Origin of the sequence: Ensifer sesbaniae (assembly GCF_013283665.1) — a bacterium.
In the GTDB taxonomy this organism is placed as follows: Bacteria; Pseudomonadota; Alphaproteobacteria; order Rhizobiales; family Rhizobiaceae; genus Ensifer; species Ensifer sesbaniae.
In genome coordinates this window covers 3,534,007-3,591,677 of sequence record NZ_JABEKU010000001.1, presented here as the reverse complement: position 1 = coordinate 3,591,677, position 57,671 = coordinate 3,534,007, and the positions used below count along the sequence as shown (strand labels likewise).

The 57,671-nt window shown below is 63.8% G+C and carries 38 protein-coding genes (2 of these 38 only partly in view); 25 read left to right on the top strand and 13 right to left on the bottom strand.

Going from position 1 to position 57,671, the window contains the following annotated elements; genetic code table 11:
- The 3 genes from BHMPCIPO_RS17410 to purH all read left to right on the top strand — a co-directional run.
- Nucleotides 1-686 carry the final stretch of an RsmB/NOP family class I SAM-dependent RNA methyltransferase gene (locus BHMPCIPO_RS17410; protein WP_173517928.1) on the top strand. 724 nt of this gene lie to the left of the window's left edge, so only the last 686 of its 1,410 coding nucleotides appear in the window; the start codon falls outside the window, past its left edge; the stop codon is at nt 684-686.
- Nucleotides 687-900: 214 nt separating this feature from the next.
- Nucleotides 901-2,583, top strand: coding sequence for a heparinase II/III family protein (locus BHMPCIPO_RS17405; RefSeq protein WP_246304445.1), 1,683 nt, complete (start codon nt 901-903; stop codon nt 2,581-2,583).
- 125 nt (nt 2,584-2,708) lie between these two features.
- Nucleotides 2,709-4,319, top strand: coding sequence for a bifunctional phosphoribosylaminoimidazolecarboxamide formyltransferase/IMP cyclohydrolase (gene purH, locus BHMPCIPO_RS17400; RefSeq protein WP_173517926.1), 1,611 nt, complete (start codon nt 2,709-2,711; stop codon nt 4,317-4,319).
- 56 nt (nt 4,320-4,375) lie between these two features.
- On the opposite strand, the gene BHMPCIPO_RS17395 is transcribed toward purH, so the two are convergent.
- Together BHMPCIPO_RS17395 and BHMPCIPO_RS17390 are read right to left on the bottom strand one after the other, a co-directional pair.
- The gene (locus BHMPCIPO_RS17395; protein WP_173517925.1) at nt 4,376-5,803 is read right to left on the bottom strand and encodes an MFS transporter; all 1,428 of its coding nucleotides are present in this window, start codon (nt 5,801-5,803) and stop codon (nt 4,376-4,378) included.
- Nucleotides 5,804-5,989: 186 nt separating this feature from the next.
- A complete protein-coding gene (locus tag BHMPCIPO_RS17390) occupies nt 5,990-10,783 on the bottom strand; it encodes an NAD-glutamate dehydrogenase (RefSeq protein WP_173517924.1) in 4,794 nt (1,597 codons plus the stop codon).
- A gap of 284 nt (nt 10,784-11,067) precedes the next feature.
- Here BHMPCIPO_RS17390 and pdxY point away from each other — a divergent pair, with 284 nt between their 5' ends.
- Entirely contained in the window at nt 11,068-11,949 is an 882-nt protein-coding gene (gene pdxY / locus BHMPCIPO_RS17385; RefSeq protein WP_173517923.1) for a pyridoxal kinase PdxY, read from the top strand.
- Nucleotides 11,950-12,078: 129 nt separating this feature from the next.
- Nucleotides 12,079-12,732, top strand: coding sequence for a carbonic anhydrase (locus BHMPCIPO_RS17380; protein WP_173518208.1), 654 nt, complete (start codon nt 12,079-12,081; stop codon nt 12,730-12,732).
- 68 nt (nt 12,733-12,800) lie between these two features.
- Here BHMPCIPO_RS17380 and BHMPCIPO_RS17375 read toward each other — a convergent pair whose 3' ends face one another.
- Nucleotides 12,801-13,622 carry a lytic murein transglycosylase gene (locus BHMPCIPO_RS17375; RefSeq protein WP_173517922.1) on the bottom strand — a complete coding sequence of 274 codons (822 nt, stop codon included), beginning with the start codon at nt 13,620-13,622 and terminating at the stop codon, nt 12,801-12,803.
- Nucleotides 13,623-13,819: 197 nt separating this feature from the next.
- A complete protein-coding gene (locus BHMPCIPO_RS17370; RefSeq protein WP_173517921.1) occupies nt 13,820-14,854 on the bottom strand; it encodes an aspartate-semialdehyde dehydrogenase in 1,035 nt (344 codons plus the stop codon).
- Nucleotides 14,855-15,349: 495 nt separating this feature from the next.
- Between BHMPCIPO_RS17370 and BHMPCIPO_RS17365 the strand changes: the two genes are divergently transcribed.
- A complete protein-coding gene (locus tag BHMPCIPO_RS17365) occupies nt 15,350-17,239 on the top strand; it encodes an MFS transporter (RefSeq protein ID WP_173517920.1) in 1,890 nt (629 codons plus the stop codon).
- A gap of 113 nt (nt 17,240-17,352) precedes the next feature.
- Here the strand turns inward: BHMPCIPO_RS17365 and BHMPCIPO_RS17360 are convergent, their stop codons facing one another.
- Nucleotides 17,353-18,042 (bottom strand): phosphatase PAP2 family protein, encoded by a 690-nt coding sequence (locus BHMPCIPO_RS17360; RefSeq protein WP_173517919.1) that lies wholly within the window; start codon nt 18,040-18,042, stop codon nt 17,353-17,355.
- Between the two features lie 202 nt (nt 18,043-18,244).
- Nucleotides 18,245-19,357, bottom strand: coding sequence for a 3-isopropylmalate dehydrogenase (gene leuB / locus BHMPCIPO_RS17355; protein ID WP_173517918.1), 1,113 nt, complete (start codon nt 19,355-19,357; stop codon nt 18,245-18,247).
- Nucleotides 19,358-19,910: 553 nt separating this feature from the next.
- Here leuB and BHMPCIPO_RS17350 point away from each other — a divergent pair.
- Together BHMPCIPO_RS17350 and BHMPCIPO_RS17345 are read left to right on the top strand one after the other, a co-directional pair.
- The gene (locus tag BHMPCIPO_RS17350; protein ID WP_173517917.1) at nt 19,911-20,552 is read left to right on the top strand and encodes a LysE family translocator; all 642 of its coding nucleotides are present in this window, start codon (nt 19,911-19,913) and stop codon (nt 20,550-20,552) included.
- A gap of 105 nt (nt 20,553-20,657) precedes the next feature.
- Entirely contained in the window at nt 20,658-22,721 is a 2,064-nt protein-coding gene (locus BHMPCIPO_RS17345) for a M3 family metallopeptidase (protein ID WP_173517916.1), read from the top strand.
- Between the two features lie 153 nt (nt 22,722-22,874).
- Here BHMPCIPO_RS17345 and BHMPCIPO_RS17340 read toward each other — a convergent pair whose 3' ends face one another.
- A complete protein-coding gene (locus tag BHMPCIPO_RS17340; RefSeq protein WP_173517915.1) occupies nt 22,875-24,047 on the bottom strand; it encodes a dihydrodipicolinate synthase family protein in 1,173 nt (390 codons plus the stop codon).
- A gap of 296 nt (nt 24,048-24,343) precedes the next feature.
- On the opposite strand from BHMPCIPO_RS17340, the gene BHMPCIPO_RS17335 reads away from it, so the two are divergent.
- Genes BHMPCIPO_RS17335 through BHMPCIPO_RS17315 form a run of 5 tightly spaced genes read left to right on the top strand, consistent with a single transcriptional unit; the run spans nt 24,344 to nt 30,289 of the window.
- Nucleotides 24,344-25,384, top strand: a complete 1,041-nt coding sequence (locus tag BHMPCIPO_RS17335) for a LacI family DNA-binding transcriptional regulator (protein ID WP_173517914.1) — start codon at nt 24,344-24,346, stop codon at nt 25,382-25,384.
- Entirely contained in the window at nt 25,381-26,382 is a 1,002-nt protein-coding gene (locus BHMPCIPO_RS17330) for a Gfo/Idh/MocA family protein (RefSeq protein WP_173517913.1), read from the top strand. Before BHMPCIPO_RS17335 ends, BHMPCIPO_RS17330 begins: the two co-directional genes overlap by 4 nt.
- A gap of 4 nt (nt 26,383-26,386) precedes the next feature.
- Nucleotides 26,387-28,006 (top strand): acyl CoA:acetate/3-ketoacid CoA transferase, encoded by a 1,620-nt coding sequence (locus BHMPCIPO_RS17325; RefSeq protein WP_173517912.1) that lies wholly within the window; start codon nt 26,387-26,389, stop codon nt 28,004-28,006.
- Nucleotides 27,921-28,781, top strand: a complete 861-nt coding sequence (locus BHMPCIPO_RS17320) for an enoyl-CoA hydratase/isomerase family protein (protein ID WP_173517911.1) — start codon at nt 27,921-27,923, stop codon at nt 28,779-28,781. The genes BHMPCIPO_RS17325 and BHMPCIPO_RS17320 overlap by 86 nt, the downstream gene beginning before the upstream one ends.
- Nucleotides 28,781-30,289, top strand: a complete 1,509-nt coding sequence (locus tag BHMPCIPO_RS17315; RefSeq protein WP_173517910.1) for an aldehyde dehydrogenase family protein — start codon at nt 28,781-28,783, stop codon at nt 30,287-30,289. The genes BHMPCIPO_RS17320 and BHMPCIPO_RS17315 overlap by 1 nt, the downstream gene beginning before the upstream one ends.
- A 99-nt stretch (nt 30,290-30,388) precedes the next feature.
- Here the strand turns inward: BHMPCIPO_RS17315 and BHMPCIPO_RS17310 are convergent, their stop codons facing one another.
- Nucleotides 30,389-31,453, bottom strand: a complete 1,065-nt coding sequence (locus BHMPCIPO_RS17310; RefSeq protein WP_173517909.1) for a LacI family transcriptional regulator — start codon at nt 31,451-31,453, stop codon at nt 30,389-30,391.
- A 303-nt stretch (nt 31,454-31,756) separates the two neighbouring features.
- Between BHMPCIPO_RS17310 and BHMPCIPO_RS17305 the strand changes: the two genes are divergently transcribed.
- From BHMPCIPO_RS17305 to BHMPCIPO_RS17265, 9 genes are all read left to right on the top strand, one after another.
- Nucleotides 31,757-33,001, top strand: a complete 1,245-nt coding sequence (locus tag BHMPCIPO_RS17305) for an ABC transporter substrate-binding protein (protein ID WP_173517908.1) — start codon at nt 31,757-31,759, stop codon at nt 32,999-33,001.
- A gap of 275 nt (nt 33,002-33,276) precedes the next feature.
- Nucleotides 33,277-34,155, top strand: coding sequence for a carbohydrate ABC transporter permease (locus BHMPCIPO_RS17300; protein ID WP_173517907.1), 879 nt, complete (start codon nt 33,277-33,279; stop codon nt 34,153-34,155).
- Nucleotides 34,155-35,036: a carbohydrate ABC transporter permease gene (locus BHMPCIPO_RS17295; protein WP_173517906.1), complete on the top strand. Its 882-nt coding sequence runs from the start codon at nt 34,155-34,157 to the stop codon at nt 35,034-35,036. Before BHMPCIPO_RS17300 ends, BHMPCIPO_RS17295 begins: the two co-directional genes overlap by 1 nt.
- 4 nt (nt 35,037-35,040) lie before the next feature.
- Entirely contained in the window at nt 35,041-36,156 is a 1,116-nt protein-coding gene (locus BHMPCIPO_RS17290) for an ABC transporter ATP-binding protein (protein ID WP_173517905.1), read from the top strand.
- Nucleotides 36,157-36,162: 6 nt separating this feature from the next.
- Nucleotides 36,163-37,662: an FAD-dependent oxidoreductase gene (locus tag BHMPCIPO_RS17285; RefSeq protein ID WP_173517904.1), complete on the top strand. Its 1,500-nt coding sequence runs from the start codon at nt 36,163-36,165 to the stop codon at nt 37,660-37,662.
- Nucleotides 37,659-38,438, top strand: a complete 780-nt coding sequence (locus tag BHMPCIPO_RS17280) for a 3-ketoacyl-ACP reductase (protein ID WP_173517903.1) — start codon at nt 37,659-37,661, stop codon at nt 38,436-38,438. The genes BHMPCIPO_RS17285 and BHMPCIPO_RS17280 overlap by 4 nt, the downstream gene beginning before the upstream one ends.
- A 101-nt stretch (nt 38,439-38,539) precedes the next feature.
- On the top strand, nt 38,540-40,195 hold the full coding sequence (locus BHMPCIPO_RS17275; protein WP_173517902.1) for a GMC family oxidoreductase: 1,656 nt from the start codon (nt 38,540-38,542) through the stop codon (nt 40,193-40,195).
- A 7-nt stretch (nt 40,196-40,202) separates the two neighbouring features.
- Nucleotides 40,203-40,520, top strand: a complete 318-nt coding sequence (locus tag BHMPCIPO_RS17270) for a Dabb family protein (RefSeq protein ID WP_173517901.1) — start codon at nt 40,203-40,205, stop codon at nt 40,518-40,520.
- A gap of 9 nt (nt 40,521-40,529) precedes the next feature.
- Nucleotides 40,530-41,795, top strand: coding sequence for a glycerate kinase type-2 family protein (locus tag BHMPCIPO_RS17265; protein WP_173517900.1), 1,266 nt, complete (start codon nt 40,530-40,532; stop codon nt 41,793-41,795).
- Between the two features lie 64 nt (nt 41,796-41,859).
- On the opposite strand, the gene aptA is transcribed toward BHMPCIPO_RS17265, so the two are convergent.
- On the bottom strand, nt 41,860-43,197 hold the full coding sequence (aptA, locus tag BHMPCIPO_RS17260) for an omega-aminotransferase AptA (RefSeq protein WP_173517899.1): 1,338 nt from the start codon (nt 43,195-43,197) through the stop codon (nt 41,860-41,862).
- Between the two features lie 148 nt (nt 43,198-43,345).
- On the opposite strand from aptA, the gene BHMPCIPO_RS17255 reads away from it, so the two are divergent.
- Complete coding sequence (locus tag BHMPCIPO_RS17255; protein ID WP_065776817.1) at nt 43,346-43,894, top strand: cupin domain-containing protein; 549 nt, start codon at nt 43,346-43,348, stop codon at nt 43,892-43,894.
- Between the two features lie 265 nt (nt 43,895-44,159).
- On the opposite strand, the gene BHMPCIPO_RS17250 is transcribed toward BHMPCIPO_RS17255, so the two are convergent.
- The 4 genes from BHMPCIPO_RS17250 to hglS form a co-directional block, all read right to left on the bottom strand.
- Nucleotides 44,160-45,392: a pyridoxal phosphate-dependent aminotransferase gene (locus BHMPCIPO_RS17250; RefSeq protein ID WP_173517898.1), complete on the bottom strand. Its 1,233-nt coding sequence runs from the start codon at nt 45,390-45,392 to the stop codon at nt 44,160-44,162.
- Nucleotides 45,393-45,418: 26 nt separating this feature from the next.
- Nucleotides 45,419-46,951, bottom strand: a complete 1,533-nt coding sequence (gene amaB, locus BHMPCIPO_RS17245; protein WP_173517897.1) for an L-piperidine-6-carboxylate dehydrogenase — start codon at nt 46,949-46,951, stop codon at nt 45,419-45,421.
- Between the two features lie 90 nt (nt 46,952-47,041).
- Nucleotides 47,042-48,463, bottom strand: coding sequence for an FAD-binding oxidoreductase (locus BHMPCIPO_RS17240; protein ID WP_173517896.1), 1,422 nt, complete (start codon nt 48,461-48,463; stop codon nt 47,042-47,044).
- Nucleotides 48,464-48,473: 10 nt separating this feature from the next.
- Nucleotides 48,474-49,874: a 2-oxoadipate dioxygenase/decarboxylase HglS gene (gene hglS / locus BHMPCIPO_RS17235; RefSeq protein WP_173517895.1), complete on the bottom strand. Its 1,401-nt coding sequence runs from the start codon at nt 49,872-49,874 to the stop codon at nt 48,474-48,476.
- Between the two features lie 113 nt (nt 49,875-49,987).
- On the opposite strand from hglS, the gene BHMPCIPO_RS17230 reads away from it, so the two are divergent.
- Together BHMPCIPO_RS17230 and ndvB are read left to right on the top strand one after the other, a co-directional pair.
- On the top strand, nt 49,988-50,881 hold the full coding sequence (locus tag BHMPCIPO_RS17230; RefSeq protein WP_173517894.1) for a LysR family transcriptional regulator: 894 nt from the start codon (nt 49,988-49,990) through the stop codon (nt 50,879-50,881).
- A 352-nt stretch (nt 50,882-51,233) separates the two neighbouring features.
- Nucleotides 51,234-57,671 carry the 5' portion of a cyclic beta-(1,2)-glucan synthase gene (gene ndvB, locus BHMPCIPO_RS17225; protein WP_173517893.1) on the top strand. 2,190 nt of this gene lie beyond the right edge of the window, so 6,438 of the gene's 8,628 nt are visible here — the first part of the coding sequence; its start codon is at nt 51,234-51,236; its stop codon lies beyond the right edge, outside the window.

Sequence of the window (57,671 nt, the reverse complement as noted above, 5' to 3'; positions counted from 1 at the left end):
GCGCCATCCCTTCCTTAGCCGGATTCGAAGAGGGCGCCTGGTGGGTTCAGGATGCCGCCGCATCGATCCCCGCGCGGCTGTTCGGTGACCTTAGCGGCAAGCGGGTCGTCGATCTCTGTGCCGCACCGGGCGGCAAGACCGCTCAACTCATCCTCGCCGGCGCCGAAGTGACGGCGCTTGATCAGTCCGGCAGCCGCTTGCGCCGGCTGAAGAGCAACCTGAAGCGGCTCGGCCTGGAGGCGGAGACGAAGGAAGTCAACATGGCCGACTTCCAGCCGGAAACGCTGTTCGATGCGGCCTTGCTCGACGCGCCCTGCTCGTCCACCGGCACGACCCGTCGTCACCCCGACGTGCTGTGGACCAAGGGCCCGGAAGATATCGCGAAGCTCGCCGCCTTGCAGGAGCGGTTGCTCCGCCACGCGCTCACCGTGGTCAAGCCCGGCGGCATCGTCGTCTTCTCCAATTGCTCCCTCGATCCGCTCGAAGGCGAAGAGGTCGTCCAGCGGGTGGTCGGTTCGGGCGCCGTCTATGAGCGGGTTGCGATCTCCCGCGCGGATTGGCCGGGGCTGGAGGACGCAATCACGCCGCTTGGTGAGATGCGCACTACGCCGGCCATGCTGCCGCTCGATGCGCCCTTTGCCGGCGGCCTCGATGGCTTCTACGCGGCAGTGATTCGCCGCAAATAGCACCGCTGGCCCGCGGTCAGGCCGGTCAGGATGGGCTCAAGGCCCTGTCTTGCCGTGTCATTTGACGCTTTCGCGCCAGGGGCCTATCAAAGATGGCAAGATTGATAAAAGTTTAACGGTCTCTCTGGCACCATGCGGCGGCTGGCGCGAGACCATCGCCCGTTCAGATGTTTGAGCGGTCGTGCCAGTAATGAGGAAACCGGCGGCGTTGAGGTTGTTTTCCGGCAGGCGGAGGCTTTCTTACCTGTATGTGCGTGAAGGCTGGCGCCGCGTGTCGCGCCGGCTGTCGATCGGCCGTGTCTCCACCCTGCGTTTCACCGGCACGACGCCGAACCGCCTGATCGTCGCGCCGACCGATCTCAGAGCCGTCGATCCCTTTGTCGCCGAGGAAATCCTCGCTGGGCGTTTCCCGCTTGCCGGCCGCGTCCTCGATACGGAAGGCGAGTCGCCGTTCGAGATCGATCTTCCGTCGCGCGAGTTTGCGGCGCGTCTCCACTCCTTCGGCTGGCTGAGACATCTGCGTGCGATCCGCGAGGACGCCGGCTACGTGCGCTTGCGCCAGATCGTCGACGATTGGATCGCCACCCATGGCCGCGATCTCGGCGGCATCGCCTGGGATCCTGATATCATCGCCCAGCGCATCATTGCCTGGCTTTCTCACTCGCCTGTGGTTCTGCGCAACGCCGAACACGGTTTCTATCGCCGTTTCCTGAAGAGCCTCGCGCTTCAGGTGCGTTATCTTCGCCATATCGCCGATACGGTGCGCGACGGCGAGGCGCGGCTTCGGGTGCGGCTTGCGCTTGCCATGGCGTCGGTCGCCATGCCGGCTTCGCCGAGCGCCATTCGCAAGGCCTCGCGCCATCTCGACCTCGAACTCGACCGCCAGATCCTGCCGGATGGCAGCCATTGCTCGCGCAGCCCGCGGGCCGGGCTCGAACTGTTGCTCGATCTGCTGCCGCTCCGGCAGACCTACGTCAATCTCGGCCATGACGTGCCGTCGCGGCTGATCCCCTGCATCGATCGGATGTATCCGGCTCTGCGCTTCTTCCGGCATCAGGGAGGGGAGCTCGCGCTGTTCAACGGTGCAACCTCGGTCCTGGCACATGAACTGGCCTCCGTGCTGCGTTACGACGAGACGGCAGGCGACCCGTTCCGGTCTCTGCCCCATGCGCATTACGAGCGTCTGGCGATCGAGAACACCGTCGTCATCATGGATACCGGCCGGCCGCTGTCCGTCGATCTTTCGCGCAGCGCCCATGCCGGCTGCCTGTCCTTCGAAATGTCCTCGGGCAAGACGCGCTTCGTCGTCAATTCGGGCGCACCGAAATTTGCCGGCGATCGTTTCAGGCAGATGTCGCGCACGACCGCGGCGCATTCGACGGTGACCGTCAACGACACGTCCTCGTCACGCTTCTCGCAGTCGCGCTTTCTCGGACCGATCATGACGACAGGCGTTTCCAAGGTTGCGGTGGCGCGCAAGGACGAGCCGGGTCGGCTGGAGTCGGTGACGGCAAGTCATGACGGTTATCTTGCCGCCTTCGGCCTGGTGCACGAGCGTGACATCGGCGTCCTGAACGGTGGCCGCATGATCCGCGGTCGCGACCGGCTGTCGCGCGCCGACGGCAGTGATCCGGACGAAGGCGATACGGCCACCGCGGTCGCCCGCTTCCATATTCATCCGGCGGTCGGCATCCGCCAGAACAATGCACGCGAGGTCTTTCTGACCGCGCCGGATGGCGAGATCTGGCTCTTTGCCTGCCAGGACGGAGAGCTCGCCGTCGAAGAGGATATCTTCTTTGCCGATCCTTCCGGCATCCGCGCGTCGTCGCAACTGACCGTAACCTTCGCCGTCGGCCGCCAGCCGGAGATCCAGTGGACCTTCTCGCGCGCGAATTGAGGTGCTTATTTTAGCGCTGCCGCCTCGTGGAGGTTTCTTCGACCGGCAAGCTATGCTAACGGGCAGCCATCCCAACCGCCGGAGCATCCTCCCGGGCGTCCGGCGCCGCCAAAGGAGCATGGTTGATGGCTGTCGCCTCCAAGAAAATCCCCGCCCCGAACGAGGTTACGGTCCGCACCGCCCTCCTCTCCGTCTCCGACAAGACCGGCGTCGTCGATCTGGCGCGTTCCCTTCACGAGAAGGGGATCCGGCTCGTATCGACCGGCGGCACGCACAAAACACTCTCGGAAGCCGGCCTGCCGGTGAGTGACGTTTCCGAACTGACCGGTTTTCCCGAAGTCATGGATGGCCGGGTGAAGACCCTGCATCCGGGCGTGCATGGCGGCCTGCTGGCAATCCGGGACGATGCCGAACACGTCGCCGCCATGTCCACGCACGGCATCACCGCGATCGACCTCGCGATCATCAACCTCTATCCCTTCGAAGAAGTCCGGGCCAAGGGCGGCGACTATCCGACCACCGTCGAGAACATCGACATCGGCGGCCCGGCAATGATCCGCGCCTCGGCCAAGAACCATGCCTATGTGACGATCGTCACGGATCCGGCTGACTATCCGCTGCTGCTCGAAGAGCTTGACGCGGGCAAGACGACCTATGCGTTCCGCCAGAAGATGGCGGCCAAGGCCTATGCCCGCACTGCGGCTTACGATGCGGCTATCTCCAACTGGTTTGCCGAGGCGCTGGATACGGCGATGCCGCGCCACCGCGTCATCGGCGGCGTGCTGAAGGAAGAAATGCGTTACGGGGAGAACCCGCATCAGAAGGCGGGCTTCTACCTCACCGGCGAGAACCGCCCGGGCGTCGCCACCGCGACGCTGCTGCAGGGCAAGCAGCTTTCCTACAACAACATCAACGATACGGATGCCGCCTTCGAACTCGTCGGCGAATTCCTGCCGGAGAAGGCGCCGGCCTGCGCCATCATCAAGCATGCCAATCCGTGCGGCGTCGCCACCGCGCCGACGCTTGCCGAAGCCTATCGCCGGGCGCTTGCCTGCGATTCCACCTCGGCTTTCGGCGGTATCATCGCGCTCAACCAGGAACTCGATGCGGAGACGGCGGAAGAAATCGTCAAGCTGTTCACCGAAGTGATCATCGCTCCGTCCGTGAGTGACGCGGCCAAGGCCGTGATCGCCCGCAAGCCGAACCTGCGCCTGCTTTCGACCGGCGGCCTGCCGGACCCGCGCATTCCGGGCCTTGCGGCCAAAACCGTCTCGGGCGGCCTTTTGGTGCAGACGCGTGACAACGGCATGGTCGAAGATCTCGAGCTCAAGGTCGTGACCAAGCGTGCACCGACCGCTCAGGAACTCGAGGACATGAAGTTCGCCTTCAAGGTGGCGAAGCACGTCAAGTCGAACGCGATCGTCTATGCGAAGGATGGCCAGACCGCCGGCATCGGCGCCGGCCAGATGAGCCGCGTCGATTCCGCTCGCATCGCGGCAATCAAGGCCGAGGAAGCGGCCAAGGCCCTGGGCCTGGCCACGCCGCTCACCAAGGGCTCCGCTGTCGCCTCCGAAGCCTTCCTGCCCTTTGCCGACGGTCTGCTTTCGGCGATCGCCGCGGGTGCAACCGCCGTCATCCAGCCGGGTGGTTCGATGCGTGACGAAGAGGTGATTGCCGCTGCCGACGAACATGGCGTCGCCATGGTCTTCACCGGCATGCGCCACTTCCGTCACTGAGACGACACCGGGATAGCGTTCGACGCATGTCCCGGAGTTTGCCTGTAGATCAACAGTCAGAGGCCGTCGCGTCCCCAGGACTCGGCGGCCTTCTTGTGTCTGGTGTCGGCCGGATACGGCGTGCGCAGCAGGATCAGGAAACCGACCGCAAGGAAGACGATGAGCGCCATCATGCCGGTGCGGGCCGAGCCGGTGGCAAGCGTGATCGTGGCAACCGCCGCCGGGGCGAGGAATGAGGTGGCGCGGCCGGAGAGCGCATAGAGGCCGAAGTAGCGGCCTGCCTCGTCCGGGCTGACGCTGCGGGCGAGATAGGAGCGTGAGGAGGCCTGTACCGGACCGAAGGCGATGCCGACCAGCAGTCCGTAGAGGATGTAGGCTTTCTCGGCGGCGGTGCCGAAGAGCGCACCGGAGTCGTCTGTCGATAGCGGTATCAAGCCAAAGGCGGTGAAGCCGGGCCCGGTCGAGACGATGCCTATCGTCGCAACGATAAGGCAGATGAGGCTGGCGGTGACGATGGCCTTGGAACCGAGCCGGGCATCGAGCCTGCTTGCATAGAGACAGCCGCCGATGGCGACGACGTTGAGAATGATGCCGTAGATGCCGAGTTCCAGCGTCCGCCAGCCGAACATGGCCGCGGCGAAGGTGCCGCCGAGTGCCAGAAGGCCGTTGACGCCGTCCTGGAAGATCATGCGCGCGATCAGGAAGCGCAGAATGCCGGCTCTATCCCTGAGTTCGCCGAGCGTGCCTTTGAGCTCTCTGAGGCCGGTCACGGTCGCCTTGCCGAGCGACATGGTCGCCTTGGTCGCATCAGGCGTGAACAGGAACATCGGCAGGATGAAGACGAAATACCAAAGTGCTGAAATCGGTCCGGTGATGCGCGCGTCCTCCCCCGTTGCCGGATCCAGCCCGAACAAGGGATCGATGCCGGCTGCCGTCTTGCCGGTTTCGGGGTTGCCGGCAAGCAATGCGACGACGGCGATCAGCACGATCATGCCGCCGAGATAGCCGAGACCCCAGGCGATGTTGGAGATGCGGCCGACATCCTTCTCGTCGACCAGCCGGGTCATCATCGAATCGTTGAAGACGATCGAGAATTCGGCCGCGACGGTCGCGAGCACCATGAAGATCGCCGGGTAGAGGATCGGAGAGCCCGGGGCCGCAAACCAGAGCATAGCCAGCGATGTCATCTTGATGACGGCGAAGAAGGCGATCCAGGGCTTTCGCGGGCCGGTCGCGTCCGCGATGGCACCCAGCACTGGCGAAAGGACCGCGATGATGATGCCGGAAACGGTCAGCGTGTAGCCCCACATCGCCTGGCCGACGGCGTGATCCTCGGTCAATCGGGAGACGAAGTAGGGGCCGAAGATGAAGGTGGTGACGACGGTGAAGAAGGGTTGCGCCGCCCAGTCGAACAGCATCCAGCCGGCGATGCCTGCGCGCGATGTCCGCGGCTGTTCTTCCGTCCTCTCGGCCAAAATCTGCAAGGTCCCCCTCCCGAAACGACTGCGCCGCGCGTCCCTGGAACGCGCGGCGCAGCCTATCTTCAATCGGACCGATTCCAAAAGGTCCAGAGCGGGATCCGGGCGAAAAAACTGCCCACGCCCCCATTCGTCCTGTTCAGGCGGACCGGTCCGATCCGATCCGTGCCGATCAAGACGGGACGAACCGTCTCACTGCGCCCTTCCGCGCGCCAGGTCGTTGAGGAGGCCTGCAGCAACCGTGATCTTGGCGAGCGTCGTTTCGCCCTTCTCGGTCAGGAGCTGCAGCTGGCCGGTCGCCTGGGCGACACGGACACGCGCGCTCTCCTCCCAGGCGGCAACCGGATTGCGTTCCTTCTTCTGCTCGCGCAGCGCTGCTGCTGTGATCTCCCGCCGTGCCGCGGCGATATCGGAGACGGCCCGCGACAGAGCCATGGCCTCGAACTGCTCCGTTGCCGGAACGCGATCGGAGGCCGCCAGCAGCCGGTTGATCCGAAGCGTATCGGTGACGGCGAAGTAGCTCTGCGCCGTGCGGCTCAGCGTCTCGCCGGTTTCAGCGGCAATCTGCATGATCTCCGGCACGAGCGTCATCAGCGTCAGTTCCGAGATTTCCTCGGCGAGCTTGGCCGGTACGCCGCCCTCGACGAAGGCCGCCGTCTTCAGCCGTGCTTCTTCGGCACTCTCGCCGGAAACCGCGGTGCGCATCGTGGCGCGCAGCTTCTGCAGGCCGTCACGCAGGCGCGATACGGCCTCGGAGACGGAGCCGGTCGCCGCATGGGTACGCAACGCCCGCTCGGTGACGAGCGTGAAGATGCGGCCGACTTCCTGGTAGAGGATGTTCTGCAGGCCGCCGCCGATCTTGTTGTCGAGCGCGTCGATCTCGTCATAGATGCGCGGCAGGTCGAAGCCGTCGAGTGCCAGCACTGCGGCCTTGACGACATCGGCCGAGAGGAAGCCGGTGGCGTCCGTCAGGGTCGAGACGAAGGCGGGACCGCCACGGTTGATCACCTCATTGGCGAGGATCGTCGCGATGATTTCGCGGCGCAGGCGATGCCCGCGGATGTCGCCCGCATAGGCCTTGCGCATCTTCGCCGGGAAGTAGCGCTCCAGCGTCGCCGTGAAGTACGGATCGTCAGGCAGTTCGCTCGCAATCAGCTCATCGAAGAGAACGAGCTTGGAGTAGGACAGCAGCACGCCGATTTCCGCGCGGGTCAGCGGCTTGCCCGCCTGGTAGCGCTCGGTCATCGCCTGGTCGGTCGGCAGCGTCTCGACCTTGCGGTTGAGATGGCCGTCGGCCTCGAGGCGCGTCATGAGCCGGCCAAGCGCCGTGCGGTTGCCGAGGCCCTGCATCGCGGTCAGCGAGATCGCCAGCGATTGCTCGTAGTTGTTGCGCAGCACCAGATGGCCCACTTCCTCGGTCATCGAGGCAAGCAGCGTGTTGCGCTTCGCACGGGTCAGGCGACCGTCGCGCATGGCGGAAGCAAGCGCGATCTTGATGTTGACCTCGACGTCCGAGGAGTTGACGCCCGCCGAGTTGTCGATGGCATCCGAATTGCAGCGGCCGCCATTGAGGCCGAAGCCGATGCGGCCCTTCTGGGTAACGCCGAGGTTGGCACCCTCGCCGATGACGCGGGCGCGGACCTCTTCGGCCGTCACGCGGATGGCATCGTTGGCACGGTCGCCGACTTCCGCATCCGTTTCGTTGCTGCCGCGCACATAGGTGCCGATGCCGCCGAACCAGAGCAGGTCGACCTGGCTCTTCAGGATCGCGTTCATGATCTCGAAGGGGGTCGCCTTCTGCTTGTCGAGGCCGATGGCCGCCATCGCCTGCGGCGTCAGCGTCACCGATTTCTCGGCACGCGAGATGATCATCGCGCCCTCGGAAAGGGTCTTGCGGTCATAGTCCTGCCAGCTCGAACGCGGCAGGGCGAACATGCGTTTGCGCTCGGCAAAGGAGGCTTCGATATCCGGCGACGGATCGATGAAGATGTCGCGGTGGTCGAAGGCCGCGATCAGGCGGATCTTCTCCGAGAGCAGCATGCCGTTGCCGAAGACGTCGCCCGACATGTCGCCGACACCGGCGACGGTGAAGGGCGTCGTCTGGATGTCGATGTCCATCTCGCGGAAGTGCCGCTTGACGGTCTCCCAGGCGCCGCGGGCGGTGATGCCCATCTTCTTGTGGTCGTAGCCGGCGGAACCGCCGGAGGCGAAGGCGTCGTCGAGCCAGAAGCCCGCTTCCTGCGCAAGGCCGTTGGCGGTGTCGGAGAAGGTTGCCGTGCCCTTGTCGGCGGCAACGACGAAATACGGGTCGTCGCCGTCGCGGCGCAGCGTATCGGCCGGCGGCACGATATCCTGGCCGACGATGTTGTCGGTCACCGAGAGCAGAGTGCGGATATAGGTCTTGTAGGCCTCGGTACCGGCCTTGAAGACCTCGTCACGGGTGCCGCCGACCGGGAGCTGCTTCGGGTAGAAGCCGCCCTTGGCGCCAACCGGCACGATGACGGCGTTCTTGACCTGCTGCGCCTTGACGAGGCCAAGCACTTCCGTGCGGTAGTCCTGAGCGCGGTCCGACCAGCGCAGGCCGCCACGAGCGACCTTGCCGAAGCGTAAGTGCACGCCCTCGACCTCGGTGCCGTAGACGAAGATTTCGCGGAACGGACGCGGTTCCGGCAGGCCGTCGAGCTGCTTCGGATCGAGCTTGAAGGCGAGAACCGCGCGCGGCTTGCCCTCTGCGTCATGCTGGAAGTAGTTGGTCCTGAGCGTCGCTTCGATCGCGTTGACGTAGCGGCGCAGGATGCGGTCTTCGTCGAGGCTCGGAACGGCTGACAGCGCGTCTTCGATCGCGGAAACCAGGGCGCTGCACTTCTTGGCACGCGGCTTTTCCTCGAGCTTCGGATCCATGCGGGTCACGAACAGCTTGAAGATCTCGGCGGCGATCGCCGGATACTTGTTCAGCGTGTCGGCGATATAGCCCTGCGAATAGGTGATGCCGGCCTGGCGCAGATAGCGGGCATAGGCGCGCAGCACCGTGACTTCGCGGGCATTGAGGCCCGCAAGCAGGATCAGCCGGTTGAAGTTGTCGTCCTCGATCGTGCCGTTCCAGGCGGCGAGGAACGCCTCCTCCAGAGCCGGGCCCGTCTTGTCGAGGTTCAGCGTGTGCCCGTCGCGGTGGATCAGCTCCATGTCGTGCAGCACGACCTTGCGCTCGTCTTCGCCATGGACCTTGACGCCGATATCGTAGGTCTGCTCGCTGATCACCCGGAAGCCGAGGTTTTCGAGCAGCGGCACGCGGCGCGACAACGATACGGGCTCGCCGGCATGGAAGATCTTCAGCTCTGCCGTATCGGCGCGCGTGACGGCGCGCGGGTAGTGATAGAAGGAGATCCGGATCGGGTCTTCCATCTTGCAGGCGGCGATATCCGCGAGGTCGGCATAGGCTTCCGCCGGGGTGAAGAATGACTGATAGGCTTCGTCGACATTGAGTTCGATGCCGTCCTTGCGGGCGAGCAGATCGAACCGGTCGATCCAGCGCGTCACGATTTCGCGGACAGCTTCCTCGAGCTTGGCCTGCGGAATGCGTGGGGTCTTGCCGGCGGAACGGCCGATGATGAAGTGGACGCGGGCCAGGCCGCCTTCCGGGAAGGCCGGGTAGTAAGCCGAGACGCGGCCGTCATAGACCGTCTTCAGGTAGTCGCCGATCTTCTCGCGAACGTCCGAATCATACTGTTCGCGCGGCACGAAGACGATGACCGAGACGAAACGGTCGAAATGGTCGATGCGCGGCAGCACGCGGATGCGCGGCCGGTCGCCGAGCTCGTTGATCTGCTCGCAGAAGGCGGCAAGCAGGCCGACATCGATCTGGAACAGGTCGTCACGCGGATAGGACTCCAGCGTGTTTGCCAGCATCTTGCCGGAATGGCTCTGCGGGTCGTAGCCGAAGTGATCGACGATCTTCTCGATCTTGTGGCGCAGCAGCGGGATCTCGGATGCCTGGCGGGTGTAGGCCGTGGAGGTGAACAGGCCGACGATGCGCAATTCCCCGGTGACATTGCCGTCGGCATCGAAACGCTTGACGCCGACATAGTCCATATAGGCGCGGCGATGCACGACCGACTTGACGTTGGCCTTGGTGACAATCAGGAAATCCGGGCCATCAAGGAAGGCGAGGATTTCCGGCGTGGTCAGCACCGCGTCCTTGCCCTGGCGCAGGACGCGTACGTCCGGGTTGGAAAGAATGCCGAGGCCCCTGCCCTTGCCGCGTTCGACGGCTGCCTTCTCGCCCTTGCCCGAATAGGTGTACTCGCGCATGCCGAGGAAGGTGAAGTTGTTGTCGCGCAGCCAGCGAAGGAAGGCGAGCGCCTCGTCACGGTCGCTCTTCTTGCGCGACGCGTTGTAGGCCTCGAGTTCCTGCATGGCCTGGTCGAGCAGCGCCGTCATCGCCGGCCAGTCGTGCACGGTCTGATGCACCTGCTCCAGCACGTCGCGAATGCGGTTGCTGAGGTGTTCGGCCTCGACGGGTGCCAGCTTGGTCAGATGGATCTGGATGTGGCTGACGCGGTGTGCCGGATCGCTTGCCTCGTCCGGATCGAAGAGCTTCGCCGGCTTGCCCGGTTCCTGAACCAGGATGGGATGGATCGCGAGGTGAATGTCGCGGTGGGTGCTGGTGATCTCCCCCATGATCGAATCATAGAGGAACGGCATGTTGCGTTCGGTGATCGCGATGATCGAAACCTCGGTGCCGCCAGGTGCGACGCCGGCGACGCTCTCCACCGAAACCTGTGGCTTGCCGCCATCCCAGCGGGCGAGCTCACGGTGCGCATGGGCTGCAGTCAGCGCCAGCATGTCCGCCGAATAGAGATCGAGGTCGTCGTTGCTGGCCCCACCGAAGAGGATTTCCGGCGCCAGCCCGTCGACGCCCAGTTTGATGGCGGCCGCCTTTGCTGCGTCGATGTGTCTGTCCCGCTTCGGATTGTATTTCACGCCCATGAAGTCTCTCCCACTCATGATAGGCCAAACCCTATCAGAACCATGGCTAATGGCGACCGCTTTTTACGCCGATTTCGGCAAAATCGAGCCCAAAATCGGAGAATTTCACGTGAAAACAGCTTAAATCCATTTAAATCGAAGGCAATTTCGCGAAAATTGCTCGAAAATCGATGAAAAAGCACGAAAACGCCAGCGGCTTCTGCGGGACCTATTTGCCATCGGCTGTTGACAGGGCGGTGACAGTCGGGTGATCAGAGTTCTAGACTGAAGGATTGGACTCGTCGATGCCCGAAATGCCCTCCCTGCCCGGCGCCGTCATCGTCATCTCGAGCCATGTCGTACGTGGCAAGGTCGGCAACCGGGCCGCAGTCTTCGCGCTGGAGACGCTGGGGCATCCGGTCTGGGCTCTGCCGACGGTCATTCTTCCCTGGCATCCCGGGCACGGGCGCTCGACGCGCGTCACCATTGCGGATGCGGATTTCCAGTCGGTGATCGACAATCTCATTGCCGCGCCCTGGGTGGGCGAGGTGCGCGCCGTGCTTTCGGGCTATCTCGGCTCGGCCGGCCAGGCCGAGGGTGTCGCGCGACTGGTGGCAGCTCTCAGAGAGCGCAATCCCAAACTCATCTATGCCTGCGATCCCGTCATCGGCGATGCCGGCGGGCTCTATGTTCCGGAGGCGACCGCGACGGCCATTCGCGACCGGCTGCTGCCGCTTGCCAATCTGGCGACACCGAACCGCTTCGAGCTTGCCTGGCTCTCCGGCGCCACGCTGGAAACGAATACGGCGATCCTCGATGCCGCTCTCGGCCTCGGCCCGGCCCGCGTGCTGGTGACCTCGGCAGTGCCGATGATGAGCGGCGGTACGGGCAACCTGTTCCTTTCGGGCAATCATGCGCTGCTTGCCGAGCATCGGCTCGTCGAGAACCCGCCGAATGGCACAGGCGACTTGCTGACTGCCGTGTTCCTGGCGCGACTTCTCGAAGGACTTTCAGAAGAGCGCGCACTGCAGATGGCGACTGCGAGCGTGTTCGAGATCATCGCGCGCAGCGTCAAGCGCGGTGCCGATGAACTGACGATCGAGCAGGACGCCTCGAGCCTTTCGACGCCGATGGCGATGGTGCAGATGCGCCGGCTGGTACATCCGAATCAGATACGGCGAAAATAGAAGAAGCTGTTCATCGACGATGCCTGGAAGACATCGTGGATTGAACTTTAGATCATGATGATTTTCATGACTTGGAGCGTGATGCGGGCGAAGGCCCGCGTCTGGCTCGAAGCAGCAGCGGAGAAACCGATGGACAAGCAGCAGCAGCGTTTTCCGGATCACCTTCTGAACGGCTACCGCAACTTCATGAATGGCCGCTTCAACGAGCAGCAGAAACGCTACAAGGTGCTCGCGGAAACCGGCCAGAAGCCGAAGACGATGGTCGTTGCCTGTTGCGATTCGCGTGCGGCGCCGGAAACGATCTTCGACAGCGGCCCGGGTGAACTCTTCGTCGTGCGCAACGTCGCCAATCTCATGCCGCCCTATGAGCCCGACGGTCACTATCACTCGACGTCGGCCGCCCTGGAGTTCGCTGTGCAGTCGCTGCGCGTCAGCGATATCGTCGTGATGGGGCATGGCCGCTGCGGCGGCATCAAGGCGGCCCTCGATCCGGATGCCGAGCCCTTGTCGCCCGGTGATTTCATCGGTCGCTGGATGCACCTCCTGAAGCCGGCAGCCGAGCAGATCCAGAGCAACGACATCATGACCCAGGCGGAGCGCCAGCGTGCGCTCGAGCGGGTCTCGATCCGCAACTCGCTTGCCAACCTGCGCACTTTCCCCTGCGTTCAGATCCTCGAGGCCAAGGGCAAGCTTCACCTGCATGGCGCCTGGTTCGACATCTCGACCGGCGAGCTCTGGGTGATGGACCCGGCGACCGGCGACTTCTCCCGCCCGGGCATGTAGCCAGCAAAAAGCCCGGTCCATCGAACCGGGCTTGAGACTATCTCAGAAAAGGTCGGACATCCCAAAGATCAGAGGCCGTCGATCTCCGCGCCGATGATGGCGATTGCCTGCTGGTAGACGCTTGCCGCGTTCCAGCCTTGGATCGCACCGAAGTTCGCCTGGCCGGGCTGATAGCCTGCACCCGGCTGCCAGCCGTGGCCGCGCAGGAAGTTGGCGGTCGAAGCCAGCGCGTCGGCCTTGGAGCGCACCATGTCGATGTGGCCATTGCCATCGCCATCGACGCCATACTTCAAGACGTTGGCCGGCAGGAACTGGGTCTGGCCGATCTCGCCGTGGGCAGCACCGCGCGCATCCGGGCTCAGGTCGCCGCGCTGCACGAGCCGCAGCGCCGCATAGAGCTGATCGGTGAAGTAGTCCGAGCGGCGGCAGTCATAGGCAAGCGTCGACACGGCCGAAAGCGTATGCTCCTTGCCCATGAAGCCACCGAAGCCGGTCTCCATGCCCCAGATGGCGATCAGCGGGCCGGCCGGGACGCCGAAACGCTGCTCGATGCTGGTGAACAGCGCGGCGTTCTGCTGTTTCATCTTCTTGCCGCGGGAAATGATCGCCTGGCCACCGCGCTTCTGCATGAATTGGTCAAGTGACAGCTTGAAGCTCTTCTGGCCACGGTCGGCGCGGATCGTGGCCTTGTTGTAGGAGACGCTCGAGAGGGCGCGATCGAGGACCGCAGGGCTGATCCCGTTGCCGGAGGCTTCCTGCTTGAAGTTCTGCACCCAGGCAGCAAAGCCGCTTCCGTCATTGCCGCATTGGGCGGCAGATGCCACCGCCGGAAAAATTGCAGTCGAAATCAGGGCAGCAAGCCCCACTGCTACGCACTTTGCCCTGTGCATGAAATACCCCGTCATAGCCCGAATCTCGTTGCTTTCAAAAAATGCCAGCCTTCGCCGGCGGTGTCACCTGCCGGGAGCGGCGGGTAACTTTATCGTCGTTTCACGTGAATCCGGGGCGACACGGCCCATGGCCCGTGAAACGGGAAACCCGCCAAGCCCGGATGGGCTCGGCGGGAAGAACTGCTCTACTGCCTGTTTCAGGCTGCCTGCTTGCGCGGCTTGATGAGGCCACGGTTGACCAGGAGCTCGGCGATCTGGATCGCGTTCAGTGCGGCGCCCTTGCGCAGGTTGTCGGAGACGACCCACAGGTTGAGGCCGTTTTCGACCGTCGCGTCTTCGCGGATGCGCGAGATGTAGGTCGCATCTTCGCCGGCGCATTCGTAAGGGGTGACGTAGCCGCCGTTTTCATGCTTGTCGACGACCAGGCAACCCGGTGCCTCACGCAGGATATCGCGCGCTTCATCGGCGGTGATCTCGTTTTCGAATTCGATGTTGACCGATTCCGAATGGCCGATGAACACGGGAACGCGCACGGCGGTGCAGGTCACCTTGATCTTCGGATCGAGCATCTTCTTGGTTTCAGCCAAGACCTTCCACTCTTCCTTCGTGTAGCCGTCTTCCATGAACACGTCGATGTGCGGGATGACGTTGAAGGCGATGCGCTTGGTGAACTTCTTCGATTCGATCGGGTCGGCAACGAAGACCGCGCGGGTCTGGTTGAAGAGCTCATCCATGCCCTCCTTGCCGGCACCGGAAACCGACTGGTAGGTCGAGACGACGACGCGCTTGATCTTGGCGTGGTCGTGCAACGGCTTCAGCGCGACGACGAGCTGTGCGGTCGAGCAATTCGGGTTGGCGATGATGTTCTTCTTGGTGAAGAGCGAGACCGCGTCCGGGTTTACTTCCGGAACGATCAGCGGCACTTCGGCGTCGTAGCGCCAGGCCGAAGAATTGTCGATGACGACGCAGCCCTGCTGGCCGATCTTCGGCGAATACTTGAGCGAAACCGCGCCGCCGGCCGACATCAGGCAGATATCGGTATCGGAGAAATCGTAATTTTCGAGGTTCTTGACCTTGAGGGTCTTGTCGCCAAAGGAAACTTCCGTGCCCTGGGAGCGGGCGGAAGCGAGGGCGACCACTTCATCCGCGGGAAAGCCGCGTTCGGAAAGGATGTTCAGCATCTCCCGGCCGACATTGCCGGTGGCGCCTGCAACTGCAATCTTGAAACCCATGATCTAAGCTCTCTTTCTGTCTCTCCTCATCGGGTGGAGGGGGAACTGCGCGCGCTGCCGCGAAGGTTCCGGTCCCCGGCCTTACCGGGGAGAGAGCGGAGGGCCAGAGACGTCAGACGGTTTTCGTCGTCGTTTTGGCCGTTGTTTTGCAAGCGAACGAAAAATCGACATCCTGCCCCGCGGCAAGAGCCGGCAGGATCAAAGCAGCAATGGCTGGACCGATCGGTCGCATGGTGGTGATTTCCTCGTTCGACGCTGCTCTTACGCGGTTTTGGGGAAGAGTCAAGACATGGCGGCGCTACGGCGTCTTTGCCGGACCCTCCGCGGTCGATCGCCGCATTAGACGAAAGTCATAAGCCGAAAGCATCTCTGCCTGCGGCGGCGCTTTTCTGACATCCTCGGGATCAGGCGCACCACGTCTGGACATTCAAGGGAGGAATGCCGGACCAGCCAATGGGCGCTCCAACAACTGTTTTGGAGTGGAGGATAAACGAAATGGCAAATGTCGCGACAGCGGACGATGTAAGAACCCGTCCGATGACCGGCGAGGAGAAGAAGGTCATCTTCGCCTCGTCTCTCGGTACCGTATTCGAATGGTACGATTTCTATCTCTATGGTTCGCTTGCCGTCTACATCGGCGCGACGTTCTTCAGTGCCTACCCGGAAACGACACGCAACATCTTCGCATTGCTGGCCTTCGCCGCCGGCTTCCTGGTGCGTCCGTTCGGCGCACTGGTCTTCGGTCGGCTCGGCGATCTCGTCGGCCGCAAATACACCTTCCTCGTCACCATCCTGATCATGGGCCTGTCGACTTTCCTCGTCGGCGTCCTGCCCGGCGCTGCCTCGATCGGCATCACCGCGCCGATCCTGCTCATCGCCCTGCGCATGCTGCAGGGCCTGGCGCTCGGCGGTGAATATGGCGGTGCCGCCACCTATGTGGCCGAACATGCGCCGCACGGGCGCCGCGGCTATTTCACCTCCTGGATCCAGACCACGGCGACGCTCGGCCTGTTCCTGTCGCTGGTGGTGATCCTGCTCGTGCAGTTTGCCGTCGGCAAGGAAGCCTTTGCCGCCTGGGGCTGGCGCATTCCGTTCCTGGTCTCGGTCGCTCTGCTCGGCGTCTCGGTCTGGATTCGTCTGAAGATGAACGAATCGCCCGCCTTCAAGAAGATGAAGGAAGAGGGCAAGGGCTCGAAGGCGCCGCTGTCGGAAGCCTTCGGTCAGTGGAAGAACGCCAAGATTGCACTTCTGGCGCTGTTCGGCGCTGTCGTCGGTCAGGCAGTCGTCTGGTACTCGGGCCAGTTCTACGCGTTGTTCTTCCTGACGGGCGTGCTCAAGGTGGACGGCCAGTCCGCCAACCTGATGGTCGCTGCCTCGCTGCTGATCGGTACCGGCTTCTTCGTGTTCTTCGGCTGGCTCTCCGACAAGATCGGTCGCAAGCCGATCATCATGGCCGGTCTGCTGCTTGCCATGCTTACCTACTTCCCGCTGTTCAAGGCGCTGACCTGGGCCGGTAACCCGGCGCTCGCTCAGGCCCAGGCGACGGTCCGCGCCACCGTGACCGCAGCACCGGGCGACTGCAAGTTCCAGTTCAACCCGACCGGTACGGCGAAATTCACCACCTCATGCGATATCGCAACCGCGTTCCTGACCAAGAACTCCGTGCCTTACGACGTCGTTACGACCGCAGCCGCCGGCACGGCCGCAACGGTCAAGGTCGGGGAAACCACGATCAATAGCTACGATGCGATTGCCGCCGGCGATAAGGCCAAGGCTTCGAACGCCGCCTTTGAAAAGCAGGTCAACATGGCGCTGCACGGGGCCGGCTATCCGCTGGTTCGCGGCGCGGCCAAGGTTGCGGAAACCAAGCTCGACGCTTTCGTCGCGGCCAACCCGGAACTGTCGCTCGATGCGGCCGCTATCCGCGGCGGCGAAAAGACCATGGTTCCGGCGGAGAAGCTGATCGCTGACAAGCTGTTGACCAAGGATGAAGTCGGCACTGCCACCGAAATGGCCGTCTACACGATCGCCGGCGGCGGCACCTTCGCGATGGTGGCGGATCCCGCCAACGTCAACTGGACAACGATCATCGCCGTTCTGACCGTGCTCGTCATCTACGTGACGATGGTCTACGGCCCGATCGCCGCGCTGCTGGTCGAACTCTTCCCGACCCGCATCCGCTACACCGGCATGTCGCTGCCTTACCACATCGGCAATGGCTGGTTTGGCGGTCTGCTGCCGGCAACGGCCTTCGCGATGAGCGCGGCCCAGGGCGACATCTACTACGGCCTCTGGTACCCGATCGTATTCGCAGGCATCACGCTGGTGATCGGTCTGCTGTTCCTGCCGGAAACGAAGGATCGCGACATCCACGTGATGGATTAGAGGCTGAAATCACGCAATTCCGGGCGGAAAACCCGTTTCGCCCGGAATTGCCCAGATCTTCCCCGAGCTATCATGGCTCTCCTGACTCCGGCGCGGCCTTCCGCGCCGGCTTTTTATTTGGCCTGGTCGCTGCGTCCGAGCAACGGCCAGCCGCCTGGACCGAGATGGAACAGCCGATCATATTTGGCGAAGAGAAAGGCCATCATCACCGATGTCCAAAGGCCGAGCAGCAGCCCGGCAGCGACGTCGCTTGGATAGTGCGCGCCGACGATGACGCGGGAGACGCCGATCATTAGCGCCAGGATCAGAAACAGCGGCCTCAGCTTCGGCAGCAGCATGGCGAAGACGCCGAAGAAGGCGCCGGCGGCGGTCGAATGGCCGGAGGGAAAACTCTCGTAGAGATTGGTGTTGGCAAACGGCGTCAGGCTATAGGCGCCGAGTTCGGTAAAGAGCTCCGGCCGGGCCCGGCCGACGAGAATCTTCAGTGTGTGCACCAGCGCGCTGGCTGTGCCGATCGTCAGGAGGAAATAGGCGGCAAGGTCGCGGGCGGTGCTTGCCTTGCGCTGGAGCGGCTCCTGTTTTGCCGCGCGCCGCACGACGAAGGCGGCGGCCAGGGCAGTGGCGGAAAGATAGATCATCCAGCCGAAGCGACCGAAGTCGGTGATCGTTTCGTTGAAGGCCACGATGCTGGCCGGCAAGCCTTGCGCCTTTTGGGACAGAAACGGGTCCAGCGGAACGAGGGCGAACACGAGGACGATCGTCGTCAGCAAGATCCATCCGGTGGCCACTAATGGTCGTTTCATGACTCTCCGTCCAGCCGCCATCTCTCGTCAATCCTGCGGTCATTGCGTTTGACTGGCTCTCGGCCCATCTCTCTCGATGTGTCGGATCTTTTGGCAATTTCAAGGCGCTAAACGCAAGACACCTCCGGATGCGCATCCGGAGGTGTCTGTTTGTCGGGTGGCGCGTCGGGCCGACGCCACGCGCTGCGGCATCGTCCGCTGATCAGGCCGACAGCGCCTTGAACTCGGCGAGGATGGCGTCGCCCATCTCTGTCGTGCCGACCTTCTTCGCACCTTCGGCCATGATGTCGCCGGTGCGGATGCCCTGGTCGAGCACGTTGGCGATCGCCTTCTCCAGATTGTCGGCGTCCTTCACCAGGTTGAAGGAGTAGCGCAGGCACATGGCGAAGGAGGCGATCATCGCGATCGGGTTGGCAATGCCCTTGCCGGCGATGTCCGGGGCCGAACCATGCACCGGCTCGTAGAGCGCCTTGCGCTTGCCGCTGACCGCATCCGGGGCGCCGAGCGAGGCCGACGGCAGCATGCCGAGCGAGCCGGTCAGCATCGCCGCCACGTCCGACAGCATGTCGCCGAACAGATTGTCGGTGACGATGACGTCGAACTGCTTCGGCTGGCGCACCAGCTGCATGCCGCCGGCATCCGCCAGCATGTGCTCGAGCTGGACGTCGGCGTATTTCGCCTTGTGCGTCTCGGTCACCACCTGGTTCCACAGCACACCCGACTTCATGACGTTGCGCTTCTCCATCGAGCAGACGCGGTTCTGCCGCGTGCGGGCAAGCTCGAAGGCGACGCCGGCGATGCGCTCGATCTCGTAGGTGTCGTAGACCTGGGTGTCGATGCCGCGCTTCTGGCCGTTGCCGAGATCGATGATCTCCTTCGGCTCGCCGAAATAGACGCCGCCGGTCAGCTCGCGCACGATCAGGATGTCGAGGCCTTCGACGAGCTCGGGCTTCAGCGACGAGGCGCTGGCGAGCGCCGGATAGCAGATCGCCGGCCGCAGGTTGGCGAAGAGCTCGAGGTCCTTGCGCAGGCGCAGCAGACCGGCTTCCGGGCGGACCTCATAGGGCACCGCATCCCACTTCGGGCCGCCGACGGCGCCGAACAGCACCGCATCGGCGGCCAGCGCCTTTGCCATGTCCGCCTCCGAGATCGCCTGGCCGTGGGCGTCATAGGCCGAACCGCCGACCAGGCCCTCGTCCGTCACGAAGCCGGCGCCAAGCTCGGCATTCATGTAGGCGATGATTTTGCGGACTTCCGCCATGGCTTCCGGGCCGATGCCGTCGCCGGGCAGAAGGAAGAGGTTGCGCACAGTCATGGATAGTCCTTCTCGCGGGGAAAACTGACTGCATGTTTGCTCAGATCCTGGCCGATCCAAGGGGAAAACATGCAGCCCTTCAAATAGTGCTACGCGGCCTTCGTGCGTCTGAACAGATGCACGGCGCTGCAGGCCGCGTTCTAGCGCAACTTCGTGTCGAGGGAAATCATTGCGACGAAAGATTTGTGCGTCCGTCGTGGCCGCGCATTCCCGGAGAAACAGGCGGTTGTGCAGGCAGATGGAATGCTGCCGGTGCGAGCGTGTCCGAGGGCAGGCTCAGCCCCGGGAGAGGAGCGCAATCATGCGAAAACTCATCAGCGCCGTAATGGCGATGCCGCAGGCGACAACGATGCCCTGACCTTTGTCAGCCTGATCAGCGGACGGTGACCGCCTTGGCGGTCGGCACATGGAATGGCGCGCGGGGAAATGAGGAACGGGGCGGGCCACGGTCCCGGCTCTACCGGTGCAACGACTGGCATCGAATGCCTTGCTTTCCTCTTGACGGAATCGGTGCTGCGGGATCGAATGCCGGCGATAAAATCAGGAATATGCCATGTCCGAGACGCTGCTGATCGGAGCCTTTCTCGCCGCCCTCTCCTATACGCTCATTCCAGGCCCCGCCTTTCTGGCATTGCTCGGTATCGGTGCCGGTCAGGGGCGCAAGGCAGGCGCCCTATTCATGGGCGGGCATCTGGCTGGCGATATCCTCTGGTCGACGCTGGCGCTGGTCGCAATCGTCGGCGCCCGTTCCGTCGGCACGACGATCTTCGATATTCTCGGCCTTTTCTGCGGTGCCTATCTCGGCTGGATCGGCTGGACGGCGCTACGGGCGCGGCCGGCCGGCGAAAATCGGGCGCTTTTGACGGTCGAGCGTCCGTTGCGACGCGGTTTGATCTTCGGGCTCACCAATCCCAAGGGATATCCGGTCGCGCTCGCAACCTTCACGGCCCTGCTTGCCGGTTCCGCCAATGCGCTTGAATTCGATGCGCTGCCGGCGCTGCTCGGCGTTTCGCTGGTCGGCTTTCTCGTTGCCGACCTGATCCTGGTCGCCATCATCGGTGCCTCGGTGGTACGACGCTTCTATCGTCGCCACGAACTGGCGATCGTCAGGCTCTCCGGACTCCTGTTCATGGGCTTTGCCGTCCAGGCGGTCTGGCATGCCGCTCCCGGCCTTCTCGGCCTGCGCAAACCTTGACGGTGTCCCCGCCGGCAACCACCTTCATTTTCGCCGCTTCCTGATGTCATAGGTCGCCGGCCCCCTCCCCGGTCTCGAGCCGGACCGCATGCGAAAGGATTTCTGATGACCACCAGCACCCCGCTCAACCCCGCACTTACGCAGTGGACGGGACACGAGGGCCTGCCGCGTTTCGATCTGGTGAGGGACGAGGATTTCGCCCCGGCTTTCGACGCGGCCTTTCGGGAACACGAGGCGGAGATTGACGCGATCGCCGGAAATCCTGCCGCCCCCACCTTCGAGAACACGATCGTCGCGCTCGAGATCGCCGGCGACGGGCTTTCGCGGGTGTCCTCGATCTTCTGGAACAAGGCCGGCGCCGACACCAACGAAACGATCCAGGCCCTGGAACGGGACATCGCGCCGAAGATGTCGCGGCATTATTCGAAGATCGGCATGAACGCGGCGCTGTTCAAGCGCATCGATACGCTGTGGCAGGGACGTCAGGCTCTCGGTTTCGATCTCGAAGCGACGCGTGTGCTGGAGCGGCACTGGAAGGGTTTCGTCAAGTCCGGCGCCAAGCTCGAAAAGCCGGAGCAGGAACGCTTGGCGGGAATCAACGAGAAGCTCGCCGGCATCGGCGCCAAATTCGGCCAGAACGTGCTTGCCGACGAAAAGAGCTGGGTATTGTTCCTGGAGAGCGAGGAGCAGCTTGCCGGTCTGCAGGACTTCCTGCGTGACGCGATGGCGGCGGTCGCCGAAGATCGCGGTCAGAAGGGAAAATACGCGGTCACCCTGTCGCGCTCGATCATCGAACCGTTCCTGACCTTCTCGGACAATCGCGAGCTCCGTGAGCAGGCCTTCCGCGCCTGGATTGCGCGCGGCGAGAACGGCGGTGACACCGACAATCGCGGGCTGATCGCCGAGATGCTGGCGCTGCGCGCGGAAAAGGCGAAGCTGCTCGGCTACGAAAACTTCGCGTCGCTGAAGCTCGACGACACCATGGCGAAGACGCCGGCTGCGGTGAACGGTCTCCTGATGCAGGTCTGGGAAAAGGCCGTTGCCCGCGCCCGCGAGGAAGAGGCCGAACTTGCGCGGCTCATTGCCGACGAGGGCCGCAATCACGACGTCATGCCCTGGGACTGGCGCCACTACGCCGAGAAGCTCCGGGCCGAGAAGTTCAATTTCTCCGAAGGCGAACTCAAGCCTTACCTGCAGCTCGAAAAGATCATCGAGGCCTGCTTCGACGTTGCCAAGCGCCTGTTCGGCATCACCGCGACGGAAAAGAAGGGCGTTGCCGCCTACCATCCCGATGTGCGTGTCTTCGAGATCCGCGATCCGGCGGGCAAGCTGGTGGCGCTCTTCCTCGGCGACTATTTCGCCCGGCCCTCCAAGCGCTCCGGCGCATGGATGAGTTCGTTCCAGTCGCAGCACAAGCTCAAGCTGAAGAACGGTGCCGAGGGCGAGCTGCCGATCATCTACAATGTCTGCAATTTCGCCAAGCCCGCCGAGGGCAAGCCGGCGCTGTTGTCGCTCGACGATGCCCGCACGCTCTTCCACGAGTTCGGGCACGCCCTGCACGGCATGCTGTCGAATGTCACCTATCCTTCGGTTTCCGGGACGGGCGTCTCACGCGATTTCGTCGAGCTGCCGTCGCAGCTCTACGAACACTGGCTGACGGTGCCGGAGATCCTCAAGCGCTACGCGGTGCATTACCAGACCGGCGAGCCGATGCCGCAGGCGCTGCTCGACAAGGTGCTGGCAGCCCGGACCTTCAACTCCGGCTTTGCCACCGTCGAGTTCACCTCCTCCGCCCTGGTCGACATGGCCTATCACACGGCTGAGGCGATCGCGGAGCCGATGGCGCTCGAAGCGAATAAACTCAATGAGATCGGCATGCCCCGATCGATCGTCATGCGTCACCGCAGCCCGCATTTCCTGCATGTCTTCTCCGGCGACGGCTATTCGGCCGGCTACTATTCCTACATGTGGTCGGAAGTGCTCGATGCCGATGCCTTCGCGGCCTTCGAGGAGACCGGCAACGCCTTCGATCCGGTGATGGCCGCCCGCCTCAAGGACAACATCTATTCGGTCGGCGGCTCGGTCGACCCGGAGGATGCCTACAAGGCGTTCCGCGGCAAGCTGCCAAGCCCGGACGCGATGCTTGCGAAGAAGGGCCTGGCAGCCTGAACCGCTCCAATCACCGGTCACGCCACCCGGCGTGACCGGTCGGCGGCCGCTTCTGGCTGAGCCTGGCAGCCACGTTCCGACCGGAGGCCGGACCCTGCCCGGCTCAAAGTCAAGGACAGATGGCGCTCTCACAGGGGCGCCGTCTGATTTTCCTTACGCGCCCCGGTCCACGCCCAAGGTCAATAGCAGGCTTTTCATCCTCTCTGCCGCCAGTTCCGGCCGGTCGAGCACATTGGCGCGGTCGGCGAGGCGGAAGATGTCGGCATAGTGCAGCACCCCGCGGGCGGATTGCATGCCCGCCGGCATGGTGAAGTGGCGCTGGTGACCGTTCAGCCAGGCGAGAAAGACGACGCCGGCCTTGTAGTATTGCGTCGGTGCTTCGAAGATCTTGCGCGACAGCGGCACGGTGGGCTCGATCACGCCGCGGAAGGTGGCGAGGTCGCCCTTCGCGAGAGCGGTGAGCGCCTTGGAGGCGGAGGGCGCCACCGCGTCGAAGATGCCGAGCAAGGCATGACTATATTTCGCGCCGTCGCCTTCGATCAGTTCCGCATAGTTGAAGTCGTCGCCGGTGAAGCAGAGCACGCCTTCGGGCAGGCGATTGCGCAACGCCACTTCCTTGTCGTTGTCGAGCAGCGAGATCTTGATGCCTTCCACCTTGTCGCGGTTGGCCTCGATGATCGAGAGCACGGTATCGAGCGCCTGGTCGAAATCCTCAGAGCCCCAATATCCCCTAAGCTGCGGGTCGAACATGTCGCCGAGCCAGTGCAGCACGACCTTGTGCCGGGTCTGGCGAAGGATGTGCCCGTAGACGTGGCGATAATCGCCGGCCGAGCGCGCGACCCGGGCGAGCGCCCGGCTTGCCATCATGATCGCCCTTCCCCCCTCGCCTTCGACGAAGCCGACCTGCTCCTCATAAGCGGCGATCACGTCGTCCAGCGATCGCGTGTCGGCGGGCGCCAGATGGTCGGTGCCGGCGCCGCAGGCAAGGTCGGCCCCAGGTACCTGCCGCGCATCGGCAAGCGAGCGGCGGATCAATTCCTGCGCGCCTGGCCAGGCAAGGCCCATGCCGCGCTGGGCAGTGTCCATCGCCTCGGCGATCTTGAAGCCGAGGCTCCAGAGGTGGCGGCGGAACGCCATCGTTGCGTCCCAGTCGATCGCCGGACTGCCCCAGGGATCGAGATCGCGAAGCGGATCCGAGACCACATGGGCGGCCGCATAGGCAATGCGGTTGAAGGTCGGCGGCGTCCCGGGCCGCGCGATCGGCGTTCCCGCCAGGTGGTACTGTTCAAGCGAGCCGTCTTGGCGCGGCAGCGTCAGGCTTGTCATCGGGGTTGGTCTCCTCCGCGGAAATTTGTCTTGGAATACTTTGGATCGTTCCAAATGGCAAGCGGCAATGTTTTTGGGTGTGCGACCACGCAAGATCGTCGGTGACGAAGCGGCGAATATATCTTTATTTTTCATAATGTTATTTTGACTTAAATCTCTCTTTGCATCGATCAACGAGGCTGAGCAATCATGCGATGAGCGAGCAAGGTGGAAAAAAGTGATCCGCCATCTCTTGACGAAATTGGAACGTTCCAATTATGAAAGGGAAAGCGGATAAGAAAATTCGGGAGGATGCTGTGGTCAAGGAGAGGGTAACGGTCATCGATATTGCGCGCGCCGCCGGCGTGTCGAAGTCGACCGTGTCGCTCGTTCTTCAGGGCAGCTCGCTCGTCAACGAGGCGACGCGCGCCAAGGTCAATGCCACGATCCGCGACCTCGGCTATGTCTATAATCGCAGCGCCGCCAATCTTCGCCAGGCGAAGTCGAAGATCATCGGCATCGTCGTCAACGACCTCACCAACAGCTTCTTTGCGGAGCTCGCTGTCGGCGTCGACGCCGTCGTGCAGTCGGCGGGTTTCGTGCAGTTCCTTGCCAATACCGGCGAGAAGATCGAGCGCCAGCGCGAAGTGGTGGCATCGATGCGCGAGCACGGTGTTTCCGGCCTGATCGTGTCGCCGGCGCGCGGCACGGAAGCGGCGGATCTCGCGCCACTCGTCGCCAGCGGCATTCCCGTCGTTCTGGTCGTGCGTGACATTGCCGGCGCCCATGTTTCGTCGCTGACCTCCGACAACCACGCCGGCGCCATGGCTGCCGTGCGGCATTTGATCGAGCGCGGTCACCAGCGCATCGCCTTCCTCGGCGGTTTTCCGGATACTGCCGTCTTCGAGGCGCGCATGCGCGGCTATCGCGATGCCCTCATCGAGGCCGGCATTCCGGTCTCCGATGCACTGATCATCGGTTCGGCGCCATCGCGTGCCGGTGGCGTGACGGCGGTGGAGCAGGCGATGATGCTCGCTGACAGGCCGACGGCAGCGCTCTGCTTCAACGATGCGGTTGCCTTCGGTGTCTGCGACGGCCTCAGGGCGCGGCGGCTGGAGCCGGGCGCGGATTTTGCCGTCATCGGTTTCGACGACGTGATCGAGGCAAAGACCGCCGTGCCGGCGCTGACGACGGTTTCCGTCGATCCGCAGGGCATGGGCCAGCGGGCCGCCGAATTGCTGCTGAAGCAGATCAAGGCCGGAAAGGCGGAGCCGGAAGCGATCGTCGGTTCGGTGCGTCTCGTCGTCCGCCAGAGCTGCGGTGCTGCAGTCGAAAGAAAAAGGGAGGCATTGGCATGACGAGGTGGGGTCTGATCGGCGCGAGCACGATTGCGCGCGAATGGGTGATCGGCGCGATCCGCGCCGCCGGTGGTGAAGTCGTTTCCGTCATGAGCACCAGCGCCGAGCGTGGTGCCGCCTATGCCGAAGAGAACGGCATCGCCAAGTCGGTGACCTCGGTCGCGGAGCTGGTCGGTGATCCCGATGTCGATGCCGTCTATGTCTCGACCACCAACGAACTCCACCGCGAGCAGACGCTGGCAGCGATCGCCGCCGGCAAACACGTGCTCTGCGAAAAGCCGCTGGCGATGAACCTCAATGATGGCTGCGAAATGGTGCTGAAGGCGTGTGAGGCCGGCGTCGTGCTCGCCACCAATCACCACCTGCGCAATGCCGCCACCCATCGCGCCATGCGCGAGGCGATCGCCGAAGGAAAAATCGGTCGGCCGATCGCCGCCCGGGTCTTTCACGCGGTCTATCTGCCGCCGCATCTCCAGGGCTGGCGGCTCGACAGGCCGGAAGCCGGAGGCGGCGTCATTCTCGACATCACCGTGCACGATGTCGATACGCTGCGCTTCATCCTCGACGACGACCCGATCGAAGCGGTCGCCATCAGCCACAGCGCCGGCATGGGCAAGGAGGGGCTGGAGGACGGCGTCATGGGCGTGCTTCGCTTCCGGTCGGGCGTCATCGCCCAGTTCCACGATGCCTTCACCGTGCGCTTCGCCGAAACCGGTCTCGAAGTGCACGGCACCGAGGGGTCGCTGATCGGCCGCAAGGTCATGACCCAGCGACCGGTCGGAACCGTGACACTGCGCAATGCCGATGGTGAGACGGAACTCACGCTCGACCATTGCAATCTCTACGAAACCGCAATTTCCGCTTTCCATGCCGCCGTCCGAGGCGAAGGCCGCCCTTCGGCGACCGGCGAGGATGGCGTCTGGTCGCTGGCGACGGGCCTTGCCGTCGTCAAGGCGGCGGCCACCGGCCAGGCGGTGGCGATCGAAACGGGACTTTGAACTTATGTCGATGAACAAGCATATCTCGCCGGCCGAAGCGGCCGCCCTGATCCCGGACGGTGCGGTGGTTTCCGTCTCCTCGTCCAGCGGCCTCGGCTGCCCCGACCTGATGCTGAAGGCGATCGGAGAACGCTTCGAGACGACCGGTCATCCGCGCGATCTCACGACGTTGCACCCGATTGCCGCCGGCGACATGAGCGGTATCAAGGGTGTCGACTACATCGCGAAGAAGGGGCTTCTGAAGAAGATCATCGGCGGCTCCTATCCGTCCGGTCCGTCGAGTGCGGAGCCGCCGATGATCTGGCAGATGATCGGGGCCAACGAGGTGGCTGCCTACAATATTCCCTCCGGCATCCTCTTCGACATGCACCGTGAAGCTGCGGCCAAGCGGCCGGGCGTGATGACCAAGGTCGGGCTCGACACCTTCGTCGATCCGTCGCGTGAAGGCTGCGCCATGAATGCTTCGGCCGCCGCCGAGCCGATGGTCAAGAAGGTCTCGTTCGAGGGTGAGGACTGGCTTTATTTCAAGGCGATCGCGCCTGAGGTGGCGATCATCCGCGCCACGACCGCCGACGAGCGCGGCAACCTCACCTACGAGCACGAGGGCGCCTATCTCGGCGGTCTCGACCAGGCGCTCGCCGCCCGCAACAATGGCGGCATTGTCATTGCCCAGGTCAAGCGCATCACCAAGGAAGGATCGCTGAAGCCCCACGACGTGCGCGTGCCGGGCGTCCTGGTGGATTATGTCATCGTCGATCCCGACCAGAAGCAGACGACCCAGACGCTTTACGACCCGGCAATCTCCGGCGAGATCTTCCGGCCGCTCGACAGTTTCCGCGTCCCGGAGTTCAACATCCAGAAGGTGATTGCCCGTCGGGTGGCGCAGGAACTCGAGGCCGGCAGCGCCGTCAATCTCGGCTTCGGCATTTCGGCCAACGTGCCGCGCATCCTGCTCGAAGAGGGGTTGCATGGTGCCGTTACGTGGGTGATCGAGCAGGGCGCCGTCGGCGGCGTGCCGCTGCTCGATTTCGCTTTTGGCTGCGCCTCGAATGCCGATGCATTCATGCCTTCGCCCTACCAGTTCACCTATTTCCAGGGCGCTGGCTTCGATGCCTCGCTGCTCTCCTTCCTCGAGATCGACCGCAACGGCTCGGTCAATGTCTCGAAGCTCTCCTTCCGCCCGCATGTGACGGCGGGCGCCGGCGGCTTCGTCGACATCACCGCGCGGGCGAAAAAGATCGTCTTCTCCGGCATGTTCAATGCGGGCGCCAAGCTTGCGGTCGCCGATGGCAGGCTGGTGATCGAGAAGGAAGGCAGGCTGAAGAAGCTGGTCAACGAGGTCGAGCACGTCACCTTCTCCGGCCGTCGTGGCGTAGAGCAGGGCCAGGACATCACCTATGTGACGGAACGCTGCGTGATGAAGCTGACGCCTCAGGGCGTCATGCTGACGGAGATCGCGCCGGGCGTCGATCTGCAGGCGCATATTCTCGACCAGTCCGAGTTCCCGCTGCTCGTTTCCGACAATCTGAAGACGATGGATGCCTCCCTGTTCCGGGAAGCTCCGATCGGACTCGAGTTGCCGAAGAAGCCGGCACGCCGGCTTGAGGGAGGCGCGCGTGGCTGAGGGCGGCCGTATCCGCATCGAGGTGGATGGAGCGATCGCGACCATGACGGTCGCCCGTCCGGAAAAGCTCAACGCCTTCGACATCGATATGCTGAAGGCGCTGGCATCCGCCTGCGATATGGTCGAGGCCGATCGTAACATCCGCGCCGTCATTCTCACCGGCGAAGGCAAGGCATTCTCCGCCGGCGGCGACATCAAGGCCTGGGGCGGCATGGACGCGCCCGCCTTCGGTCATGACTGGGTGCGTTTCGGTCACCGCGTCTTCGAGCGGCTGGCGACGCTGCGCATGCCGGTCATCGCCGCGCTCAACGGTCATGCGCTCGGCGGCGGGCTGGAGCTTGCGGCCGCCGCTGACATCCGCCTTGCCGAGGCGCAGATCAAGATCGGCCTGCCGGAGACGAGCCTCGGCATGGTGCCGGGCTGGTCCGGTACGCAGCGCCTGGTTTCCCGCTTCGGTGCCCAGATCGTCAGGCGCATGGTGCTCGGCGGCGAGATGTTCACGGCCGAGGCGGCTCTTTCCGAAGGCCTGGTCGATGCCGTGGTCGAAACCGGCACGGTCCTTGCTGCCGCCCGCGACTATGCGGTGCGGGTCGCCAAGCGCGGGCCTGCGGCGCTGGAGATTTCGAAACTAATGATCGCTTCGGCAAATGGCGAAGACAATGGCGCCGCGGTCGAGGCGCTCGGCTCCATCCTCGTCGCCAAGACCGGCGACCTCAAGGAAGGTGTCGCCGCCTTCTCCGAAAAGCGTGAAGCCCAATTCAAGGGAGAATGGTAATGACCGTGCTCGTGAAACCCAAGCCGATCGAAGGCCACAAGGTGCGCGCCTTCCAGATGCTGATCGACGGCGAATGGGTGGACAGCGCCGAAGGACGCACGATCGAACGCGTGGCGCCCGGTCACGGCGTCGTCGTCAGCCGCTATCAGGCCGGCACCAAGGCAGACGCCGAGAAGGCGATTGCCGCCGCGCGCCGCGCCTTCGATGAAGGCGCCTGGCCGCGCATGACCGCGTCGCAGCGCTCGCTGGTGCTTTTGCGTGCCGCCGACATCATCGCCGAACGGGCCGATGAACTCGCCTATCTCGATGCGATCGAATCCGGCAAGCCGATCAGCCAGGCAAAGGGCGAACTCGGCGGTGCCGCCGATATCTGGCGCTATGCCGCAGCACTTGCCCGCGACCTGCATGGCGAAAGCTACAACACGCTCGGCGACGGCACGCTTGGCGTCGTGCTGCGCGAAGCGGTCGGCGTCGTCTCGATCATCACGCCCTGGAATTTCCCCTTCCTGATCGTCAGCCAGAAGCTGCCCTTTGCGCTTGCTGCCGGCTGCACTACGGTGGTCAAGCCGTCGGAGTTGACGTCCGCCTCGACGCTGCTGCTCGGCGAAATCCTCGAAGCGGCCGGTGTTCCCGCCGGTGTCGTCAACATCATCACCGGCACGGGGCCTGAGGTCGGTGCGCCGATGACCAGCCACCCGGATGTCGACATGGTGTCCTTCACCGGTTCGACCGGCGTCGGCCGGCTGACCATGGCGAGTGCGGCGCAGACGCTGAAGAAGGTCTCGCTGGAACTCGGCGGCAAGAACCCGCAGATCGTCTTTCCGGACGCCAATCTCGATGAGTTCATCGATGCGGCTGTCTTCGGCGCCTATTTCAATGCCGGCGAATGCTGCAATGCCGGCTCGCGGCTGATCCTGCATCGCGATATCGCCGACGAGGTGACGCGGCGCATCGCCGCGCTTTCGGCCAAGGTGAAGGTCGGCGATCCGCTCGACCCGGAAACCCAGATCGGTGCGATCATCACGCCGCAGCATCTGGAAAAGATCGTCGGCTATGTTTCTGCCGCTTCCAGGGACGGCGCTGCGGTCGCCCATGGCGGCACGGCGCTCGATCTCGGCATGGGCCAGTTCATGGCGCCGACGATCCTTTCGGCCGTGCGCCCTGACATGGCAGTGGCGCGCGAAGAGGTGTTCGGCCCGGTTCTTTCGGTGCTAACCTTCGAGACGACGGAAGAAGCGATCCGGATCGCCAATGCGATCGACTATGGCCTTTCGGCCGGCGTCTGGAGCCGCGACTTCGACACCTGCCTGACGATCGGTCGCCGCGTGCGGGCCGGCACGATCTGGATGAACACCTTCATGGACGGTGCGTCGGAACTGCCCTTCGGTGGCTACCGCCAGTCCGGTCTCGGCCGCGAGCTCGGCCGCCATGCGGTCGAGGACTACACCGAGACCAAGACGCTCAACATGCATATGGGGCCGCGCACCGGCTGGTGGATGCCGCGCTGAGGCTGGAACAGGGGAGACGAGGACATGCGGACCAGGGAGGGAATACGGCAGCAGGAGGCAGCGTCACGCGACGCCGCCTTAAGCGCCCGTTCCGTCCGCTCAGTCGGCCGCGCCGAAGCTCGACGGGATCTGCGGACAGAGCAGCAGTTGCAGCTTGCTGACGTCGCTCTCGCCGCCGATCTTCTGCAGCAGCACCCTGCCCATGTCCTCGCCGGTCGCCGTCAGGTCCTCGTAGATCGTCTCGACTTGCGGCTGGATGGCGCTGAGAAGATGCGAGGTCTGCTTTGCGACGATGTCGTATTCGCGGCCGAGTGTCAGGCCGCAATCGCTCATGCCGGTGATGGTCGCCAATGCACAGACCTCGCCGCCGCACATGAAGCTGTCGGGCGGATCGGGCTCGGCGTAGCGCTGGCGGATTCGGTCGCGGATCGCGCCTGCGGGACTGTCGAGGTCGATGCCGGAGAGGATCTCGTAGGCGCAGCCGGCCTCACGCACGGCGGTCATGAAGCCGTGCTGCAGATGGCCGGAAAAGGTGAAGTCAGCCGGGCCGCTGATCAGCGCGGGCTTGCGTCTGCCCTTGGCGATCAGGCGTTTCGTCGCCTGATAGGCAAAGGTGAAGTTGTCGTAGTCGACATAGGGGTGTGGGGTCGAAAGTTCCGTGCGTCCATGGGTGACGAAGGGAAAGCCGAGATCGGACAGGAGCCGGACGCGCGGATCGAGCGGTTCCGTGCGCGAGAAGATCAGGCCGTCGGCCATGCCGTTGCGGGTAATGTAGTGCACCGCCTGGACATTGGTCGAGTTGAGGAAGTTCGGCATGACGATCAGGTGATAGGCGGTGCCCTGCAACGCCTTGGCGATGCCGCTCATGATCGAGGTGCCGTAGCCGAGGATTTCCTCGTGCGGGTCGAGCAGCACGCCGATGACATTGGTGCGACCGGTTTTCAGGCGCTGGGCGGCCCGGTCAGGCGAATAGCCGATCTGATCGGCGACCTCGCGCACCCGCTTGCGGGTTTCGATGGAGATCTGCGGCGCATCGGAGAGCGCGCGCGAAACGGTGGTGACCGCAAGGCCGGTGATTTCCGCGATGGTCCGAAGGGTCGGCTTGCTGCGCTTGGCAGCAGCGCCACTGTCTTCGTGATGGGCGGGCTTGGAGGGATCGGCCAATGCTAGTCATCCTGAAAGCGGGTGAGAGCGGGTTTTGTAACGTGGAGCGAACGCTTAGGCAATCGAATCATGAAAACGTTTTAAATCTCGCATTGCGGCATGATTTGCTGCGCTGCAATAGCCGGTGTGTGCTGTATAATTCAGTAAATTCAAACAGTTCCGAAGGTGCTAAAATACAAAAAGGCGGAGTGCTTGACTTGCTGAATTTGTAACGTTTTAAATGGCCAGCCGCTGGCTAGAGCGGCGCGAATTCCGGGGTGGGAGGAGGTTCCATCTCGAAAACTTGCAAACGGGAGGATAACGATGCGCAAGTTGATGACGACGACGGCCGCTGTGGCGCTGATGATGGCGGCCACCGCCGCGCGCGCAGCCGAGAACGTGGAAGTTCTGCACTGGTGGACATCCGGTGGCGAAGCCGCCGCACTCGACGTTCTGAAGAAGGATCTGGAAAGCAAGGGCATCACCTGGACCGACATGCCGGTTGCCGGCGGTGGCGGTACGGAAGCCATGACCGTTCTGCGCGCTCGCGTCACCGCAGGCAACGCTCCGACTGCCGTGCAGATGCTCGGCTTCGACATTCTCGACTGGGCCAAGGAAGGCGCGCTCGGTAACCTCGACGAGACCGCTGCCAAGGAAGGCTGGGACAAGGTGATCCCGACCGCCCTGCAGCAGTTCTCGAAATATGACGGCCACTGGATCGCCGCACCGGTCAATGTGCATTCGACCAACTGGGTCTGGATCAACAAGGCGGCACTCGACAAGGCCGGCGGCAAGGAGCCGACCAACTGGGACGAGCTGATTGCGCTTCTCGACAACTTCAAGGCCCAGGGTATCACCCCGATCGCCCATGGCGGCCAGCCCTGGCAGGATGCGACCATCTTCGACGCCGTCGTGCTCTCGCTCGGCACCGACTTCTACAAGCAGGCCTTCATCGACCTCGACCCGGCAGCGCTCGGCGGCGACAAGATGAAGGAAGCCTTCGACCGCATGACGAAGCTGCGCTCCTATGTCGACGACAACTTCTCCGGCCGCGACTGGAACCTCGCTTCCGCCATGGTCATCGAGAACAAGGCCGGCCTGCAGTTCATGGGCGACTGGGCGAAGGGTGAATTCCTGAAGGCCAAGAAGGTGCCTGGCACCGATTTCGTCTGCATGCGCTTCCCGGGAACGCAAGGGTCCGTCACCTTCAACTCCGACCAGTTCGCGATGTTCAAGGTTTCCGACGACAAGGTTCCGGCGCAGCTCGCCATGGCTTCGGCCATCGAAAGCCCGACCTTCCAGTCGGCCTTCAACGTCGTCAAGGGCTCGGTTCCGGCCCGCACCGACGTTCCGGACACGGAATTCGACGCCTGCGGCAAGAAGGGCATCAAGGACCTCGCCGAAGCCAATGCCAGCGGCAAGCTCTTCGGTTCCATGGCGCACGGCCATGCCAACCCGGCTGCCGTCAAGAACGCGATCTACGACGTCGTGACGCGTGAGTTCAACGGCGAACTGACGTCCGAAGCGGCCGTCAAGGAACTGGTCGCTGCCGTCGAGGCTGCGAAGTAACGGGCCTGTTCCGGGGCGCATACTGCATAATTCCTTGAATCCCTATTGGATTTAAGGACAAATTATGCAGCAGCTTAAGTGTTGCAGCGACCTTAGCGCGTCTTGAAAGACGCGCGGCGCTGCAGGCGCCCCGGACACCCATTTCGACATGCAAGCGCCGTCGAACCACCGTGGCCAATGGGACGCGGGGAGGGGCGCTCTGATACCCAGAACCTCGCGCAGAGGCCGAAATCAGGGGCTTCCCCACGGCCGAGCGCCAGAAGTGGTGAACGTTCATGGATAGCCGCAGTCGACTGCAGGAACTGGTGCCGAAGCTGGTCCTTGCCCCGAGCTTCCTTATCGTCCTCGTCTTTGTTTACGGCTTCATCGCCTATACCGGCTTTCTGTCGATGACAGACAGCAAGATGCTGCCGTCCTACAACTTCGTGGGCTTCAGCAACTATGCGAAGCTGTGGGCGTTGCCGCACTGGTGGCGGGCGGTGAGCAACCTGGCGATCTTCGCCGCGCTCTATATCGCCATTTGCTCCGTGCTCGGCCTGGGGCTGGCGATCCTGCTCGACCAGAAGATCCGCGCCGAAGGCTTCCTAAGGCCGATCTACCTCTATCCGATGGCGCTTTCCTTCATCGTCACCGGCACCGCCTGGAAGTGGTTCCTCGATCCCGGCATCGGGCTTGAAAACACCATGCATCTCTGGGGCTGGGAGAGCTTCTCCTTCAACTGGATCAAGGATCGCAACTACGCGATCTACTGCGTCGTCATCGCCGCGGTCTGGCAGTCGACCGGCTTCATCATGGCGATGTTCCTCGCGGGTCTTCGCGGCGTCGACAACGAAATCATCAAGGCGGCGCAGATCGACGGCGCCAAGACCTCGACGATCTATCGCCGGATCATCATTCCGCTGATGCGGCCCGTATTCCTCTCGGCTTTCGTGGTTCTCGCGCATCTCGCGATCAAGGCCTACGACCTGATCATCGCCTTGACCGGCGGCGGTCCGGGCCAGGCGACCGAGCTGCCGGCGACCTTCATGTATTCCTACACGTTTACCCGCAACCAGATGGGCATCGGCGCGTCCTCGGCGATCATCATGCTGGTGATGATCTTCTCGATCATCATTCCCTATCTCTATTCCGAAATCCGCGGAGGAAAACGCTGATGAGCGCTCCGAGCCCAGACAATGTCATCTCGCACAATCGCCTGACGCGAGCGCTGATTTACACGGCGCTGATCCTCTTCGCGCTCTATTCGCTGCTGCCGCTTTACGTGATGGTGGTGAACTCGCTGAAGCCGCTCGACGAGATCCGCCAGGGCGGCATGCTCAACCTGCCGCAGACCTGGACGGTCGAGCCCTGGCTCTCGGCCTGGTCGACGGCGCAGATCGGCGTGCAGCCGACCGGCCTCAAGCCGTTCTTCATCAACTCGATCCTGATGGTGGTCCCGGCCGTCGCGATCTCGACGATCGTCGGCGCGCTGAATGGCTACGTACTGACGAAGTGGCGCTTCCCCGGCGCCAACATCTTCTTCGGCATGCTGCTGCTCTCCTGCTTCATCCCGTTCCAGATCGTGTTGATCCCGATGGCGCGCATCCTCGGTATCCTGGGGCTCGCCGGGTCGATCTGGGGCCTGATCATGGTGCATGTGGTTTACGGCATCGGCTTCACGACGCTCTATTTCCGCAACTACTACGAGGCCTTCCCGACCGAACTGGTGCGCGCGGCGCAGATTGATGGTGCCAGCTTCTTCCAGATCTTCTGGCGCATCCTGCTGCCGTCCTCGGGCCCGATCATCGTTGTTTCGGTCATCTGGCAGTTCACCAACATCTGGAACGACTTCCTGTTCGGCGCCTCCTTCTCCGGCCCCTATTCGACGCCGATGACGGTCGCGCTCAACAACCTCGTTTCGTCCTCGACAGGCGTCAAGGAATACAACGTCCACTTCGCGGGCGCGATCCTCGCCGCCCTGCCAACGCTCATCGTCTACATCGTGTCCGGCCGTTACTTCGTGCGCGGGCTGATGTCGGGCGCCGTGAAAGGATAAGCTCATGTCTTTCTTGAAAATCACCAACCTGCGCAAATCCTACGGCTCGCTTGAGATACTCAAGGACATCAACCTGGAGATCGAGAAGGGTGGCTTCCTGGTGCTTGTCGGCCCCTCCGGCTGCGGCAAGTCGACCTTGCTCAACACCATTGCCGGACTGGAGCCGATCACCTCGGGCGACATCGCCATCAACGGACGCTCGGTCGCCGACCTGCACCCGTCGAAGCGTGACATCGCCATGGTGTTCCAGTCCTATGCGCTCTATCCGAACATGACGGTTGCCGGAAACATCGCCTTCGGCATGGAAATCCGCGGCGTGCCGAAGGAGGAGCGCGAGAAGGCGATCAAGCAGGTCGCGGACATGCTGCAGATCGGCCATCTGCTCGACCGCAAACCGAGCCAGCTTTCCGGCGGTCAGCGTCAGCGCGTCGCCATGGGCCGTGCGCTGGTGCGCAACCCGCAGGTCTTCCTGTTCGACGAGCCGTTGTCGAACCTCGATGCCAAGCTGCGCGTCGACATGCGCACCGAGATCAAACGGCTGCACAGCCGCATGAAGACGACGATCGTCTACGTCACCCACGACCAGATCGAGGCGATGACGCTGGCGACGAAGATCGCCGTCTTGAAGGATGGCGTGCTGCAGCAGTTCGGAACGCCGGCCGAGATCTACAACAACCCGGCCAACATGTTCGTTGCCGACTTCATGGGGTCGCCGGCGATGAACCTCCTGACTGCACGAATCGAAAAGAGCGGCAACGATATCGCCGTGGCGCTGGCGCGTCCGAATTCCGAGCCGCTGAAGCTTGCGGTGCCGCATGCCAATGGCGCGCTCTCGGCCTATGCCGGCAAGGACGTCGTTTTCGGCATTCGTCCGGAAGCACTGACCGATCCAGACGGCGCCGACCGCAATGCCAAGGTGGTCGTAGAGGGCGATTGCCTGATCGAGGTGGTGGAGCCGGCCGGTTCCGACACCTTTGCGGTTACCCGTCTCGGCGGCAAGGAGATCGTTGCCCGGCTCAGGGCCGATGCCCGCATTGCGCCGGGCCAGACCTCGCGGCTCGCCTTCAACCTCGACAAGGCGGTGTTCTTCGATCCGCAGAGCCAGCAGCGGATCGCGTAACCGACGATGCAGACGCAGCCGGACATCGTCATCATCGGCTCAGGCATCGGCGGCTCCACCATTGCGGCGGGGCTTGCCGACTCCGGTGCCCGCATCGCCATACTCGAGCGCGGCGAACGGCTGCCCGACACGCCGGATGCGCGAAGCTACAACTCGATCTTCGTCAAGGGCCACTTCCGGCCGAGAGAGATGTGGCGTGAACCGGATGGTACCGAATTCAATCCGGGAAATTTCTATTTCGTCGGCGGAAATTCCAAGCTCTTCGGCGCGGTACTGCTGCGCTACCGCGCCGAGGACTTTACCGAGATGCAGCACCTTGGCGGTGTTTCGCCGGCCTGGCCCTTTCCCTATGAGGAGCTGGAGCCGTGGTACGGCAAGGCCGAGCAATTGTTCGAGGTGCGCGGCGCATTGGGCGAGGATCCGACGGAGCCGTTCCACACCACGCCTTACCCTCACGGACCTGTACCGGACGAGCCGGCGATTGCACGTGCTCGCGCCGAGCTGAAGGCGCAGGGACTCAACCCGGCGACGCTGCCGCTCGGTGTCGACATCGGCACGTGGCTGGCCGGCGGGCGCACGCCGTGGGATGGTTTTCCCAATACCGGTGAAGGCAAGAGGGATGCCGAGACCGCATCGCTTGCCTCGGCGCTGAAGGATCCCAAAGTCGAGCTGATCACCTCCGCCCATGTCGACACGCTGGAGGCGGGGCCGGGTGGCCGGATCGAGGCGATCCATTACACCCACAGGGGCGAAAAGAAGCGCCTGTCGCCAAAGCTGGTGATCCTGTCGGCAGGCGCAATCAACTCGGCTGCGATCCTGCTGCGCTCCGGCGACGGCAAGGGGCTTGCCAACGCTTCCGACCAGGTCGGCCGCAACTTCATGAACCACAATTGCAGTGCCATGCTGGCGATCAATCCGTTCCGGCGCAATGACAGCATCTACCAGAAGACGCTGATGCTGAACGATTATTACCTGACCGGCGGCCGGGACGGCTTGCCGCTTGGCAATGTCCAGCTTCTCGGCAAGATCAACGGCGACATCCTCAAGGCCAATGCGCCACTCTGGGCGCCGCGCTTCGCCTTCGACTTCATAGCCGGCCATGCGGTCGACTGGTACATGATGACGGAGGACCTGCCGAATCCGGAAAGCCGCATCATGGTCGACGGCAAGGGCATCATCATGCAGTGGCGGCGCTCGAACATGGAGGCGCTCTCCGGGCTCGAAGCGAAGATGCGCGCGCACTTCAAGGCCGCCGGCTATCCGATCGTGCTTTCCCAGGCCTTCGACAAGCGGACGCCATCGCATCAGTGCGGAACGGTGCGGATGGGCAATGATCCCAAGGATGCGCCGCTCGATCCCTATTGCCGGGCCTTCGACCATCCGAACCTCTTCGTCGTCGACGCCGGTTTCCTGCCGACGTCTGCGGCCGTCAACCCGGCGTTGACGGTCGCCGCCCAGGCGCTGCGCGTCGCCGACCATATCGCCACGAGGGAGTTCCGCTCATGACGTCATCGACGCGTCCTGTCGCCATCGTCACCGGCGGCCGCCGCGGCATCGGTCTCGGCATTGCCCGTGCGCTTGCCCGAGAAGGTTTCGACATCGCCATCACGGGCCTCGGTGCCGCAGACGCCACGACCGCTCAGACGCTATCCGACCTTTCGGGCGATCGCGGCCGGGCCATCTACATCGAGGCGAACCTCGCCGATGTCAGCGGCCATGCCGCGACCGTCGAGCGGGTCCGCGCCGAGCTCGGCCCGATCCGCTGCCTCGTCAACAACGCCGGCATCGCCTCGGTGGTCCGGGGAGACTTCCTCGATCTGCTGCCGGAGAACTTTGACACGATCGTCGCCACCAACCTGCGCGGCACGGTGTTCTTCACCCAGGCCGTGCTGGTTTCGATGCTGACCGATCCGACGGACGTGACGCCGCGGTCGATCATCAACATCACCTCGGTTTCGGCGACGATGAGCTCGCCGGAGCGGCTCGACTATTGCGTGACCAAGGCCGGCCTTGCCGCCTTCAGCCAGGGGCTGGCGCTCCGGCTCGCCAATACCGGGATCTCCGTCTTCGAGATCCGGCCCGGCATCATCCGCTCCGACATGACCGCCGGCGTTTCGGCGAAATACGACGCCCTGATCGATGGCGGACTGGTGCCGATGCGGCGTTGGGGCGAGCCCGAGGATATCGGCAACATGGTGGCCGGGCTTGCCGGCGGTAAATTCGGCTTTGCAACGGGCTCGGTCATCCAGGCGGATGGCGGTCTTTCGATCGGCCGGCTCTAGGGAACGGGCAGGACTTTGACGCTCGCAAGCGGGCAGGTTTTGGAATTATCACGTCGAAAATTTGGAACGTTCCAAATTACGGCGGCGGAGGAAGACAAGGAATGAGCTACGACTACATCATCACCGGCGCCGGTCCGGCCGGCTGCGTTCTTGCCAATCGCCTCTCGGAGGATCCTTCGGTTCGAGTCCTGCTGCTGGAGGCCGGCGGCGGCGACTGGAACCCGCTGTTCCATATGCCGGCGGGCTTTGCCAAGATGACCAAGGGGGTCGCGAGCTGGGGCTGGCACACGGTGCCGCAAAAACACATGAAGGGCAGGGTGCTGCGCTATACCCAGGCCAAGGTGATCGGCGGCGGCTCGTCGATCAATGCCCAGCTCTATACGCGCGGCAATGCCGCCGATTACGACCTATGGGCGTCCGAGGACGGCTGCAGCGGCTGGGATTATCGGAGCGTGCTTCCCTATTTCAAGCGCGCCGAGGACAACCAGCGCTTCGCCGACGATTACCATGCCTATGGCGGGCCGCTCGGTGTTTCGATGCCGGTCGCGGCGCTGCCGATCTGCGACGCCTATATCCGCGCCGGCCAGGAACTCGGCATTCCCTACAACCATGATTTCAACGGACGCCAGCAGGCGGGCGTCGGCTTCTACCAGCTCACCCAGCGCAATCGCCGCCGGTCGAGCGCATCGCTTGCCTACCTCTCGCCGATCAAGAACCGCCGCAACCTGACGGTCCGGACCGGTGCGCGTGTCGCGCGGATCGTGCTCGAAGGTACGCGCGCCGTCGGCGTCGAGGTCGTCACCGGCAAGGGCAGCGAGATCATCCGGGCCGAGCGCGAAGTGCTCGTTTCCTCCGGTGCTATAGGCTCCCCGAAGCTCTTGTTGCAATCCGGCATCGGGCCAGCCGATCACCTGAAATCGGTGGGTGTCCAGGTGAAGCACGATCTGCCCGGGGTCGGCGGCAATCTTCAGGATCACCTCGATCTCTTCGTGATTTCCGAATGCACCGGCGACCACACCTATGACGGCGTGGCGAAACTTCATCGTACGCTATGGGCAGGGCTGCAATATGTGCTGTTCCGCTCCGGACCGGTGGCCTCTTCGCTCTTCGAGACTGGCGGCTTCTGGTACGCCGACCCCGATGCCCGCTCGCCGGACATCCAGTTTCATCTGGGCCTTGGGTCCGGCATCGAGGCGGGCGTCGAGAAGCTGAAGAACGCCGGCGTCACGCTCAACTCCGCTTACCTGCACCCGCGCTCGCGCGGCACCGTGCGGCTGTCAGCGTCCGATCCGGCGGTAGCGCCGCTGATCGATCCCAACTACTGGGAAGACCCGCATGACCGCAAGATGTCGATCGAGGGCCTGAAGATCGCCCGCGAGATCATGCAGCAGGCAGCACTCAAGCCGTTCGTCCTGGCGGAGCGTCTGCCGGGCAATTCGATTGCGACCGACGAACAGCTCTTCGACTATGGTTGCGCCAATGCCAAGACGGATCACCACCCGGTTGGAACCTGCAAGATGGGGACGGACGCCTCGGCTGTGGTCGGACTCGACCTCAAGGTGCAGGGGCTCGAGGGCCTCAGGGTCTGCGACAGCTCGGTGATGCCGCGGGTTCCCTCCTGCAACACCAACGGACCGACGATCATGATGGGAGAAAAGGGCGCCGACATCATCCGCGAGCGCCAGCCCTTGCCGCCGGCGATCTTCGCCCATGAACGTAACGACAGCCGCCCACGCGCCCGCGCCGATATCCGTTGAGGTCTCCATGATCCGCCATTGCGTCTTCATTCGTTTCCGGCCCGAAATCACCAGGGAGGACAAGGTGGCGATCTTCGACGAGATCGTCGCGCTGAAAGCACGGTTGCCGGGGTTCATGGCGGCCCATATCGGCGGCAATGTCAGCCCGGAAGTGGGCATGGACAAGGGGTTCAGCGAAGGCTTCATCGTCGATTTCACCGATGCAGCGGCGCGGGATGCCTATCTGGAAGACGAGGAACATCGCAAGACCGGCGCCAAGATCGTCGCTGCCGCCGAGGGCGGTGTCGCCGGCATCTTCGTCTACGACCTCGAAATTGCCGATTGAGCGAAAGTTATGTTTGAAGCGCGCCCGTTCCTGACCCGGCTTTTCGAGGCGGCCGTCAGAGCCGCCGATCCCTATGAGGCGCTCAAGGCGCATCTGCCCGACCCGCCGAAGGGGCGGGCGGTCGTCGTCGGTGCCGGCAAGGCGGCAAGCCAGATGGCGGCGGCCTTCGAGAAGCTTTGGGAGCATCCCTACAGTGGCACCGTGGTGGCGCGTCATGGGCCGGTGGTGCGTTGCGAGCGGATTACGGTGCTGCAATCGGCCCATCCGGTACCGGACGAGGCGGGACTTGCCGCATCGGATACCTTGCTCAAGGCCGTGGCGGGCCTGACCGCCGACGATCTCGTCATCGCCTTGATCTCCGGCGGCGGCTCTGCCTTGTTGCCGGCGCCGCCCGCGGGGTTGACGCTTGCCGATGAGGTCGCGGTCAACAGGGCGCTGCTCGCTTCGGGCGCGCCGATCTCGGCGATGAACGTCGTGCGCAAACACGTGTCACGGATCAAGGGCGGGCGGCTTGCCGCAGCGGCTTTCCCGGCGCGCGTCGTCAGCCTTGTGGTCTCCGACGTGCCCGGTGACAACCCGGCCTTCGTCGCCTCCGGTCCGACCGTTCCGGACCGCAGCACGGCGGACGAGGCGCTCGACATCGTCACCCGCTACCGGATGCAGCTTCCGGATGGCGTGATGGCGCATCTGCGCTCGGAAGCGGCCGCAGCGCCCGATCCGGATGATCCCCGGTTCGCCGGGCATCGTTGCCATGTAATCGCTTCGGCCAGCGTGTCGCTGGAGGCGGCCGCCGCCAAGGCGCGGCAGCTCGGCATCGAGGCGCGCATCCTTTCCGATGCGATCGAAGGCGAGGCCAGCGACATCGGCCGCATGCATGCGGCGCTGGCGCGCGAGGTGGCGCTCCGGAATCGCCCCTTCGACAAGCCGGTGGTGCTGCTTTCCGGCGGCGAGACGACGGTGACGATCTCCGGCAAGGAGTATGGCAAGGGCGGCCGCAACAGCGAATTGCTGCTGTCGCTGGCGCTCGACATCGATGGTGTTGCAGGCATCGATGCGCTTGCCGCGGATACGGATGGAATTGACGGTTCGGAAGACAATGCCGGGGCGTTTGCCGATGGCGAGAGCATAACCCGCATGCGCGCCGCCGGTATCGATCCGCGCCTGCATCTCGCCCGTCATGATGCTTGGTCGGCCTTTGCCGCGAGTGGCGATCTGTTCGTGCCCGGACCGACCGGAACGAACGTCAACGATTTCCGGGCGTTGCTGATCCGTTAGCCGGATTCGTCAGTTGAATAGTCAGGCCGCTGCCCACGAGGACAGCGGCCATTTGTTGGTCGTGTTACTTGGCGCGCTTCAGCGCATCGCCAAGGATCGAGACGATTTCGCCGAAATGCTTCTCCTCGGCAATCAGCGGCGGCGAGAAGGCGATGATGTCGCCGGTGACGCGGATCAGCAGACCCTTCTCGAAGCAATCGACGAAGACGTCATAGGCGCGGGCGCCGATCGCGCCATCACGCGATTGCAGTTCGATGCCGGCGATGAGGCCGATCGTGCGGATGTCGATGACATGCGGCAGGCCCTTCAACGAATGCATGGCATCGTGCCAGGCGTCCTGCAGCTCGGCGGCGCGGGTCATCAGGCCCTCGTCACGGTAGATGTCGAGCGTGGCGATGCCGGCGGCGCAGGCGGCCGGGTGGCCGGAATAGGTGTAGCCGTGGAAGAGCTCGATCTGACCTTCCGGGCCGTGCATCAGCGCGTCATGCACCTTGCGGCTGGCAAAGACCGCGCCCATCGGGATCGCGCCGTTGGTGAGGCCCTTGGCCGTCGTCACCAGATCCGGCGCCACGCCGAAGAAATCGGTGGCGAACGCGGCGCCCAGACGGCCAAAGCCGGTGATCACTTCGTCGAAGATCAGCAGGATGCCGTGCTTGTCGCAGATGGTGCGCAGTCGCTCGAGGTAACCCTTCGGCGGGACCAGCACGCCGGTCGAGCCGGCGACCGGTTCGATGATGCAGGCGGCGATGGTCTCGGCGCCGTGCAGCGCGACCAGCCGCTCGAGGTCGTCGGCAAGCTCGGCGCCGTGTTCCGGCTGGCCCTTGACGAAGGCATTCTTGGCAAGGTCATGGGTATGGCGCAGATGGTCGGAACCCGGCAGTTGCGGGAAGACGCGGCGGTTGTTGAGGATGCCGCCGACCGAAATGCCGCCGAAGCCGACGCCGTGATAGCCGCGCTCGCGGCCAATGAGGCGCGTGCGGGTGCCCTGGCCGATGGCGCGCTGGTAGGCGATCGCGATCTTCAGGGCGGTATCGACCGATTCAGAACCTGAGCCGGTGAAGAATACGCGGTCGAGCTTCTGGCCTTCTGGGCCTGGCGCGATCTCGGCAAGGCGTTCGGCAAAATCGAAGGCGATCGGGTGGCCCATCTGGAAGGAGGGGGCGAAATCCATGGTCGAAAGCTGGCGCTCGACAGCAGCGGCGATCTGGCGGCGACCGTGGCCGGCATTGACGCACCAGAGCCCGGCGGTGCCGTCGAGGATCGTCCGTCCGTCGACACTGGTGTAGTGCATGCCCTCGGCCGAGGCGAGCAGCCTGGGTGCCGCCTTGAACTGCCGGTTGGCGGTAAAGGGCATCCAATAGCTATCGAGAACGGGGGCGTTGGGTTTGGTGTGCTGGTTCATGGCATCCTCCTGAAATGCGGCGATTGACGCCATGATTTGATTTGCCAAACAAGTCCTTTTCTGCTGTCAGTTAAGCCATTGATTTTCATAATGCAGGAGTGGCTGGTTTGCGCTATTCCGAACAACCTGAACAGAGACCTGAGCGCCCATGAGCGTCGATATCGGAAACCGGCTTCGCCATCTGAGACTCATGCACAACCTGTCGCAACGCGAACTCGCCAAGCGCGCCGGCGTCACCAACTCGACCATCTCGCTGATCGAGTCGAACGCCTCCAACCCTTCTGTCGGCGCGCTGAAGCGCATTCTCGACGGGATACCGATCGGGTTGGCGGAGTTCTTCTCCTTCGAGCCGGAGAAGCCGCGCAAGGCGTTCTATGCGGCGGAGGAGTTGGTCGAGATCGGCAAGGGGCCGATTTCCTATCGCCAGATCGGCGAAAACCTCTTCGGCCGCAGCCTGCAGATCCTGAAGGAATGCTACCAGCCGGGCGCCGACACCGGAAAGGTGCCGCTGGTGCATGATGGCGAGGAGGGGGGAATCGTGCTTTCAGGCCGCATCGAAGTGACGGTCGATGACGAGCGGCGGATCCTCGGGCCGGGGGATGCCTATTACTTCGAAAGCCGGCGGCCCCATCGATTTCGCTGCGTCGGGCCGGTGCCCTGCGAGGTGATCAGCGCCTGCACGCCACCGACGTTTTGAGGGTAGGGACCGCTTAATCGCAGCGGTGGAGTGGGAGAATGCCCCTCATCCCGCTGCCGCGACCTTCTCCCCGTTTTGACGGGGAGAAGGGACATGAGGCGTGCTCCCCAATCCCTCTCCTGTGGAGTTGTGGAGTTGCTTCTTAGGAAGCGACGCCAACCACAAAACCTGTCTTTGCAGGTGAGAAAGTGTTGGTGCGGCGGTCTCGACCGTCCCCTCGCCCCGCTTGCGGGGAGAGGGCTAGGGTGAGGGGCCAATCAGCCCGTTACGAAAGCCGTGCGCAGGCGTCGGCGATGCGTTTCAGCGCTTCCTTCAGCTCCGCTTCCGAGGTCGCATAGGAGATGCGGAAGAAGGGCGACAGGCCGAAGGCCGAACCCGGTACGACAGCCACATGGGCGTCGTCGAGCAGGTAGGCGCAGAAGTCCGCATCCGTTTCGATCTTCTTGCCCGAGGGCGTGACCCTGCCGAGCATGCCGGCGCAGCCGGAGAAGGTGTAGAAGGCGCCTTCCGGGACGCGGCAGTCGAGGCCGTCGATGGCGTTGAGGGCGCTCACGACGAGATCGCGGCGGCGCTGGAAGCTGGCCGTGCGCTCTTTCAGGAACTCCTGCGGACCGGTCAGCGCGGCAACGGATGCGGCCTGGCTGACGGAGGAGGGGCAGGAGGTCGCCTGGCTCTGGACGACGGCCATCGCCTTGATCAGGTCGCGCGGGCCACCGGCATAGCCGATACGCCAGCCGGTCATGGCATAGGCCTTGGAGACGCCGTTGACCGTGAGCGTCCGGTCTTTGAGGCGGGGCTCGAGCTGGGCCGGGGTGACGAAGCGGAGGCCGTCATAGACGATGTGCTCGTACATGTCGTCGACCAGCAGCCACACACGCGGATGCGTCAGGAGAACATCGAGCAGCGGCCGGTAGTCGGCAGCGCCGTAGGCGGCACCCGAGGGGTTCGACGGCGAGTTCAGGAGCACCCAACGCGTCCTAGGCGTGATGGCTGCTTCGAGCTTGTCGGCGGTCAGCCGGAAGCCGGACGAGGCGTCGCAGGGGATCAGAACCGGCTTGCCTTCGCAGATCTGGACGATATCCGAATAGGAGGTCCAGTAGGGCGTCGGGATGATCACTTCGTCGCCGGGATTGATCGACGCCATCATGGCGTTGAACAGGATCTGCTTGGCGCCGGTCGCCACCGTGATCTCGTCCTGCTCGTAGGCAAGGCCGTTCTCGCGCTGGAACTTTTCGCGGATCGCCTTCTTCAGTTCCGGCGTGCCGTCGAGCGCCGTGTACTTCGTTTCACCGCGCCGGATCGCTTCGCAGGCGGCGTCCTTGACGTAGTCGGGCGTGTCGAAGTCCGGCTCGCCCGCACCGAGGATGATCACCGGCTTGCCTTCGCGCTTCATGGCTTGCGCGCGGGCACCGATCTTGAGGATTTCGGACACCCCGATCGAGGAGATCCGCGAGGCGGGCTGAAAGCCCGCCTCCTTGACCGTTGCGTTGATGGTCATGGTCGAATCCTAGTTGGGTGCGCCGATTATTCGATGTCGAACGACACGCCCTGCGCCAGCGGCAGAGCCTTCGAATAGTTCACCGTGTTGGTGGCACGACGCATATAGGCCTTCCACGAGTCCGAACCGGATTCGCGGCCACCGCCGGTTTCCTTCTCACCGCCGAAGGCGCCGCCGATTTCGGCGCCCGAGGTGCCGATGTTGACATTGGCGATACCGCAATCCGAGCCGTCGACGGCGAGGAAGCGTTCCGATTCCTGCATGTCGCGGGTGAAGATCGACGACGACAGGCCGGCTGCGACCGCATTGTGGTCGGCGAGAACCGCGTCGAAGTCGCTGTACTTCATGACGTAGAGGATCGGCGCGAAGGTTTCTTCGAGAACCGGGCCAGCCTGCTTCGGCATTTCGACCAGCGCGGGCTTGACGTAGTAGCCGTTGTCATAGCCGAGCTCGACGCGTTCGCCGCCGGTGACGGTGCCGCCGTGCGACTTCGCTTCACCGATCGCCTTCTGCATGCCGTCAAAGGCAGCCTTGTCGACGAGCGGGCCGACGAGGGCCGTCGTTTCCAGCGGGTTGCCGACCGATACCGAGCCATAGGCCTTCTTCAGACGCGGAACGAGCTGGTCGTAGATGCTCTCGTGCACGAAGAGGCGGCGCATGGTGGTGCAGCGCTGGCCGGCGGTGCCCATGGCGCCGAAGGCGATGGCGCGCAAAGCCATGTCGAGATCGGCCGAGGGGCAGACGATGCCGGCATTGTTGCCGCCGAGTTCGAGGATGGCGCGGGCGAAGCGCTTGGCGAGGCGCGGACCGACTTCGCGGCCCATGCGGGTGGAGCCGGTGGCGGAAACGAGCGGTACCTTCGGGTTGTCAACGAGGACTTCACCGACGGTGCGGTCGCCGATCAGCACCTGCGACAGGCCTGCCGGAGCGTCGCCGAAGCGGGCGAGCGCACGCTCGAAAATCGCCTGCGAGGCAAGCGCCGTGAGCGGGGTCTTTTCCGACGGCTTCCAGACGACCGAGTTGCCGCAAACGATGGCAAGCGCTGCGTTCCACGACCAGACGGCGACCGGGAAGTTGAAGGCGGAGATGACGCCGACGACGCCGAGCGGATGCCAGGTCTCCATCATGCGGTGGCCGGGGCGCTCGGTGGCGATCGTCAGGCCGTAGAGCTGGCGGGAAAGACCGACGGCGAAATCGCAGATGTCGATCATTTCCTGGACTTCGCCGAGGCCTTCGGAGGTGATCTTGCCGGCTTCGATCGAAACCAGGCGGCCGAGGTCGGCCTTGAACGCGCGCAGTTCTTCGCCGAGCAGGCGGATCAGTTCGCCGCGCTTCGGCGCCGGAACGAGACGCCAGGCCTTGAAGGCTTCATGGGCCTGTTCGATCTTGGCAGCGGCTTCAACGGCCGAAACGGTCTTGAGGCTCGCGATCTTCTCGCCGGTGACCGGGCTATAGGACGGCATGTCGCCGCCGCTGTAGAGTTCCTTGGCGACGCCCATCTTTTCGAGAAGCGCTGCGGCTTCCTTGGTCACGTCGACTTTCTTGGTTGCGATGTTCATGGTCTGACTCCCGTTTTCTTGGCTTAGATCATTAGTTAGAGCGGAATGCGGGCGGAAAACCGCACACACTTTTCCTCATTCCGCTCTGGCCTATCCGAAACGCACGCTGCCGAGCTTTCCCGGCGAGGTGAGCGTCTTCAGGCCTGCGGCCATGTCCTTGAGTTTGTCTGGTGTATAAAAGTCGTAATAGGCCTGGTTGCGGCGGCCGATCGCATGTTCCGCGCTGAAGCTGCCGTGGTACTCCTCGACGGCGACCGCGAAAACCCATTCGCGAAGCCTCGGTTCGAAGGTCTCGTCCTCGAGAAGGTCGCTGTCCTTCGGCACGACGAGGTTGAAGTGCACGCCACCGTCGCCGATATGGCCGAAATCGCAGACGGTCACGTCAGGAAATTTCGCTGGCATTTCGCCCTTCATATGGTCGCAGAAGGCCATGATGTCACCCCTGCGGAAGGAGAGGTCGAAGGCAATCAGCTTGCCCAGGTGCTTGACGCCCTCAGACAAGGCGTGGCGCAGCGCCCAGATCTCGTGCGGTGGGCCGACGAACGCGTCGGCGAGCGGCGCCGAGTCCATTTCCCAGATCTCGGCGAGCACGGATTCCAATACGGCGTCGAGCGACTGCTCGCCCTCGCGTGGGCTCCAGGTGCGGCTGATCTCGGCAAGGATGACGTAATCAGGGACGTTGCCGCCCTGGAACGGATTTTTCAGCGATGGCACATGGGCGAAGGCCGCCTTGACGGCGTTCTTCGACATGCCCTCGAAGGCCGAGAGATAGGCGCCGAGCCGCTCTTCCATGGCTCTCAGCAATGGCAGTACATCAGCGCCGCTGGCCGGAACCAGAAGCGCGGTTGCCGTCTGCTGCGGCAGGCGCTCGAGGTTCAGCACGCATTCGGTGACGATGCCGAAGGCGCCCGAGGTGCCGAAGAAGATCTGCTTCCAGTCGACGCCGGTGTTGTTCTTGCGCAGGTCGCATTGCAGGTCGAGCACGGTGCCGTCCTCGTCCGCCAGCACGACCTTGAGGCCCAACGTATTGCGACGCACGTCGCCGTACTTCAGGAAGCGCGAACCGCCGGTGTTGGTGGCGATCATACCGCCGATGCGCGGGTCGGCGCCGAGATCGATCGGGAAGAACAGGCCGTGCTCTTCCAGGCGCCGGTTGAGATCGGACAGCCGGAAGCCGGCATCGAGCCGCACCGAGCGGTTGTCGAGGTCGAGATCGAATTGCTTGGTCAGCCGGTCGAGGCTTAGGACGACTTCATCACCCGACTGGTCCGGGGTCGAGCCGGAGACGAGGCCGGTGTTGCCGGATTGCGGGATCAAAGCGATGCCGTTCGTGACGCAATAGGCAACAGCGGCGGAGACTTCTTCCGTCGTCGCCGGCCGCAACACGAGCGAAGCCCGGCCACGATCATAGCGCGCGCCGGTCTCGTAGGCTTCCAGGTCTTCAGGACGCGTGACGACACCCTTGTCTCCAAGGATGCCGGTCAATGCGTCGATGTGCAGTTTCTCGATCATCTCGAAAGCATCATTCCGCAGCGATCGCGCCGGTCAAGGCCTGGATGCAGCTTTCGATCGAAGCCTGCTCGATGCCGGCATAGTGGTCGAATTCGTTGAGCACGGTGGCGCCGAGATCGGCTTCAAAACGCTTCTGGTTGGGGCTGGCGATGAATTCCTGCTGGGCGCCGTCGCCGAGGTTCGACTGGAAGATGCCTGCGGCGCTGACCGGCAGGAAGTCTTCGTAGACGATCGCGTCGAACTGGACGAGGCCGTCGGTGATCAGCGCCTCGATGTCACGGGCCGGGGAAATGCCGGCCTTGCGGCCCTTCTCCGTCGGCGAATAGCTGAAATAGCCGAGGCCGGCTTCGCGGATACCTGCCCAGGTGTCGGGGAAAGGCTGGAACGCCTTGGCGAGTGCCGCTTCGTATTCGCGGGCATTCGAGCCGTCGGCCGCCGGGCGGACGATCTTGCGCGAGGCGTCGAGCAGCTCGTCGTAGAGCGCACGGCCCTTCGGCGTCAGCGCAATGCCGCGCTGTTCGATCTCGCCGAAGCGGGCGGTGTGCGAACCGGCCTTCCAGGTGCCGTCGGCATCCCTGAAGGAGACCGGCTCTTCCAGGGCCTTGAACGAGGTCTGGCGCAGGAGGATCGGGCACTTGCGGGTCGGCGGCCCCTCGACGACGGCTTTCGGGGCGATGGCGTATTCCGGCATCAGCGCCTGCACCTTGTCGATATCGAGCGTGCGCGGCGTCAGGTGGTTGATGTGCGGCCCCTTGAAGGAGACGACGTCGGCGATCAGGCGATGGGCGTCATGCAGGCGCTTATACATGTCGGCGCTGACATTGGCCTTGTCGTGCCAGCGGAAGGTTTCGAGCACTTCCGAGACGAAACGCTCGGCGTCCGCCTTGTCGAGGCCGCCGTCGCGCTCGGCCTTTTCCGTCAGCTCCACGGCGCCGGCGGTGAAGATCTGGCGCGCGGCGAGGATGACCTCGGCTTCGGCGCGCAGCGCTTCGTCGGCGATCAGGTCGAGGCGCAGCAGCGAGGTGAAGACGCGGAACGGGTTGCGCTTCAGCGCGGCCTCGCCGACCGGGCGGAAGGCGGTCGAATGGACGGGGACGCCGGCGGTCGACAGATCGTAGTAGCCGACCGGATACATGCCCATGACGGCGAAGACGCGGCGCATCATTGCGAGTTCGGCCGGCGTGCCCAGGCGGATCGCGCCGTGGCGCTCCTCGGAGATACGATCGAGCGAATCCGTGGCGTTCAGACGCTCCTTCAGGAGCGGGTCGGCGGCGAGCGTATCGTCGTTCACCTTGGCGACCAGTTCCATCAGCGTGCCATAGGCCGGCACCTCTTCGCGGTACATGACCGACATGGCTGCGGAAAAGGCCGAACGGATGTCGTCGGCGGATACGGAACTATTCTCTTTCACTGGGGCTCGCCTCGCGCTATGGGTGAAGGACAAGGTCATTCTCATTTCGGATCATATCCGATCGAACTGGCCATTGATCGCGTTGCTTCCGACTATGTTGATGCGAGGCTGGAATGAAGTTAAGCCGCAGGCTGGTTCCCGACGTGACGACGCTGCAGGCGTTCGAATGCGCGGCGCGACATGGCAGCTTCACGCAGGCCGCAGCCGAGCTGAACCTCACCCAAAGTGCCGTCAGTCGGCAGATCAAGGATCTCGAAAACCAACTCGGCGTGCTTCTATTCGAGCGCGTGCGCCAGCGGGTGATCCTGTCGGATGCCGGCCAAAAATTCCTGCCGGAGGTTCGGCGTCTCCTCAACCAGACCGAGGAACTGATGGTGCGCGCCATGGCCTCGGCCCGGGCGGACTCGACGCTGTCGATCGCCTCGCTGCCGACCTTCGGCAGCCGCTGGCTGGTGCCGCGCCTTCCCGATTTCCTCAAGCGCCATCCGGATACGGTGCTGAACATCGCCTCCCGTTCCGCGCCTTTCGATTTCGACGAACAGAACTTCGATCTCGCCATCCACTACGGCCAACCGGTCTGGGCGCGCGCCACCTGCAGCTATCTCTGCAGCGAGATCATCGTGCCCGCTGCAAGCCCCGCCCTCTTGGCGAACCATCCGGTCAAGACTCCCGAGGATCTCGTCGCCGGCCCGTTGCTGCACCTCGCCACGCGTCCCAAGCTCTGGGCGCAATGGTTCGAGGCGAACGACATGGACGGCCGCGGCGCCTATCGCGGCAACCGCTTCGACCAGTTCTCCATGGTGATCGAAGCGGCGACGGCGGGCCTCGGTTTTGCGCTGCTGCCACGTTACCTGATCGAACAGGAAATTGCCGCCGGCACGCTCAGCATCGTGCTCGACCGGCCGATGAAGACGGAAAACAGCTACTATCTCGCCGTGCCCGAGGGCAAACTCGAAAACCCCATCAGCCTGGCCTTCCGGGAGTGGATTACCGAGCAGGTAGGCTGACGGATTTTCTGCAAATCGAGGGAACCTTCCTCGCCGCTTCACGTTTCGCCTCGTCTGCCATCCGCGATGAAGCTTGAGAAGAGGGCAATTGAGAGAGCTGTATCGAAGTGCCATTGGGGGCGTGTTTAGCGGCCGGTTTCGGCTTGATTCGTCTGTGCGCAAATCGTCCAAACTTATATGAGCAATCCTTGCAAGCTGTTGGCACCACGGCTAAAAAATGCCATTTTCATGCATCACGCGGCCTTGAAAACCAATGCGCCGCCGGCTTTGCGATCTCCGATGCCCAGTCGAGGGCGGTGCCTGTTACCGCCAGTTCCCCACATGCGGGAATTGACGGTGGATGGGAGGACACATGACCGTGTCTAGCAACGCGCCGGCTCAGCCTGAATTCTCAGGTCCGCAGCCAACCCGGCAACCCAACGAGGACCGGGCCGATCAACCCCGGCTGGATTCAGAACCCGTACCCATGCAGCTTCAAACTACGCCGCCCACCTCTCCGCGCGAACCGGAAGCAAAGCAGATCGACTACAATGATTCGATCCGCGCCACCTTCTTCTCGATGGAGGACCTCCGGCAATGCGGCGAGGATCTCGCATTGAAGGGCGCTTCCGCGCTGCCGGGTTTCTTCCCGTTCGAGTTCCGCCCGCGGCATCGTGAAAACGAGAACGAGATCCTGCGCGTCTACCGGGCGACGGCCGCCGACGTGGAGGCCGGGGCGACGATAACGCCGGCCGCCGAGTGGCTGCTCGACAACCACCATGTCGTCGAAGAAGCGATCCAGGAAGTCCGGCGCGACTTCCCGCGCCGGTTCTATCGCCAGCTTCCGACGCTCCCGGTTTCGGGCACGGTGATTCCGCGCACCATGGCGCTCGCCTGGCTCTATGTCGCCCACACGCACAGCACGGTGACGCGAGAAAGCATCACGGCGATGGTCGAGGGCTTCCAGAAGCACGAGACCTTCAAGATCGGCGAACTTTGGGCGCTGCCGTCGATACTGCGCTTCGTGCTGATCGAAAATCTTCGCCGGATCGCCATCCGCGTCGAGCGCTCGCGCGGCATGCGCCGCAAGGCAAACGATGTCGCCGACCAGATCATCCGCCTGAACGATCCGGAAAAATGTCGGGCACTGCTGGCCGAGTCGGAAGCTCTGGCCGCCGACAACACCTTCGTCGCGCAACTGCTTTACCGCATGCGCGACGGCTCGCAGACTTCGGGCGCCGTCATCGGCTGGATCGAGGAGCAGCTCGAGAACCGCGGCAGCGACGTTGAGAACGCGCTGGTCGCGGAGCAGAACCGCCTGTCGTCCGGTAACGCGACGATGAGCAACATCATCCGCAGCCTGCGCGAAGTCGACGACACCGATTGGGCCGTCTGGTTCGAAAGCGTCAGCAAGATCGATGCGGCGCTGCGCGAGGGCTCCGACTATGCAGCGCTCGATTTCGGCTCGCGCAACAAGTATCGCGATACGATCGAGAAGCTGGCTCGCCGCTCCGGTCACAGCGAATACGAGGTGACGCAGATCGCCATCGAGATGGTGCGCGAGGCGGAGGCCGCGGCCGCGACCGAAGCGCCGCTGCAGGAGCCGAATGTCGGTTCCTTCCTCGTCGGCAAGCAGCGGAAGATGCTCGAGAAGAGGATCGGCTACCGACCCTCGCTGCTGCAGACGATCATCCGTATCAGCCGAAAGCTCGACTGGTTCGCGATCGCCGGACCGAACATCCTCTTGACCATCCTGGCGATGATCGCCGTCTTTTCCTTCGTCAGCCCGATGGACATTCCGAACGGCGCGAAGCTGATCATGCTGCTTCTTTTCGCGCTTCCGGCTTCGGAAGGCGCGATGGGCCTGTTCAACACGCTGGTGACGCTGTTCGTCAAACCATCGCGACTTGTCGGCTACGAATTCCTCGACGGGATTCCCGAGCATGCCCGCACCCTCGTCGTCGTGCCCTGCCTGATCGCCAAGCGCGACCATGTCGACGAACTCGTGCGTAATCTCGAGGTACATTATCTGGCCAATCCGCGTGGCGAGATCTACTTCGCGCTTTTGAGCGATTGGGCGGACAGCAAGGTGGAGGAGTCGAGCACCGATTCCGACGTGCTCGACTACGCCAAGCGCGAGATTGCCCAGCTTTCGGCGCGCTACGCCTATGACGGCAAGACGCGCTTCTACCTCCTGCATCGCCGCCGCCTGTTCAACGAACAGGAAGGCGTGTGGATGGGATGGGAGCGCAAGCGCGGCAAGCTGCACGAGCTGAACATGCTGCTTCGCGGCGACCGCGACACCTCATTCCTGCAGGGCGCCAACACGGTGCCGGACAACGTCCAGTACGTCATGACGCTCGATTCCGACACGCGCCTGATGCGCGATGCGGTGACGAAGCTCGTCGGCAAGATCTGCCATCCGATCAACCGCCCGGTGGTCGACCCTAAGACGCAGAAGGTAATCGCCGGCTACAGCCTGCTGCAGCCGCGCGTGACGCCGTCGCTGACCACGGGCAGCGAAGCCTCGGCCTTCCAACGCATCTTCTCGGCCAACCGCGGCATCGACCCCTATGTCTTCACCGTTTCCGACGTGTACCAGGACATCGCCGGCGAAGGCAGCTTCACCGGCAAGGGCCTCTACCATGTCGACGCCTTCGAGGCGGCGCTGAAGGGCCGGATCCAGGAAAACGCCGTTCTCAGCCACGACCTGCTCGAAGGCTCCTATGTGCGCTGCGCGCTGGTGACCGACGTCGAGCTCGTCGAGGATTTCCCGACCCGCTATGAGGTCGAGATGTCGCGCCAGCATCGCTGGGCGCGCGGCGACTGGCAGCTCCTGCCCTACATCTTCAACTTCTCGAACGGGCTGTCGATGCTCGGCCGCTGGAAGATGTATGATAACCTGCGCCGCTCGCTGATCCCGCTTGCCTGGCTCGTCGCCTCGGTCATGGGCTGGTACTATATGGAGCCGGCGGAAGCGTTGATCTGGCAGATCGTGCTGATCTTCAGCTTGTTCGTGGCTCCGACTCTGTCGCTGATCAACGGCCTCCTGCCGCGCCGCAACGACATTGTCGCTCGCGCCCACCTTCACGCCGTGCTCACCGAAATCCGTGCGGCCAATGCGCAAGTGGCGCTGCGCATCGTCTTCATTGCCCACAATGCGGCGATGATGGGTGACGCGATCGTGCGCTCGCTTTACCGCACCTTCGTCAGCGGCAAGCTGATGCTCGAATGGCGTACGGCGGCGCAGGTGCAGAGTGCCGGCCACGGCACGATCGGCGATTACTATCGCGCCATGTGGATCGCGCCGGCGCTTTCGGCGCTTTCGCTGGCACTTGCCGCGGTCTCCGACACCGGCCTGCCGTTCATCGGCATTCCCTTCGCGCTGCTCTGGGCGCTGTCGCCTGCCGTTGCCTGGTTCGTCAGCCAGTCGGCCGAAACCGAGGACCAGCTCGTCGTCTCCGACGAGGCAATCGACGAGATGCGCCTGATTGCGCGTCGCACCTGGCGTTATTTCGAGACCTTCGTCACCGCCGAGCAGCACTTCCTGCCGCCGGACAACTTCCAGGAAACGCCGCAGCCGGTTCTGGCCGAGCGCACCTCGCCGACCAATATCGGCGTCTACCTGCTGTCGGTGATGTCGGCGCGCGATTTCGGCTGGATCGGCTTCGAGGAGACGATCAACCGGCTGGAGCAGACGATCGCCACCATCGACCGGATGCCGAAGTATCGCGGCCATCTGTTCAACTGGTATCGGACGAACACGCTCGACACGATGGAGCCGCGCTACATCTCGTCGGTCGACAGCGGCAACCTTGCCGGTCACCTGATCGCCGTATCGTCGATGTGCCGCGACTGGGCCGAGGCCCCCTCGGCGCATGTCCAGGGCAGCCTGGACGGCATCGGCGACGTCGTCGCGATCCTCGAGGAGGTGCTGCGCGAGCTGCCCGACGACCGCAAGACGGTCCGGCCGCTGCGCCGCCTGATCGAGGAACGCATCGTCGGCTTCCAGAACGCTCTTGCTGCAGTCAAGCGCGAGCGCGAGTTCGCGTCGATCCGGGTGATCAACCTCGCCGTGCTGGCGCGCGACATGCACAAGCTCACCGTCAACCTCGACCATGAGGTGCGCACGCCGCAAAGCACGGAAGTGACGAAATGGGCAAACGCACTGGTCAGTACCTGTGAAGCCCATATTGCCGACGGTGTCTTCGACCTTAGTGCGATCGAATCGCTGCGCCAGCGCCTGCTGGTGCTGAAGGACCGCGCCCGCGACATCGCCTTCTCGATGGATTTCAGCTTCCTGTTCCGGCCGGAGCGGCGCCTGCTGTCGATCGGCTTCCGGGTCAACGCCAACGAACTCGACGAGGCCTGCTACGACCTTCTCGCCTCGGAAGCCCGTCTCACCAGCCTGTTTGCCATCGCCAAGGGCGACCTGCCGACCGAGCACTGGTACAAGCTCGGCCGTCCGATCGTGCCGATCGGCGCGCGCGGCGCGCTGATCTCCTGGTCGGGCTCGATGTTCGAATATCTGATGCCGCCGTTGGTCATGCAGGAGCGGCAGGGCGGCATCCTCAACCAGACCAACAATCTGGTGGTGAAGGAGCAGATCAACCACGGCCGCCGCCTCGGCACGCCCTGGGGCATTTCGGAAGCCGCGTTCAATGCGCGCGACCACGAACTCACCTACCAGTACACCAACTTCGGTGTGCCGACGCTCGGCCTGAAGCGCGGCCTCGGCCAGAACGCGGTCATCGCGCCCTACGCCTCGATCCTTGCCTGCATGTACGATCCGAAATCGGCGCTCGCCAACCTCGGCCGTCTGCGCGAGGTCGGCGCGCTCGGCGCCTACGGCTTCCACGATGCCGTCGACTTCACGCCGACGCGCGTGCCCGAAGGCCAGAAATGCGCGGTCGTGCGCAACTACTATGCGCACCACCATGGCATGTCGATCGCGGCCGTCGCCAACGTCGTCTTCAATGGCCGCCTGCGCGAGTGGTTCCACGCCGACCCGGTGATCGAGGCCGCCGAACTCTTGCTGCAGGAAAAGGCGCCGCGCGACATCCCGATCATGAATGCCAAGCGCGAGCCGGAATCGGTCGGCAAGGGCCAGGACGATCTCCTGCGTCCGGAAGTCCGCATCATCGAGAACCCGCTGGCGCAGGACCGTGAGACCGTGTTCCTCTCCAACGGTCACTACTCGATCATGCTGACTGCCAATGGTGCCGGTTACGCCCGCTGGAACGGCCAGTCCGTCACCCGCTGGAAGCCGGATCCGGTCGAGGACCGCACCGGAACCTTCATCTTCCTGCGCGACACGACCACCGGCGATTGGTGGTCGGCGACATCGGAGCCGCGCCGCGCCGCCCGCGAGAAGGTGCTGACCCGCTTCGGCGACGACAAGGCCGAATTCGTCAAGACGGTCGGCGATCTCACCAGCGAAGTGGAGTGCATCGTCGCCACCGAACACGACGCGGAAGGCCGCCGGGTCATCCTGCTCAATACCGGCGCCCAGGATCGTTTCATCGAAGTGACTTCCTATGCCGAGCCGGTGCTTTCGACCGACGAGGCCGACAGCGCGCATCCGGCCTTCTCGAAGATGTTCGTGCGCACGGAGATCAGCCGCCGTGGCGACGTCATCCGTGTCAGCCGCAACAAGCGCAGCGCCAGCGACCCGGACATGGAAGTGGCGCATCTCGTCACCGACAATGCCGGCAGCGATCGCCATACGGAAGCGGAGACCGACCGTCGCCGCTTCATCGGCCCGGGCCGGACGCTTGCCGAAGCGGCCGCCTTCGATACGGATGCGGTGCTTTCAGGAACCGATGGTTTTACCCTCGATCCGATCATGTCGCTGCGCCGCGTCGTCCGCGTGCCCGCCGGCAAGAAGGTCAGCGTCGTCTTCTGGACGATCGCTGCGCCGAACCGCGAGGAGGTCGATCGGGCGATCGACCGCTACCGCCATCCGGAGACCTTCAACCAGGAGCTCATCCACGCCTGGACCCGCAGCCAGGTGCAGATGCGCCATGTCGGCGTGACTTCGCAGGAGGCGGCGAGCTTCCAGATGCTCGGCCGCTATCTCGTCTATCCGGACATGCACCTGCGTGCCGATACGGCAACGGTGCAGGCTGGCCTCGACTCCCAGTCGAAGCTCTGGCCGCTGGCGATCTCGGGCGACTATCCGATCTTCTGCCTCCGCATCAACGACGACGGCGACCTCGGCATCGCGCGTGAAGCGCTACGCGCCCAGGAATACCTGCGTGCCCGCGGCATCACCGCCGACCTCGTCATCATCAACGAGCGGGCTTCGTCCTATGCGCAGGACATGCAGCACGCGCTGGACTTCATGTGCGAGAACCTCAGGCTTCGCGGTCTTTCGGACGGCCCGCGCCAACACATCTTCTCGGTGCGGCGCGACTTGATGGAGGCGGAGACCTGGTCGACGCTTCTGTCGGCTTCGCGCGCCGTGTTCCATGCCCGCAACGGCACGATCTCCGATCAGATCGCCCGCGCCAACTCGCTCTATTCGCCGGCGCCGGTGAAGGGCAGCGAGAAGACCACCGGGTTCGTCGGACCGCTGCTGGCCGCGCCGCAGGAGAAGACGGACGTTGCCCCGGCGGAAGTCAGGGGCGACGGCCTTTCCTTCTGGAACGGTTTCGGCGGCTTTGCCGAAGGCGGTCGCGAATACGTCGTGCGCCTGCGTGGCGGCGAAGCGACGCCGCAGCCCTGGATCAACGTGATCTCCAACGAGCAGTTCGGCTTCCACGTTTCGGCGGAAGGGGCGGCCTTTTCCTGGAGCCGCAACTCGCGCGAT

Coding starts and splice junctions, on each gene's coding strand:
- purH (WP_173517926.1), top strand. CDS start 2,709: ATGGCTGTCGCCTCCAAGAAAATCCCCGCCCCGAACGAGGTTACGGTC.
- BHMPCIPO_RS17390 (WP_173517924.1), bottom strand. CDS start 10,783: ATGGGCGTGAAATACAATCCGAAGCGGGACAGACACATCGACGCAGCA.
- pdxY (WP_173517923.1), top strand. CDS start 11,068: ATGCCCGAAATGCCCTCCCTGCCCGGCGCCGTCATCGTCATCTCGAGC.
- BHMPCIPO_RS17380 (WP_173518208.1), top strand. CDS start 12,079: ATGGACAAGCAGCAGCAGCGTTTTCCGGATCACCTTCTGAACGGCTAC.
- BHMPCIPO_RS17375 (WP_173517922.1), bottom strand. CDS start 13,622: ATGCACAGGGCAAAGTGCGTAGCAGTGGGGCTTGCTGCCCTGATTTCG.
- BHMPCIPO_RS17370 (WP_173517921.1), bottom strand. CDS start 14,854: ATGGGTTTCAAGATTGCAGTTGCAGGCGCCACCGGCAATGTCGGCCGG.
- BHMPCIPO_RS17365 (WP_173517920.1), top strand. CDS start 15,350: ATGGCAAATGTCGCGACAGCGGACGATGTAAGAACCCGTCCGATGACC.
- BHMPCIPO_RS17360 (WP_173517919.1), bottom strand. CDS start 18,042: ATGAAACGACCATTAGTGGCCACCGGATGGATCTTGCTGACGACGATC.
- leuB (WP_173517918.1), bottom strand. CDS start 19,357: ATGACTGTGCGCAACCTCTTCCTTCTGCCCGGCGACGGCATCGGCCCG.
- BHMPCIPO_RS17350 (WP_173517917.1), top strand. CDS start 19,911: ATGTCCGAGACGCTGCTGATCGGAGCCTTTCTCGCCGCCCTCTCCTAT.
- BHMPCIPO_RS17345 (WP_173517916.1), top strand. CDS start 20,658: ATGACCACCAGCACCCCGCTCAACCCCGCACTTACGCAGTGGACGGGA.
- BHMPCIPO_RS17340 (WP_173517915.1), bottom strand. CDS start 24,047: ATGACAAGCCTGACGCTGCCGCGCCAAGACGGCTCGCTTGAACAGTAC.
- BHMPCIPO_RS17330 (WP_173517913.1), top strand. CDS start 25,381: ATGACGAGGTGGGGTCTGATCGGCGCGAGCACGATTGCGCGCGAATGG.
- BHMPCIPO_RS17325 (WP_173517912.1), top strand. CDS start 26,387: ATGTCGATGAACAAGCATATCTCGCCGGCCGAAGCGGCCGCCCTGATC.
- BHMPCIPO_RS17320 (WP_173517911.1), top strand. CDS start 27,921: ATGCCTCCCTGTTCCGGGAAGCTCCGATCGGACTCGAGTTGCCGAAGA.
- BHMPCIPO_RS17315 (WP_173517910.1), top strand. CDS start 28,781: ATGACCGTGCTCGTGAAACCCAAGCCGATCGAAGGCCACAAGGTGCGC.
- BHMPCIPO_RS17305 (WP_173517908.1), top strand. CDS start 31,757: ATGCGCAAGTTGATGACGACGACGGCCGCTGTGGCGCTGATGATGGCG.
- BHMPCIPO_RS17300 (WP_173517907.1), top strand. CDS start 33,277: ATGGATAGCCGCAGTCGACTGCAGGAACTGGTGCCGAAGCTGGTCCTT.
- BHMPCIPO_RS17295 (WP_173517906.1), top strand. CDS start 34,155: ATGAGCGCTCCGAGCCCAGACAATGTCATCTCGCACAATCGCCTGACG.
- BHMPCIPO_RS17290 (WP_173517905.1), top strand. CDS start 35,041: ATGTCTTTCTTGAAAATCACCAACCTGCGCAAATCCTACGGCTCGCTT.
- BHMPCIPO_RS17285 (WP_173517904.1), top strand. CDS start 36,163: ATGCAGACGCAGCCGGACATCGTCATCATCGGCTCAGGCATCGGCGGC.
- BHMPCIPO_RS17280 (WP_173517903.1), top strand. CDS start 37,659: ATGACGTCATCGACGCGTCCTGTCGCCATCGTCACCGGCGGCCGCCGC.
- BHMPCIPO_RS17275 (WP_173517902.1), top strand. CDS start 38,540: ATGAGCTACGACTACATCATCACCGGCGCCGGTCCGGCCGGCTGCGTT.
- BHMPCIPO_RS17270 (WP_173517901.1), top strand. CDS start 40,203: ATGATCCGCCATTGCGTCTTCATTCGTTTCCGGCCCGAAATCACCAGG.
- BHMPCIPO_RS17265 (WP_173517900.1), top strand. CDS start 40,530: ATGTTTGAAGCGCGCCCGTTCCTGACCCGGCTTTTCGAGGCGGCCGTC.
- aptA (WP_173517899.1), bottom strand. CDS start 43,197: ATGAACCAGCACACCAAACCCAACGCCCCCGTTCTCGATAGCTATTGG.
- BHMPCIPO_RS17255 (WP_065776817.1), top strand. CDS start 43,346: ATGAGCGTCGATATCGGAAACCGGCTTCGCCATCTGAGACTCATGCAC.
- BHMPCIPO_RS17250 (WP_173517898.1), bottom strand. CDS start 45,392: ATGACCATCAACGCAACGGTCAAGGAGGCGGGCTTTCAGCCCGCCTCG.
- amaB (WP_173517897.1), bottom strand. CDS start 46,951: ATGAACATCGCAACCAAGAAAGTCGACGTGACCAAGGAAGCCGCAGCG.
- BHMPCIPO_RS17240 (WP_173517896.1), bottom strand. CDS start 48,463: ATGATCGAGAAACTGCACATCGACGCATTGACCGGCATCCTTGGAGAC.
- BHMPCIPO_RS17230 (WP_173517894.1), top strand. CDS start 49,988: ATGAAGTTAAGCCGCAGGCTGGTTCCCGACGTGACGACGCTGCAGGCG.